50 protein-coding genes, 1 tRNA gene and 1 riboswitch are annotated in these 50680 nt (G+C 67.5%); of the genes, 23 read left to right on the top strand and 28 right to left on the bottom strand.

Going from position 1 to position 50680, the window contains the following annotated elements; translation table 11 throughout:
• Positions 1-510 (top strand): helicase-related protein (locus tag ACE3UA_RS15555; protein ID WP_374646711.1); only part of this gene is annotated, 510 nt, incomplete at its 5' end.
• Between the two features lie 328 nt (positions 511-838).
• Positions 839-1417 (top strand): thymidine kinase, encoded by a 579-nt coding sequence (locus tag ACE3UA_RS15550; RefSeq protein WP_374646709.1) that lies wholly within the window; start codon positions 839-841, stop codon positions 1415-1417.
• Here ACE3UA_RS15550 and ACE3UA_RS15545 read toward each other — a convergent pair.
• The gene (locus ACE3UA_RS15545) at positions 1369-2325 is read right to left on the bottom strand and encodes a DMT family transporter (protein ID WP_374646707.1); all 957 of its coding nucleotides are present in this window, start codon (positions 2323-2325) and stop codon (positions 1369-1371) included. The genes ACE3UA_RS15550 and ACE3UA_RS15545 overlap by 49 nt on opposite strands.
• 161 nt (positions 2326-2486) lie before the next feature.
• Between ACE3UA_RS15545 and ACE3UA_RS15540 the strand changes: the two genes are divergently transcribed.
• Positions 2487-3509: a hypothetical protein gene (locus ACE3UA_RS15540; protein WP_374646705.1), complete on the top strand. Its 1023-nt coding sequence runs from the start codon at positions 2487-2489 to the stop codon at positions 3507-3509.
• Here the strand turns inward: ACE3UA_RS15540 and ACE3UA_RS15535 are convergent.
• The 7 genes from ACE3UA_RS15535 to ACE3UA_RS15505 all read right to left on the bottom strand — a co-directional run bounded on the left by ACE3UA_RS15535 (position 3506) and on the right by ACE3UA_RS15505 (position 9574).
• Entirely contained in the window at positions 3506-3745 is a 240-nt protein-coding gene (locus ACE3UA_RS15535) for a hypothetical protein (RefSeq protein WP_374646703.1), read from the bottom strand. The genes ACE3UA_RS15540 and ACE3UA_RS15535 overlap by 4 nt on opposite strands.
• Positions 3745-4377, bottom strand: coding sequence for a uracil phosphoribosyltransferase (upp, locus tag ACE3UA_RS15530; RefSeq protein WP_374646701.1), 633 nt, complete (start codon positions 4375-4377; stop codon positions 3745-3747). The genes ACE3UA_RS15535 and upp overlap by 1 nt, the downstream gene beginning before the upstream one ends.
• Complete coding sequence (locus ACE3UA_RS15525; RefSeq protein WP_374646699.1) at positions 4378-5409, bottom strand: adenosine deaminase; 1032 nt, start codon at positions 5407-5409, stop codon at positions 4378-4380. It lies immediately after the preceding gene.
• 49 nt (positions 5410-5458) lie between these two features.
• Positions 5459-6655 (bottom strand): phosphopentomutase, encoded by a 1197-nt coding sequence (locus ACE3UA_RS15520; RefSeq protein ID WP_374646697.1) that lies wholly within the window; start codon positions 6653-6655, stop codon positions 5459-5461.
• Positions 6655-7965 (bottom strand): thymidine phosphorylase, encoded by a 1311-nt coding sequence (locus ACE3UA_RS15515; protein WP_374646695.1) that lies wholly within the window; start codon positions 7963-7965, stop codon positions 6655-6657. The genes ACE3UA_RS15520 and ACE3UA_RS15515 overlap by 1 nt, the downstream gene beginning before the upstream one ends.
• On the bottom strand, positions 7962-8372 hold the full coding sequence (locus tag ACE3UA_RS15510) for a cytidine deaminase (protein ID WP_374646693.1): 411 nt from the start codon (positions 8370-8372) through the stop codon (positions 7962-7964). The genes ACE3UA_RS15515 and ACE3UA_RS15510 overlap by 4 nt, the downstream gene beginning before the upstream one ends.
• 107 nt (positions 8373-8479) lie before the next feature.
• Positions 8480-9574: a cupin domain-containing protein gene (locus ACE3UA_RS15505; RefSeq protein WP_374646691.1), complete on the bottom strand. Its 1095-nt coding sequence runs from the start codon at positions 9572-9574 to the stop codon at positions 8480-8482.
• A 138-nt stretch (positions 9575-9712) separates the two neighbouring features.
• On the opposite strand from ACE3UA_RS15505, the gene ACE3UA_RS15500 reads away from it, so the two are divergent.
• The 4 genes from ACE3UA_RS15500 (at position 9713) to ACE3UA_RS15485 (ending at position 15989) form a co-directional block, all read left to right on the top strand.
• Complete coding sequence (locus ACE3UA_RS15500) at positions 9713-11992, top strand: NADP-dependent malic enzyme (protein ID WP_374646689.1); 2280 nt, start codon at positions 9713-9715, stop codon at positions 11990-11992.
• Positions 11993-12272: 280 nt separating this feature from the next.
• Complete coding sequence (locus ACE3UA_RS15495; RefSeq protein ID WP_374646687.1) at positions 12273-14159, top strand: AMP-binding protein; 1887 nt, start codon at positions 12273-12275, stop codon at positions 14157-14159.
• A gap of 43 nt (positions 14160-14202) precedes the next feature.
• Positions 14203-14577, top strand: coding sequence for a hypothetical protein (locus tag ACE3UA_RS15490; protein ID WP_374646685.1), 375 nt, complete (start codon positions 14203-14205; stop codon positions 14575-14577).
• Positions 14571-15989, top strand: coding sequence for a sigma-54-dependent transcriptional regulator (locus ACE3UA_RS15485; RefSeq protein WP_374646683.1), 1419 nt, complete (start codon positions 14571-14573; stop codon positions 15987-15989). The genes ACE3UA_RS15490 and ACE3UA_RS15485 overlap by 7 nt, the downstream gene beginning before the upstream one ends.
• Positions 15990-16050: 61 nt before the next feature.
• Here ACE3UA_RS15485 and ACE3UA_RS15480 read toward each other — a convergent pair whose 3' ends face one another.
• Entirely contained in the window at positions 16051-16809 is a 759-nt protein-coding gene (locus ACE3UA_RS15480; protein ID WP_374646681.1) for an NAD kinase, read from the bottom strand.
• A gap of 190 nt (positions 16810-16999) precedes the next feature.
• Between ACE3UA_RS15480 and glyA the strand changes: the two genes are divergently transcribed.
• Together glyA and ACE3UA_RS15470 are read left to right on the top strand one after the other, a co-directional pair.
• A complete protein-coding gene (gene glyA, locus ACE3UA_RS15475) occupies positions 17000-18295 on the top strand; it encodes a serine hydroxymethyltransferase (RefSeq protein WP_374646679.1) in 1296 nt (431 codons plus the stop codon).
• Positions 18295-19254: an SdiA-regulated domain-containing protein gene (locus ACE3UA_RS15470; protein WP_374646677.1), complete on the top strand. Its 960-nt coding sequence runs from the start codon at positions 18295-18297 to the stop codon at positions 19252-19254. The genes glyA and ACE3UA_RS15470 overlap by 1 nt, the downstream gene beginning before the upstream one ends.
• A 34-nt stretch (positions 19255-19288) precedes the next feature.
• Here ACE3UA_RS15470 and ACE3UA_RS15465 read toward each other — a convergent pair whose 3' ends face one another.
• On the bottom strand, positions 19289-19651 hold the full coding sequence (locus ACE3UA_RS15465; protein WP_374646675.1) for a hypothetical protein: 363 nt from the start codon (positions 19649-19651) through the stop codon (positions 19289-19291).
• Between the two features lie 106 nt (positions 19652-19757).
• Here ACE3UA_RS15465 and ACE3UA_RS15460 point away from each other — a divergent pair, with 106 nt between their 5' ends.
• Positions 19758-20528, top strand: coding sequence for an alpha/beta fold hydrolase (locus ACE3UA_RS15460; RefSeq protein ID WP_374646673.1), 771 nt, complete (start codon positions 19758-19760; stop codon positions 20526-20528).
• 2 nt (positions 20529-20530) lie between these two features.
• Here ACE3UA_RS15460 and ACE3UA_RS15455 read toward each other — a convergent pair whose 3' ends face one another.
• Positions 20531-20704: a CTP synthetase gene (locus tag ACE3UA_RS15455; RefSeq protein WP_374646671.1), complete on the bottom strand. Its 174-nt coding sequence runs from the start codon at positions 20702-20704 to the stop codon at positions 20531-20533.
• A gap of 123 nt (positions 20705-20827) precedes the next feature.
• Positions 20828-21526 (bottom strand): SDR family oxidoreductase, encoded by a 699-nt coding sequence (locus ACE3UA_RS15450; protein ID WP_374646669.1) that lies wholly within the window; start codon positions 21524-21526, stop codon positions 20828-20830.
• Positions 21527-21825: 299 nt separating this feature from the next.
• Between ACE3UA_RS15450 and ACE3UA_RS15445 the strand changes: the two genes are divergently transcribed.
• From ACE3UA_RS15445 to ACE3UA_RS15410, 8 genes are all read left to right on the top strand, one after another.
• Positions 21826-23034 carry a tyrosine-type recombinase/integrase gene (locus ACE3UA_RS15445; RefSeq protein WP_374646667.1) on the top strand — a complete coding sequence of 403 codons (1209 nt, stop codon included), beginning with the start codon at positions 21826-21828 and terminating at the stop codon, positions 23032-23034.
• Positions 23031-23666 (top strand): hypothetical protein, encoded by a 636-nt coding sequence (locus ACE3UA_RS15440; RefSeq protein WP_374646665.1) that lies wholly within the window; start codon positions 23031-23033, stop codon positions 23664-23666. The genes ACE3UA_RS15445 and ACE3UA_RS15440 overlap by 4 nt, the downstream gene beginning before the upstream one ends.
• Positions 23667-23763: 97 nt before the next feature.
• The gene (locus ACE3UA_RS15435) at positions 23764-23955 is read left to right on the top strand and encodes a helix-turn-helix transcriptional regulator (protein WP_374646663.1); all 192 of its coding nucleotides are present in this window, start codon (positions 23764-23766) and stop codon (positions 23953-23955) included.
• Between the two features lie 106 nt (positions 23956-24061).
• Positions 24062-24349 carry a hypothetical protein gene (locus ACE3UA_RS15430; protein ID WP_374646661.1) on the top strand — a complete coding sequence of 96 codons (288 nt, stop codon included), beginning with the start codon at positions 24062-24064 and terminating at the stop codon, positions 24347-24349.
• On the top strand, positions 24346-25146 hold the full coding sequence (locus tag ACE3UA_RS15425) for a hypothetical protein (protein ID WP_374646659.1): 801 nt from the start codon (positions 24346-24348) through the stop codon (positions 25144-25146). Before ACE3UA_RS15430 ends, ACE3UA_RS15425 begins: the two co-directional genes overlap by 4 nt.
• 25 nt (positions 25147-25171) lie before the next feature.
• Entirely contained in the window at positions 25172-25642 is a 471-nt protein-coding gene (locus ACE3UA_RS15420) for a hypothetical protein (RefSeq protein WP_374646657.1), read from the top strand.
• Entirely contained in the window at positions 25639-28116 is a 2478-nt protein-coding gene (locus ACE3UA_RS15415; protein ID WP_374646655.1) for a hypothetical protein, read from the top strand. Before ACE3UA_RS15420 ends, ACE3UA_RS15415 begins: the two co-directional genes overlap by 4 nt.
• 886 nt (positions 28117-29002) lie before the next feature.
• Positions 29003-29413 carry a hypothetical protein gene (locus ACE3UA_RS15410; protein ID WP_374646653.1) on the top strand — a complete coding sequence of 137 codons (411 nt, stop codon included), beginning with the start codon at positions 29003-29005 and terminating at the stop codon, positions 29411-29413.
• Between the two features lie 398 nt (positions 29414-29811).
• On the opposite strand, the gene ACE3UA_RS15405 is transcribed toward ACE3UA_RS15410, so the two are convergent.
• The 9 genes from ACE3UA_RS15405 to ACE3UA_RS15365 form a co-directional block, all read right to left on the bottom strand.
• Positions 29812-31257, bottom strand: a complete 1446-nt coding sequence (locus ACE3UA_RS15405; RefSeq protein ID WP_374646651.1) for a S1C family serine protease — start codon at positions 31255-31257, stop codon at positions 29812-29814.
• Between the two features lie 88 nt (positions 31258-31345).
• The gene (locus ACE3UA_RS15400; RefSeq protein WP_374646649.1) at positions 31346-31801 is read right to left on the bottom strand and encodes a hypothetical protein; all 456 of its coding nucleotides are present in this window, start codon (positions 31799-31801) and stop codon (positions 31346-31348) included.
• A gap of 432 nt (positions 31802-32233) precedes the next feature.
• On the bottom strand, positions 32234-32524 hold the full coding sequence (locus tag ACE3UA_RS15395) for a hypothetical protein (RefSeq protein WP_374646647.1): 291 nt from the start codon (positions 32522-32524) through the stop codon (positions 32234-32236).
• 65 nt (positions 32525-32589) lie between these two features.
• The gene (locus tag ACE3UA_RS15390; protein WP_374646645.1) at positions 32590-33105 is read right to left on the bottom strand and encodes a hypothetical protein; all 516 of its coding nucleotides are present in this window, start codon (positions 33103-33105) and stop codon (positions 32590-32592) included.
• Positions 33106-33251: 146 nt separating this feature from the next.
• Positions 33252-33327: transfer RNA gene (locus ACE3UA_RS15385), tRNA-Ala, on the bottom strand.
• A 61-nt stretch (positions 33328-33388) separates the two neighbouring features.
• Entirely contained in the window at positions 33389-33826 is a 438-nt protein-coding gene (gene trxC, locus ACE3UA_RS15380) for a thioredoxin TrxC (RefSeq protein ID WP_374646643.1), read from the bottom strand.
• A gap of 78 nt (positions 33827-33904) precedes the next feature.
• Positions 33905-34222: a DUF3775 domain-containing protein gene (locus ACE3UA_RS15375; protein ID WP_374646641.1), complete on the bottom strand. Its 318-nt coding sequence runs from the start codon at positions 34220-34222 to the stop codon at positions 33905-33907.
• Positions 34223-34283: 61 nt separating this feature from the next.
• Positions 34284-34607, bottom strand: a complete 324-nt coding sequence (locus tag ACE3UA_RS15370) for an AzlD domain-containing protein (RefSeq protein ID WP_374646639.1) — start codon at positions 34605-34607, stop codon at positions 34284-34286.
• On the bottom strand, positions 34604-35290 hold the full coding sequence (locus ACE3UA_RS15365; protein WP_374646637.1) for an AzlC family ABC transporter permease: 687 nt from the start codon (positions 35288-35290) through the stop codon (positions 34604-34606). The genes ACE3UA_RS15370 and ACE3UA_RS15365 overlap by 4 nt, the downstream gene beginning before the upstream one ends.
• A gap of 117 nt (positions 35291-35407) precedes the next feature.
• On the opposite strand from ACE3UA_RS15365, the gene ACE3UA_RS15360 reads away from it, so the two are divergent.
• On the top strand, positions 35408-36139 hold the full coding sequence (locus ACE3UA_RS15360; protein ID WP_374646635.1) for a hypothetical protein: 732 nt from the start codon (positions 35408-35410) through the stop codon (positions 36137-36139).
• A gap of 79 nt (positions 36140-36218) precedes the next feature.
• On the opposite strand, the gene gcvP is transcribed toward ACE3UA_RS15360, so the two are convergent.
• The 6 genes from gcvP to gltX form a co-directional block, all read right to left on the bottom strand.
• Positions 36219-39086, bottom strand: a complete 2868-nt coding sequence (gene gcvP / locus ACE3UA_RS15355) for an aminomethyl-transferring glycine dehydrogenase (RefSeq protein WP_374646633.1) — start codon at positions 39084-39086, stop codon at positions 36219-36221.
• A 102-nt stretch (positions 39087-39188) separates the two neighbouring features.
• A complete protein-coding gene (gcvH, locus tag ACE3UA_RS15350) occupies positions 39189-39548 on the bottom strand; it encodes a glycine cleavage system protein GcvH (protein WP_374646631.1) in 360 nt (119 codons plus the stop codon).
• A gap of 10 nt (positions 39549-39558) precedes the next feature.
• Complete coding sequence (gene gcvT / locus ACE3UA_RS15345; protein ID WP_374646629.1) at positions 39559-40677, bottom strand: glycine cleavage system aminomethyltransferase GcvT; 1119 nt, start codon at positions 40675-40677, stop codon at positions 39559-39561.
• 169 nt (positions 40678-40846) lie between these two features.
• Positions 40847-40939: riboswitch (glycine riboswitch) on the bottom strand.
• A 77-nt stretch (positions 40940-41016) separates the two neighbouring features.
• The gene (locus ACE3UA_RS15340; RefSeq protein ID WP_374646627.1) at positions 41017-41448 is read right to left on the bottom strand and encodes a nuclear transport factor 2 family protein; all 432 of its coding nucleotides are present in this window, start codon (positions 41446-41448) and stop codon (positions 41017-41019) included.
• 60 nt (positions 41449-41508) lie between these two features.
• Entirely contained in the window at positions 41509-42843 is a 1335-nt protein-coding gene (locus tag ACE3UA_RS15335; RefSeq protein WP_374646715.1) for an MATE family efflux transporter, read from the bottom strand.
• A 202-nt stretch (positions 42844-43045) separates the two neighbouring features.
• Positions 43046-44371 (bottom strand): glutamate--tRNA ligase, encoded by a 1326-nt coding sequence (gene gltX / locus ACE3UA_RS15330; protein WP_374646625.1) that lies wholly within the window; start codon positions 44369-44371, stop codon positions 43046-43048.
• Positions 44372-44592: 221 nt separating this feature from the next.
• On the opposite strand from gltX, the gene ACE3UA_RS15325 reads away from it, so the two are divergent.
• The 3 genes from ACE3UA_RS15325 to ACE3UA_RS15315 all read left to right on the top strand — a co-directional run bounded on the left by ACE3UA_RS15325 (position 44593) and on the right by ACE3UA_RS15315 (position 47119).
• Positions 44593-45003: a metallopeptidase family protein gene (locus ACE3UA_RS15325; protein WP_374646623.1), complete on the top strand. Its 411-nt coding sequence runs from the start codon at positions 44593-44595 to the stop codon at positions 45001-45003.
• Positions 45004-45123: 120 nt separating this feature from the next.
• On the top strand, positions 45124-46053 hold the full coding sequence (locus tag ACE3UA_RS15320) for an MBL fold metallo-hydrolase (protein ID WP_374646713.1): 930 nt from the start codon (positions 45124-45126) through the stop codon (positions 46051-46053).
• 118 nt (positions 46054-46171) lie between these two features.
• Entirely contained in the window at positions 46172-47119 is a 948-nt protein-coding gene (locus tag ACE3UA_RS15315; RefSeq protein WP_374646621.1) for a 1-phosphofructokinase family hexose kinase, read from the top strand.
• A gap of 146 nt (positions 47120-47265) precedes the next feature.
• Here ACE3UA_RS15315 and ACE3UA_RS15310 read toward each other — a convergent pair whose 3' ends face one another.
• Positions 47266-48690, bottom strand: coding sequence for an MORN repeat-containing protein (locus ACE3UA_RS15310; protein ID WP_374646619.1), 1425 nt, complete (start codon positions 48688-48690; stop codon positions 47266-47268).
• 192 nt (positions 48691-48882) lie between these two features.
• On the opposite strand from ACE3UA_RS15310, the gene ACE3UA_RS15305 reads away from it, so the two are divergent.
• Positions 48883-50541 (top strand): NAD+ synthase, encoded by a 1659-nt coding sequence (locus ACE3UA_RS15305; protein ID WP_374646617.1) that lies wholly within the window; start codon positions 48883-48885, stop codon positions 50539-50541.
• Positions 50542-50680 lie beyond the last annotated feature (139 nt).

Genomic DNA, 50680 nt, shown 5'->3' with positions numbered 1-50680 from the left:
CGCGACCGGACCCTGACCGAGTTCCGCAGCGGCGAGCTGGACGTGCTGGTCGCGACCGATGTCGCCGCGCGGGGGATCGACATTCCCACGGTCCGGCATGTCTATAACTACGACCTGCCGAACGTCCCCGAGAACTATGTCCACCGCATCGGTCGCACCGCGCGGGCCGGGGCCGAGGGGACGGCGGTGGCCTTCTGCTCTCCGGCCGAGATGGGCGAGTTGCAGGCGATCGAGAAGGTGATGAAGAAGCCGATCCCGGTGATCGGCGGCGCGCCCTGGGCGGCGGATGTGGTCGCGGCGGCGCCGAAGCCGGGGCAGAACCGGGGCCAGCGGCCGGGACGGCCGGGCGGGCAGAAGCCGGGGTCGAAACCGCCGGCGCCGGGGGCAAAGCGGGCGGGCGGCGCGAAACCGCAGGCATCGCAAAGGCCGCAGGGCGGCAAGCCCGCCGGCGGCAGCTTCGCGCCCCGGCGCAGCGCAGGCGGCGGCCAGGGCAACCGGCGGCCGGGCTGAGCGCGCGGCCGATCTGCCGATCGCCGCATATCTGCTGGGGCAAAGCATTTCCCGTTAACCCGCTGGCAATCTTTTGCCATGAATAACCGTGCGTCGGCAGGTTGCCGGCGCGATCACGAGTGGCCGATGTCCCCAGCATCGGTTGAGGGTGGGGGTCCGCTGCCTCCGGTGGGGGCACGAAGACCCGCCAGTGTGTGGCGGGCCCTTCCGTGACGAGTGTCGAGGTTGCCGGTATCGGGCCGCCACGCCCCGCCCAGGTTTGTCGATGAAGCCCATTGCCGACCTGCCTTGCGGCCGGGTCCGGCAATGGGCTAGGGGCAGTCGCATCATGGCCAAGCTCTATTTCCACTACTCGACGATGAATGCGGGGAAATCGACCTCGCTCCTGCAGGCCTCGCACAACTACCGCGAAGGCGGGATGCAGACCTATCTGATCACGGCGCAGTTCGACAACCGCGCCGGCGAGGGCCGCATCGCCAGCCGCATCGGCATCGGCGAGCCCGCGGATACCTTCGCGCCCGGCGAGGACCTGTTCGCCAAGCTGCAGACGCGCCTTGCGCAAGGGCCGGTCGCCTGCGTCTTCATCGACGAGGCGCAGTTCCTGACCAAGGCGCAGGTCTGGCAACTGGCCCGCGCGGTCGACGACCTGGGCGTGCCGGTGATGTGCTACGGGCTGCGCGTCGATTTCCAGGGCAATCTCTTTCCCGGCTCGGCCGCGCTGCTGGCCTGGGCCGACGAGATGCGCGAGGTGCGCACGATCTGCCGTTGCGGCAAGAAGGCCACCATGGTCATCCGCCGCGGCCCCGACGGGCGCGCGCTGAAGGAAGGCGAGCAGGTGGTGATCGGCGGGAACGAGACCTATGTCTCGCTCTGCCGCCGCCACTGGCGCGAGGCGGTGGACGACTGAGCCCTGGAGGGCCGCGCGATCAGCACCCCGGCCAGCGCGATCAGCGACATTCCGGCGACGGCAAGCCAGCTCAGCACCTCGCCCCAGATCACGAAGCCCCAGGCGGCCGAGGCCGGCAGGATGACATATTCGAAGACCGCGACCTTCGAGGCATCGGCGATCTGGTAGGCCCGCACGATCATCCCCACCCCCAGAAGCGAGCCCGTGGCCTGAACGAAGGTCCACCAGAGGAAGCTGCCCGTCGGCCAGACCGGCCCGCGCTGGAGAAAGCCCTCGGCCCCCTCGGGCACCGGCAGGGGAAACAGGGCCAGCACGGCCATGCCGATCAGGCCGAAGACGCCCAGCATCGCGAAGAAGCCCGCGACCAGCACCTCGGCGCTTTCGCCCCTGCACCATTCCCGCGTGGCGATATTGCCCAGCGCATAAAGCGCGCCCGAGATCACCGGCAGCAGCGCGGCGAAAGTGGCGCCCGACAGCGCCTCGGGGCCCAGGACCATGACCACGCCGCCAAAGCCCACCAGCACCGCCAGGACCTGCAGCGCCGAGATCGACTGGTCATAGGCGAACCGCTGGATCAGCAGGACGAAGATCGGCGCGGTGAACAACCCTGCCGCGACCTGGGCCACCGGCAGGAAGGCCAGCGCACCGAAATAGATCACCATGGCCGAGCCGTGGATCACCGACCGCGCCAGCACCCGGCCAAGGCGCCGGGGCCGCAGGCGCAGGCCAAGCGGCACCGCCAGGACGGCAAGGATCGCGAAGGCCATCGCCGTCCGGGTGGCATGGAACTGCCACAGCCCGCCATCGCGGGCGATGACGCGGACGTAATTGTCGGTAAAGGCGATGACCACCGCATAGATCAGCACGGCGCCAAGCGCGGCCAGGGTCCGGTTCGGGGTATCGCTCATTCTTGCCATCCGTTCTGCCTTTGCCGGTTTGCCCCGTCCGGCCGCCCTCTGCCCGCCTGATCGCGACGCCCGGCGCCCGCTTCGGGTCGCGGAAGGGCCAGCATTGTGAAGCACGGCGGCAGGCGGTAAGGTCGCGCGAAACAGGCAGAGACCGGGGCCCGATGACGGCGCTGAAGAAGTATCAGAGGCTGGAATGCTCGGGCCTGTGGCGCGAGAACCCGCAAGACCAGCGCCGCGAGGTCCTCGTCCGCTTCGGCGAGGCGACGCTGATCCTCTCCGATCCGAAAAGCGGCGAGGCGCTGAGCCATTGGTCCCTTCCGGCGGTCGAACGGATCAATCGCGGCGAGGATCCGCCGGTTTTCGCGCCGGGTCTGGAATCGACCGAAAGCCTGGAGCTGGACGAGCCCGACATGATCGCCGCGCTGGAAGCGGTGCGGGCCGCGGTGAAGGCGGCGATCCCGCGTCCCGGCCGGTTGCGCGGGCTGATGCTGGGGGGGACGGTGGCGGCGGTGGTGGCGCTGGCGCTGTTCTGGTTGCCTGGCGCGCTGGTGCGGCACACCGCCTCGGTCGTGCCGCCGGCGCAACGGGCCGAGATCGGCCAGCGCGTGCTGGACGACCTGGTCCGGGTGACGGGCGCGCCCTGCGACAACCAGTTGGGACTGCAGGCGCTGGCCGGGCTGTCCGAGCGGGTGTTCGGCCCGGTCGATACCCCGATCCTCTATGTCCTGCCCGAAGGCGTGGACACGCCGCTGCACCTGCCCGGCGACGTGATCGTCCTGCCCCGCCGCCTGATCGAGCAGTCGAACGGACCCGAGGCCGTCGCCGGGGCCGCCCTGATGGAGCGGTTGCGCTCGAAGTCTTCCGACCCGATGCTGCCGCTTCTGGAACATGCCGGCCTGCGCGCGACCTTCCAGCTTCTCACCACGGCGGAACTGCCGGATGCGGCACTGGCGGGCTATGGCGAGGCCGCCTTGCGCCAGCCCCCGGTGCCGCTGGCCGACAGCGCCGCCCTCGCCGCCTTCGAGACCGCGCAGATCCCGGCCTCGCCCTATGCGGTGGCGGTGGATCCCGACGGGTCGGCTACGGGCGGCCTGGTGGAGAACGACCCCTACAAGGGTCTCGCCCCCTCGCCGCTGATCCCCGACGAATCCTGGGTCGCCCTGCAAGGCATCTGCAGCGCCTAGGGTTTGCCGGATCCGGTCCTGCCCGAGGGCGGGTTGCCGCAAAGCGGCTGCCCCTGCCGCGTGACGCGGGGAAGCCAGAGCACCTGCCCCGGCGCACCCGCCCGGATGAAGATGCAGCCCTTGCTGTCGACATATTGCTGCCCGGCATAGCCCTTTGGCGGCAGCTCGGCCGGACGGATCGGCTCTCCGGCCAGGGCCGGGGCGGCAAGCGCCAGCATCAGCAGCGCCGCCCGCATCACTTGGTCCCGAACATCCGGTCGCCGGCATCGCCGAGGCCCGGCACGATATAGCCGTGGTCGTTCAGATGGCTGTCCACCGCCGCGGTGACGATCGGCACGTCCGGATGCGCCTCCTTCATCCGGGCGACCCCTTCCGGCGCGGCCAGCAGGCAGAGGAAGCGGATCTGCTTTGCCCCCGCCTTCTTCAAGAGCGAAATCGCAGCGGCGCTGGAATTCCCGGTGGCCAGCATCGGATCGACGACGATGGCGATCCGGTCCTCCATCTTCTCGGGCAGCTTGCAGTAGTATTGCACCGGCTGCAGCGTCTCGGGGTCGCGGTAAAGGCCGATGAACCCGACCCGCGCCGCCGGAATCAGTTCCAGGATCCCGTCCAGAAGCCCGTTCCCCGCCCGCAGGATGCTGACGAGAGCCAGTTTCTTGCCCTCGATCACCGGGGCGTCCATCTCCTCCAGCGGGGTCTCGATCCGCCGGGTGGTCATCGGCAGTTCGCGCGTGACCTCATAGGCCAGAAGCAGGCTGATCTCGCGCAGCAGCTTGCGGAACGAGGCGGTCGAGGTGTCCTTCTCGCGCATCAGGCTCAGCTTGTGCTGGACCAGGGGGTGCGACACGACGGTCAGGTGATCCAGCATTCAGGCCTCCAGCTTTTTCGCGATCTTCGCCTTGGTATCGGCATCGCAGAAGGCCGCGTCAAGCGACTGGCGCGCGATCTTCCGGAATTGCCCCTCGTCCCAGTCGAAGGCGCGGTGGAGTTCCTCGTATTCCCGCGCCATGGTGGTGTGGAAGAAGGGCGGATCGTCGGTCGAGATCGTGACCTTGACGCCGCGCCGGTCCAGTTCGGCAACCGGATGGTCGCGGAAGCCCTTGTAGATGCCCAACGCGACGTTCGAGCCGGGACAGACCTCCAGCACCGTGCCGCGTTCGGCCAACTCGTCCACCAGCGCCAGATCCTCGATCGCGCGGACGCCATGGCCGATCCGCTCCACCTCCAGATCGTGCAGCGCCGCCCGCACGCTCTCCGGCCCGCCCCATTCCCCGGCATGGGCGGTCAGCCGCAGCCCCGCCTCGCGCGCGCAATCGAAGGCCCAGCGGAAATCCCTGGGCGCGCCGATCTTCTCGTCCCCCGCGATGCCGAAGCCGACGATCCAGTCGCCCGCCGTCTCGGCTGCGCAACGGGCGGTCTCCCGCGCCTTCTCGGGGCCGAAATGCCGGATGCAGGTGACGATGCCGCGCAGGGCGATGCCCATCTGCCGCTCGGCCTGGTCGGCGGCCTCCTGCATCGCATGCAGATATTCGCGCCAGGCCCCCAGATCGCGTCCGCCGCAGAAATCCGGCGACAGGAAGGTCTCGGAATAGACCACGCTACTGGCCGCCGATTCCTCCAGCACGGCCAGCGTCAGGCGCTGGTAATCCCCCGGCGTCTGCAAGGCGGAGGTCGCCGCTTCATAGACCTTCAGGAAGTCCCAGAAGTCCCGATAGCGATAGTTCCCGCGCCCGTCGAAGATCCCGGATATGTCCAGATGCTTTTCCTTCGCCAGCCCCCTGATGAAGGCCGGCGGCGCCGCGCCCTCCAGATGCAGATGCAGTTCGACCTTGGGCAATCCGCTCACGAAACGCCTCTCCTTCCTCTTGGCCAGAATATTCCGGGTGCGCCTCTGGGTCATGCAACCGAGGGCGCGGGGGCGGCGGCGCCGGCCTTCATCAGGGGGCAGGTCACAGGAAACTCCGTCCCGGCCCCCGCGATGGCACCCCCAGATGCGCCGCGACACTCGCGCCGACGTCGACGAAGCCGCAAAGGCCCGCCTCCCGCGCCCCGCCACCCCAGCCCACCACCGGCACCCGCTCTCGCGTGTGTTCGGTGCCGCGCCAGGTCGGGTCGTTGCCGTGGTCGGCGGTGAAGATCGCCAGGTCTCCGGGGCGCAGATGGGCGAAGAACCGGGGAAGGCCCGCGTCGAACCATTCCAGGGCGCGGGCATAGCCCGAGACGTCGCGGGGATGGCCATACAGCGTGTCGAACTCGACAAAGTTCGCAAAGGTCAAGGATCCATCTTCCGCCTCGTCCCCAAGGCGGAGAAGATGTTCGAAAAGATCAAGGTCGCTTTTGCCCTTCCACAGCTTTCCGACGCCCCGCATCGAGAAGATGTCGCCGATCTTGCCCACCGCATGCGTTGCCCGTCCGGCCTCGGCCACCCAGTCCAGCAGCGTGGGCGCCGGCGGTTCGATGGCGAAGTCCTTGCGGTTCGACGTCCGCCGGAAATCGCCGCACGAGCCGGTAAAGGGCCGTGCGATCACCCGGCCGACCTTGCGGGCATGCAGGCTGGGCGCAAGGTCGTGGCAAAGCTTCAAGAGCCGCTCAAGCCCGAAGGACTCTTCATGCGCGGCGATCTGGAAGACGCTGTCGGCGCTGGTGTAGCAGATCGGCCAGCCGGTGCGCAGGTGCTCTTCGCAATGCTCGGCAATGATCGGCACGCCCGAGGCGTGGCAGTTGCCAAGGATGCCCTCGGTCCCGGCCAGACGGCAGACCTCGGCCACCAGATCCTCGGGAAAGGCGGGGACGGTATCGGGGAAATAGGTCCAGTCCCATGGCACCGGCACCCCCGCGAGTTCCCAATGACCGGAGGGGGTGTCCTTGCCCTTGGACACCTCCGTCGCCGCGCCCCAAAGCCCCTCGGGCACAGCCGAAAGCCCCGGCGTGGCGGCGCCCGAGGCCAGCCGGATCGCCGCGCCAAGGCCGAGACGGTCGAGGTTCGGCATCCGGAGGGGCCCCTCGCGCCCCACCTCGGCCCGGCCTGCGGCACAGGCCTGGGCGATATGGCCCAAGGTGTTCGCGCCCTCGTCCCCGAAGGCCGCCGCATCGGGTGCCCCGCCGCAGCCCGCGGAATCCAGCACGATCAGGAAGGCGCGCGGCATCAGGCGATCCTCTTCTGGATCAGGGCGGGTTCTTCCGGCAGATCCGCGGCGATCCGGTAGGCGGCCTGCACCGCCCGCACCGCCGCCCGCGCGGCCTCTTCCGTGGCGGCATGGACCATCGCCAGCGGCACGCCCGCGCCGGTCTCCTCGCCGATGCCGACCAGGTCCGACAGGCCGACCGAGGGATTCACCTTGTCCCCCTCCCGCAGCCGGCCGCCGCCCAGGTGCACGACGGCATGGCCCAGCGCCTCGCCGTCGATGGCGGTGACATAGCCGTCGGCCGGGGCCGGAACGTCGCGCATCACCGGGGCGGAAGGCAGGCGGTCGGGCCAGCGGTCGACGAAATCCGAAGGTCCGCCCTGCGCCGCGACCATCCGCCCGAAGATCTCGGCCGCCTGTCCGGAATGCAGCGCCTCGGCGATGCGGCCTTCGCCGTCCTTGGGATCGGCGGCCAGGCCCGCCAGCGCCAGGGCCTCGCCGCCCAGGGCCACGGTCAGGTCCCAGAGCGCGGTGTTGACCGAGGTGCCGGTCAGCGTCTCCATCACCTCGATCACCTCCAGCGCATTGCCCGCCGCCGTGGCGAGCGGTTGCGACATGTCGGTGATCAGCGCGGTGGTCATGCAGCCGGCGCCCTGCGCCGTCGCGACCAGCGAACGCGCCAGAGCCTCGGCCCGTTCCGGCGTCTTCATGAAGGCCCCCGAGCCGCATTTGACATCGAGGACAAGGGCTTCCAGCCCTGCCGCCAGTTTCTTGGACAGGATCGAGGCGGTGATCAGGTCGACGGACTCCACCGTGCCGGAGATGTCGCGGATCGCATAAAGCCGCTTGTCCGCCGGGGCGAGGTCGGAGGAGGCGGCGACGATGGCGCATTTCACGCTGTCGATCTGGGCCCGCAGCGCCTCCTCGCCCAGCCCGGTCCGAAAGCCGGGGATGGCCTCCAGCTTGTCCAGCGTGCCCCCGGTATGGCCCAGCCCCCGGCCCGAGATCATCGGCACATAGGCCCCGCAGGCCGCCAGCGCCGGGGCGAGGAGGAACGAGGTGCAATCGCCGATCCCGCCGGTGGAATGCTTGTCCACCACCGGGCCGGGCAGGTCCCAGGCCAGGACCTTGCCGGTGTCGCGCATCCCGCGGGTCAGGGCCACGCGGCCCGCCTCGGACAGGCCCTTGAGCAGCACCGCCATCGCGAAAGCCCCCGCCTGCGCATCCGTCACCGCGCCCGAGGCAAGGCCCGCGGCGAACCAGCGCAGGTCCTCGGCCGGGGGCTGCCCGCCATCGCGGATCGTCGCGATGATCGTGCGGGCGTCAGTCATGTCCGCCCCATATGCGCGGCGCTGAAGACGCCGGGAAGGAGGTCGGCCACGGTCATCACCTTCTGCTTGCCCTCGGTGGTGCAAAGGGTGACCCTCACCTCCTGCCCCGCGAATTCCGCGATCTTCTGCCGGCAGCCGCCACAGGGCGGCACCGGATCGGGGCTGTCGGCGATCACCAGAACCTCGGCGATGCGGCTGTCCCCGGCGGCGATCATCGCGGCGATCGCCCCGGCCTCGGCGCAGGTGCCTTCGGGATAGGCCACGTTCTCGACGTTGCAGCCGACATGCACCGCGCCCGAGGTCGACCGCAGCGCCGCCCCGACCTTGAACCGCGAATAGGGCGCATAGGCCCGTTCCCGCACCCGTGTCGCCGCTTCCAGAAGCGTCATCGCAGTCTCCTTGACCATCCGGTCAGAGTGTGTGCCGAAGCTGCGTGTTCCGCAAGCGGGGGAAACCTCCTCGAGCACTTCGTGCACTCGTCGGAAAGCGGCAAGCGGCGAGGGAGCGACCGCGTTCAGCGCACCACAAGCCGCGTCGGCGGATTGCCGGGCAGCGTGACCTCCAGCAGTTCCAGGTCCGGCGTCGGATCGGCGTAGCGCGTCGCCATGCCGGGCGGAATCACGAAGGCGTCGCCCGGCTCCAGCCGGTAGGGCTCTTTCCCCTCGCCCTCCAGCGTCATCCCGCCGGACATCACGAAGGTGAAGAGGATGTCGCCGTCATGCACCGTCCACGGGGCCGGGCCGGTGGGGCGGGCGACCATGACCGAGGCGACGCCCCTGGTCGCCGCATGGATCGTGGTGTCGCGCGCCTGAAAGCCGGGGATGCGGAAGGGCCTGAACACCCCCTCCTTGCCGATGTCGTGCACGAACTTCTGCCCCTCCCATTCGCGGTCCGGGCGCAGATGCGGCGTCGGCAGGGTCATCTCGTGGTCGATCTCGGTCACATGCTCGGCCGGGACGCCGATCTCGACCACCTGGACGCCTTCGGAGTGCAGGACCCTGTGGCGGATGCCGGGCGGCTGGATGAAGCAGTCGCCGGCATGGATGCGGCGGGTGCCGCCCTGATCCTCGTACAGCACGTCCACCCAGCCCGCGACGCAGAAGATCAGCTGGAAGCCGACCTTGTGGAAATGTACCATGTCCGGCACCGGCCCGTCCGGGACCCGGATATGGCTGGCGATCATCGCGCCGCCGAGGCGGCTGGGGATCAGGTCGCGATATTCCATCCCCGCGCGCCCGATCACCCAGGGGGCCTGGTCGGCCAGCCGGCGGACGACGAAGGCATGTTCGGTGGCGGGTGTGACGACGGGCGGGTTCAGCTCTTCGATCTCGATCCGGGTGCCGTTCGGGGCGGTCAGGAGCTTCGCGCCGCCGGCAAAGCCGGGATCATCGGTCAGGATGCGCAGGGTCCCCGGCCCCTCGGGCGCGCCCTTCTGGATGCGCAGGCGCAGGCCGTGGCCCGACAACACCGCCACCTCGGGGTCGTCGGCGGGAAAGATCATGTCCAGGCGCATTCCCAGCGTCTTCGTGTAGAAGGGCAGATCGTCGCGCAGCTCTTTCGTCGGCAGCCGGATTTCGGCCCGGACTTCAAAGTGGCTCGTTTCCGTCATGGCATTCCCCGTGCTATGGCGGCATCGTGAGTGGGTCGCAGGCGATTTGCAAGCAGGCCCGAAAACGGTTTCAAGCAATGCCGGATTGGCAGGCGGCCGAAACTGGTTCAGCGTTGAACCATTCGGCAGGAGGGATTGATGGACGAGGCACGGCACGACAACGCACGCCAGGCGGCGCTGGACTATCATGAGTTCCCGAAGCCCGGAAAACTGGAGATCCGGGCGACCAAGCCGCTTGCCAACGGCCGTGACCTGGCCCGCGCCTATTCGCCCGGCGTCGCGGAAGCCTGCCTCGAGATCAAGGCCGATCCAGCCACCGCCAGCCGCTATACCGCCAAGGGCAACCTTGTCGCGGTGATCACGAACGGAACCGCCGTGCTTGGCCTGGGCGACATCGGCGCGCTGGCCTCGAAGCCGGTGATGGAGGGCAAGGCGGTCCTGTTCAAGAAGTTCGCCAACATCGACTGTTTCGACATCGAGGTGAACGAGCCCGACCCGGTCAAGCTGGCCGAGATTGTCTGCGCGCTGGAGCCCAGTTTCGGCGCGGTGAACCTGGAGGACATCAAGGCCCCCGACTGCTTCATCGTCGAGAAGCTGTGCCGCGAGCGGATGAACATCCCGGTCTTCCACGACGACCAGCACGGCACCGCCATCGTCGTCGGCGCGGCGGCGACCAATGCGATGCTCGTCGCGGGCAAGAAGTTCGAGGAGATCAGGGTCGTCTCGACCGGGGGCGGCGCGGCGGGGATCGCCTGCCTTGAGATGCTGGTCAAGCTGGGCGTCAAGCGCGAGAACGTCTGGCTTTGCGACCTGGAGGGCCTCGTCTACCACGGCCGGACCGCGCAGATGACCGAGCAGAAGGCCGCCTTCGCGCAAAGCACGGTGCCGGGCACCCTGGCCGAGGTGATTGCGGGGGCGGACATGTTCCTCGGCCTTTCCGGCCCCGGCGTGCTGACGCAGGACATGGTCCGCGCCATGGCCCCGAACCCGATCATCTTCGCGCTCGCCAACCCCTCGCCCGAGATCCTGCCCTCGGACGCGCGCGAGGTTGCCCCCGGCGCGATCATCGCCACCGGGCGCAGCGATTTCCCGAACCAGGTCAACAACGTCCTCTGTTTCCCCTTCATCTTCCGCGGCGCTCTGGACGTCGGTGCCACCACGATCAACGCCGCGATGGAACTGGCGTGCATCGAGGGCATCGCCGCCCTGGCCCGCACCACCACCAGCGCCGAGGCCGCCGCCGCCTACCGGGGCGAGACCATGACCTTCGGCCCGGACTACCTGATCCCGAAACCCTTCGATCCCCGCCTGATCGGGGTCGTGGCCAGTTCCGTGGCCCGCGCCGCCATGGAAACCGGCGTCGCCACCCGCCCGATCGCCGATCTCGACGCCTACAAGCGCAAGCTGGACGGGTCGGTGTTCAAGTCCGCCCTGTTGATGCGCCCGGTGTTCGAGGCTGCCCGCACCGCCACCCGCCGCATCGTCTTTGCCGAGGGCGAGGATGAGCGCGTCCTGCGCACCGCCAACGCGATGCTGGAGGAGACGACCGACCTTCCGATCCTGATCGGCCGCCCCGAGGTGGTCGAGGCGCGCTGCGAACGCTATGGCCTGCCGATCCGGCCCGGCCGCGACTTCCACCTGGTGAACCCCGAAAACGACCACCGCTACCGCGACTACTGGGGCACCTATCACGAGCTGATGGCCCGCCGCGGCGTCACCCCCGACACCGCCCGCGCCGTGATGCGCACCAACACCACCGCCATCGCCGCGATCATGGTCCACCGCGAGGAAGCCGACAGCATGATCTGCGGCACCTTCGGCCAGTTCAACTGGCACCTGGGCTATGTCCGCCAGATCCTCGCGCGGGGCGGGCGGCACCCCGTCGCCGCATTGTCGCTGATGATCCTGGAGGACGGTCCCCTTTTCATCGCCGACACCCATGTCCATCCCGAACCCAGCCCGCAGCAGATCATGGAGACGGTGATCGGCGCCGCCCGCCATGTCCGCCGCTTCGGCCTGACGCCGAAGATCGCGCTTTGCACCCAGTCGCAATTCGGCAACATGGACACAACCACCGCCCGCCGGATGCGCGACGCGCTGGAAATGCTGGACGCCCGCGAGCCCGACTTCGCCTATGAGGGCGAGATGAACATCGACGCCGCCCTCGACCAGTCGATCCGCGAGCGCCTCCTGCCCAATTCGCGCTATGAAGGGGCGGCGAACGTGCTGGTCTTCGCCTCCTCCGAGGTGGCCTCGGGCGTCCGCAACATCCTCAAGGTCAAGACCGGCGGGCTCGAGGTCGGGCCGATCCTGGTGGGCATGGGCAACAGGGCGCATGTGGTGACGCCCGCGATCACCGCGCGGGGGCTGCTGAACATGTCGGCCATCGCAGGAACGCCCGTCGCGCATTACGGGTAAGCCTCCTCGTTCGACTTCGTCTCCTCCTCGGCCACTGCGAGGAGTGACGAAGTCATCGACGAGCGGCTCGAATCGACCGCGCCGGAAACGCGCAAGGCTTTGCAAAACCCGGACGCATGGTGCGGTGGCCTTGCCTGCCGGCCATGATTTGCAAATCCGCCCGGCCGCGAAGGGCAAATTCTGCAAACAAGTCGCAGCCTGTTCCCGGTAACAGCGTTGCGCAATGGGCATCCCATGGCATACCACCGTCCCCAGGCGGCATCAGCAGGGGGAGATCGCGATGAGCTACGCACAGATCTACAAATCCTGGGCCGAAGATCCCGAGGGGTTCTGGCTCTCGGCGGCGGGCGGCATCGACTGGGTCACGAAGCCCGGCCGCGCTCTGGATGACAGCCGCGCGCCCTTGTACGAATGGTTCACCGATGCGCGCGTCAACACCTGCTGGAACGCCGTCGACCGCCATGTGATCGCAGGCCGGGGCAAGCAGCCCGCGATCATCCACGACAGCCCCGTCACCGGCACCAAGCATGTCATCACCTATGCCGAACTGCAGGATCGCGTCGCCCGCCTTGCCGGGGCGCTGCGGGCCAAGGGCATCCAGAAGGGCGACCGCGTCATCATCTACATGCCGATGGTCCCCGAGGCGCTGGAGGCGATGCTGGCCTGCGGCCGGATCGGCGCGATCCATTCGGTCGTCTTCGGCGGCTTCGCGGCCGCGGAACTGGCGGTCAGGATCGACGACTGCACCCCGAAGGCGATCATCGCGGCCTCCTGCGGGATCGAACCCAGCCGGGTCGTGCACTACAAGCCCCTGCTGGATGCGGCCATCGACCAGGCGACCCACAAGCCCGATTTCTGCGTGATCTTCCAGCGCGAGCAGGAGGTGGCGAGGCTCACCCCCGGCCGCGACGTCGCCTGGCACGAGTTCCAGTATGGAGTGACTCCGGCCGAATGCGTGCCGGTCGAGGGCAACCACCCGGCCTATATCCTGTACACTTCCGGCACGACCGGCGCCCCGAAGGGCGTGGTGCGCCCGACCGCCGGGCATCTGGTGGCGCTGAACTGGACCATGCGCGCGATCTACAACGTCGGCGCGGGCGATGTGTTCTGGGCGGCCTCGGACGTGGGCTGGGTCGTCGGCCACAGCTACATCTGCTATGCGCCCCTGATCGCCGGTTGCACCACCGTCGTCTACGAGGGCAAGCCGGTCGGCACCCCCGACGCCGCCGCCTTCTGGCGCGTGATCAACGAATATGGCGTGAAAAGCTTCTTCACCGCCCCCACCGCCCTGCGCGCCATCAAGCGCGAGGATCCCGAGGGCAAGCTGGTCCCCGAGCTTCCCAGCCTGCAGGCGCTGTTCCTGGCCGGCGAGCGCGCCGATCCCGACACGATCGAATGGGCCGCCAGGCATCTGGGCGTGCCCGTCATCGACCATTGGTGGCAGACCGAGACCGGCTATGCCATCGCCGCAAACCCCTTCGGGATCGAGCACCTGCCGGTCAAGATCGGCAGCCCCTCGGTCGCCATGCCCGGCTATGACGTGCAGGTGCTGGACGAGGGCGGCCATCCGGTCAGCGCGGGCACGCTGGGCGCCATCGCGATCCGGTTGCCGCTTCCCCCCGGCACCCTGCCGACGCTGTGGAACGCCGAGGAGCGGTTCCTGAAGTCCTACCTCAACCACTTCCCCGGCTATTACGAGACCGGCGATGCGGGCTATGTCGACGCCGACGGCTATCTCTACATCATGGCCCGCACCGATGACGTGATCAACGTCGCGGGGCACCGCCTGTCGACCGGCGCGATGGAGGAGGTGCTGGCCAGCCACAAGGATGTCGCCGAATGCGCGGTGATCGGGGTGGCGGATGACCTCAAGGGCCAGTCGCCGCTGGGATTCCTCTGCCTGAACAAGGGCGCGGCCCGGCCCCATGACGAGGTGGTCAGGGAATGCGTGCAACTGGTCCGCGACAAGATCGGCCCGGTCGCCGATTTCAAGCGCGCCGTCGTGGTCGAGCGGCTGCCCAAGACCCGCTCGGGCAAGATCCTGCGCGCGACCATGGTCAAGATCGCCGACAGCCAGCCATGGAAGATGCCCGCCACCATCGACGACCCCGCCATCCTGGACGAGATCGCCGAGGCGCTGCGCAGCCTGGGCCTGGCGCGCGGCTGAACCGGCTGGACAATCGCTGCATTTTGCGCCAGATCTTTGCATTATGCAAAGATCTGCGCCTCCCGGCCGTTTCGACCGCGCCCGCTTCCTCCGCCTGATCGAACTGGTCGGGCCCGGAATGGTTCCGGTGCTGCTGACGCAGCTTGCCGCCGACCTTGCGAATTGCGACAGCCGCCTGGCCCGGGGAACGGCGACGGACGATTGGGTGCTGTTGCGCGAGACCTCGCATGACCTGGCGGCGCTGGCCGGCTCTTGCGGGGCGCTGGCGCTGCAGGATCTGACGCAGGACCTGAACGCCGCCGCCCATGCCCGGGACCCCGCGGCGACGCAGCGGCTGGCCCCCGCCATCGCGGCAGAACTGGCCGCGCTTCTGGCCCTGATCCGGGCCACCCCGCCTGAAGGACCGCTGCCATGGTAAGGCAATCCCCCACCCTGCCCCCGCCGATCCTGCTGGTCGAGGACACGATCTCGCTGCAGATCGTCTATCGCGCGATCCTGGAAGCCGCCGGCCACACGGTCACGGTCGCCGCCAACGCCGCCGAGGCCCGCGCGCATTTTCAGGAGCACGGCCCCGCTGTCGTCCTGCTGGACCTTGTCCTGCCGGACCGCGACGGGTTGGAGCTGATGCAGGAGTTCCTCGCCCTCGCCCCCGAGACCGGGTTCATCGCGATCACGGCGAACAATTCGGCCGACCGCGCGGTCGAGGCGATGCGGGCGGGGGCGCACGACTATCTGGTCAAGCCGATCGACGAGGCGCGCCTGCTGGACGCGGTCCGCAATGCCCTGGCCGAAAGGCGCCCGCGCCGCGCCGCGCCGCCGGTGCATGTGCCCGACCGTGGCAGCGCCCCGGTGGAGACCTCCGGGTTCATCGGCTCGTCCGAGCCGATGCGGCGGATCCACGGCACCATCGGCTCGGTCGCGCGGTCGATGGCGACGGTCTTCATCACCGGCGAAAGCGGCACCGGCAAGGAACTCTGCGCGCTGGCCGTCCATGCCCATTCCGCCCGGGCGCAAGGGCCGTTCATCGCGCTGAACTGCGGCGCGATCCCGCAGGACCTGCTGGAAAGCGAGGTCTTCGGCCATATGAAGGGCAGTTTCACCGGCGCGATTTCCGACAAGCCGGGCGCGGCGGCGGCGGCGGACGGCGGGACGCTGTTCCTGGACGAGATCTGCGAGATGGCCCCGGCGCTGCAGACCAAGCTCTTGCGCTTCCTGCAGACCTCGACCGTCCAGCCCGTGGGCGCGACGCGGCCGCGCAAGGTCAACGTCCGCATCGTCTGCGCCACCAACCGCGACCCGCTGGAGGCCGTCCGCCGCGGGCAGTTCCGCGAGGACCTCTATTATCGCCTCTATGTCGTTCCGATCCACATGCCCCCCCTGCGCGAGCGCGGCGAGGATGTGATCGAGATCGCCGAATCCGCCCTGATCCGCTTTGCCGAGGAGGAGGGCCGCCGCTTCCAGGGCCTCTCGCCAGAGGTGCAGGCCCAGCTCATGCGCCTGCCCTGGCCCGGCAACGTGCGCCAGCTTCTGAACGTGATCCGCAACGTCGTGGTGCTGAACCCCGGCGGGCTGGTGACGCCCGAGATGCTGCCCCCGGGCCTGACCCTGGACGAGGCCGCCGAACCGCGGGACGCCGACGAAGGTGCCAGCACCGACGGCCTGGCGCTTGACGGGCTGGTCGGTCTCAGCCTGGCCGAGGCCGAGCGGCGGCTGATCGAGGCGACGCTGGCGCGGCATGGCGGCTCGATCCCCAGGGCCGCGCGGGTGCTGGAGGTCTCGCCCTCGACGCTCTACCGCAAGCTCGACGGCTGGAAGGCGCGCGCCGGCTGACGCCTGGACGCGGAATTCGAAGAATTCCGGCCCGGAAATCGTTCGATTTCCGGCGCCCGGCTCAGGTGAACTGCTCGCCGATCAACCGTTCTTCCAGCCCGTGCCCGGGATCGAACAGCAGGCGGTGGGTGATCTGCGGCTCGGAGCGGACCTCGACGCTCGTCACGTCGCGGACCGAGGACCGGCTGTCGGCATCCGCCATCACCGGCCGTTTCTCGCCCTCGACCACCTCGAAGCGCACCACCGCCGTCGACGGCAAGAGCGCCCCGCGCCAGCGCCGGGGACGGAAGGCCGACATCGCCGTCAGCGCCAGCACGTCCGAGCCGACCGGCAGGATCGGCCCGTGCGCCGAATAGTTGTAGGCCGTGGACCCCGCCGGCGTCGCCACCAGCGCGCCATCGCAGACCAGTTCCTCCAGCCGCACCCTTCCGTCGACCAGCACCCGCAGCTTTGCCGCCTGCGGCCCCTGGCGCAGCAGCGAGACCTCGTTGATCGCCAGCGCCTCGGTCACCCGGCCCTTCACGTTCTCGGCCCGCATCGCCAGGGGATGGATCACCGTCTCCTCGGCGGCGCGCAGCCGGTCGGGCAGGGTCTCCTCGGCATAGGCGTTCATCAGGAAACCGATCGTGCCGCAGTTCATGCCATAGACCGGCAACCGGCGCCCATGCGCCGCGTGCAGGGTCTGCAGCATGAACCCGTCGCCGCCCAGCGCCACCACCACCTCGGCCTGACGGCTGTCGGCCTGACCATAGCGCGCGATCAGCGAGGCCTGCGCCGCGAGTGCCGCCGGGGCCTTGCTGGCCGTGAACCTGATGCGCACCCGATGCCCTCCTGCCCGGCCCTCCGGGACAGTCTTGGCCGCGCGGGGCGTGGAACTCAAGCCCCGGCCCCGCTTTCGCCGGGCAAGATAATTTCGCTACCGGCGCAGTTCATGTCGGATTCTTGCCTTTCCGGACCAGTCCGCCTGCTCTAAACAGCACCGACCAACTCTCAACCCAGAGGACATGACGATGAACGCACCCCACCGCGACACCGGCTTCTTCACCGAGCCCCTGTCCTCGCGCGACCCCGAGCTTTTCGGCGCCGTCACACAGGAGCTTGGCCGCCAGCGCCACGAGATCGAACTGATCGCCTCGGAGAACATCGTCTCGCGCGCCGTGATGGAGGCGCAGGGTTCGGTGATGACCAACAAATATGCCGAGGGTTATCCGGGCCGGCGCTATTACGGCGGCTGCCAGTATGTCGACATCGCCGAGAACCTGGCGATCGACCGGGCCTGCAAGCTGTTCGACTGCGCCTTCGCCAACGTCCAGCCGAACTCGGGTTCGCAGGCCAACCAGGGCGTGTTCCAGGCGCTGTTGAAGCCGGGCGACACCATCCTCGGCATGTCCCTTGATGCCGGCGGCCACCTGACCCACGGCGCGGCGCCGAACCAGTCTGGCAAGTGGTTCCACGCGGTGCAGTATGGCGTGCGCAAGCAGGACCTGACGCTGAACTACGACCAGCTGCAAGAGCTGGCGACCGAGCACAAGCCGAAGCTGATCATCGCCGGTGGCTCGGCCATCCCGCGCATCATCGACTTCAAGCGCATGCGCGAGATCGCGGATTCGGTCGGTGCCTACCTTCTGGTGGACATGGCGCATTTCGCGGGCCTGGTCGCGGCGGGGCTTTACCCCAGCCCCTTCCCGCATGCCCATGTCGCCACCACCACGACGCACAAGACGCTGCGCGGCCCGCGCGGCGGCATGATCCTGACCAACGACGAGGAGATCGCGAAGAAGGTCAACTCGGCGATCTTCCCCGGCATCCAGGGCGGCCCCTTGATGCATGTGATCGCGGCGAAGGCGGTGGCCTTCGGCGAGGCGCTGCAGCCCGGCTTCAAGACCTACCAGCAGCAGGTCATCGCCAATGCCAAGGCTCTGGCCGACGAGCTGATGAAGGGCGGGCTCGACATCGTCACCGGCGGGACGGACACCCATCTGATGCTGGTCGACCTGCGCCCCAAGGGCGTGAAGGGCAACGCGACCGAAAAGGCGCTCGGCCGCGCCTGGATCACCTGCAACAAGAACGGCATTCCCTTCGATACGGAAAAGCCGACCATCACCTCGGGGGTCCGCCTGGGCACCCCGGCCGGCACGACGCGCGGCTTCGGTGAGGCCGAGTTCCGCCAGATCGCCCGCTGGATCATCGAGGTCGTTGACGGCCTGGCCGCCAATGGCGAGGACGGCAATGCCGAGGTCGAGGCCAAGGTCCGCGCCGAGGTCGAGGCGCTTTGCGCCCGCTTCCCGATCTACCCGGATCTCTGATGCCGCGATCCGCGGATCGCAACACCTCCACCGCCCCCGAACCAAGGGGGCGGTGGCTCTTCTGGCTGCTGGCGGGCCTGGCCCTGCTTCTCGCCTCGGGTGTCTGGGCCGGCGGGCTGTTCGGCCTTGCGGCACAGCTTCTCGCCATGCGCGCGCTGCCACCGGACCGGATCGAACACCTTGGCCTCGGTGCCTATCAGGTCGGGATCGAGGCCCGGCCCATCGACGGCCTGACCGACAACACCTCGGGCCTGACCTACAGCCCGGCGACCGGCACCCTGTTCACGGCGATCAACCATCCCCCCGCCCTGGCCGAACTGTCGACCGAGGGTCGGCTGCTGCGTCATATCGACCTTGTCGGCGCGCGCGACGTCGAGGGCATCACCCATGTCGACGGCGATCGCTTCATCATCGTCGACGAAGGCAAGAGCCGCCTGAACTGGATCTCCATCACCCCCGCGACCACCGCGATCGACCTGGAGAACAGCCCTTTCATCACGCTCGACCTCGGCACGCTCTCGAACATGGGCTTCGAGGGCATCTCATGGGACCAGCGCAAGCAGGAGCTGGTGGTGGTGCAAGAGATGCTGCCGGTCCGTGTCCTTGTGGTCGGCGGGCTGGACCGCGCCGTGCGGGGTCAGGGGCTGGCGATCGAGTCGCGGGAGTGGCGGCCCGAGGGCTGGGCCGGGCATGGCGTATCCGACCTGTCCTCGGTCACCGTGCATGACCCGACGGGGAACATGGTCCTGCTCAGCGACATGTCCTCGATCCTGATCGAATACAGCGCGGCGGGGCAGCCGCTCAGCCTCCTCGCGCTCTGGGCCGGGCGTCACGGGCTGCGCGACGGCGTGCCCCAGGCCGAGGGCGTGGCGCTGGCCCCCGATGGTGCGGTCTACATCGTCTCCGAGCCGAACCTGTTCTACCGCTTCGACCGCCCCGCGAGTGCGGTCCAGGACTGAGGGTGGCTGGTCGCGGCGCCGGGATCCGCGTTGGTTACAGGAATCCGCGCCAGGCCAGCAGGGCGATGATCCCGAGGATCAGGAACATCAGGCCATAGCCGATGAAGCCCAGCATGCCGGCAATCGCGTCCCGCCGCCGCGTGGCCGGGTCGATCTTCGTCAGGTGCCGCAGGCAGATGTCATAGGCATCCGCCACCGCGCCCATGTCGATCTGGCCCAGAAGCTTGGGGTTCCGCGCCCGTTCCGCCGCCGTCGCCAGAAGCTCGGCGGCCTCGCGCACCTTGCGCGGCAAAAGCCGTCGGCCGCGCCCCAGCTTGGCCGGCAGGTCGCGCCCGCCCAGGCCCAGCCTCTCCTCCAGAAGCTGCGCCACCCGATCCGCCATCTGCTGGATCGCCATCGCACTCATCCCGCACCCTTTCCCAGGCTCCGGTGCAACCTAGGGCGAAGACACCGAGGGTTCAACCGCTCTGGCCATGCGCTGGCCGCGCGGATAGACAGGCAACATGCTTGCGACGATCCGACATCCCGCCGCCGCCACCCCCAGCGCACCGACCCTGGTGGTCGCGCACGGGCTTTACGGCTCGGCCCGGAACTGGGGCGTCATCTGCCGGCGCCTCTCGGACCGGCGCGACGTGGTGGCGGTGGACATGCGCAACCATGGCGACAGCCCCTGGATGCCGCGGCACCGTTACCCGGAAATGGCCGCCGACCTGGCCGAGGTGATCGAAAGCCTGGGCGCGCCCGTGGACCTCATGGGCCATTCGATGGGCGGCAAGGCCGCGATGCAGCTGGCGCTGACCCGTCCCGCGCTGATCCGCCGCCTGATCGTCGCGGATATCGCCCCGGTCGCCTATGACCACGACCAGGCCCGGCATGCCGAGGCGATGCAGGCCGTGGACCTGAGCCGGATCACCACCCGGGCCGAGGCTGACGCCGCCCTGGCGGAGCGCGTGCCCGACCCCGCCCTGCGCGCCTTCTTCCTGCAATCGCTGGACCTTCGCAGCAAGCCCCCGCGCTGGAAGCTGAACCTGGAGGTGCTGGCTTCCGAGATGCCGCATGTGATCGGATGGCCGGGCCCCGAGGGCCGGTTCGAGGGACCGGCGCTGTTCCTGACCGGGGCCGAAAGCCATTACGTCCGCGCCGAACACCGCGACACGATCCGGGCCCTGTTCCCGAAGGCGCGCTTTGCCAGGATACCCGGCGCGGGACACTGGCTGCATGCCGAGAAGCCGCGCGAGTTCGAGGAGACCGTCCGCGTGTTCCTGGAGGCGTGAGGTCAGCCGATCTCGCGCGCAACCCGCCAGGTCACCGGGATGGCAAGCACCGCCCCGACGGCCGCCGCCAGGAGGATGGGCGTCAGGCTGACATGGCCCAGCGCAAGCACCGCGATCACGCCGGTTCCGGCCACGGCAGTGGCGATCGGGGCGTAGAGAAGCATGAAAAGCCGCACGTCAGTCTCCGGGTAAATGGCACCGGATCAGTATGCCACGGAGCCGGGACCGCCGCCTTGATCCGGATCATGCCCGTCCTGCCTGAAGGGTGGGTAAATCGCCCACCCTGGGCGAGGGCAGTCTCAGATGCTGCGCGTCGTGCCGCCGTCGACGATCAGCGTCTGGCCGGTGACATAGCTCGACTCGTCGGTCAGCAGGAAGGCCGCCGCCTTCGCCTGCTCCTCGACCCTTGCGATCCGCTTCAGCGCGGCAAGCTCGCCGTATTTCGCCACGTCGAGGCTGTCGGTGAAACCCGGCGCCAGGCAGTTCATCCGGATGCCGGCCGGACCATAGCGATCGGAGTAAAGCTTGGTGAAGGACTGCACGCCAGCGCGGTACACGCAGGAGGCCGGGAACCAGAGCGAGGGTTCCATCGCGGCATAGGTGGTGACGTTCACGATCGAGCCGCCGCCCTGCGCCGCCATCACCGGGGTGACGAGGCGGGACATGCGGACGACCGACTTGACGATCATGTCGTTGGCGAGATCCCAGTTCTCGTCGCTGATCTCCAGCAGGTCGCCCTTCGGCGGATGGCCGGTGTGGTTGAGGACCGAGTCGATCCGGCCGTGGGTTTCCAGCGCCAGATCGACGATGGCCTTCAGGTCATCGGCGCTTTGCGCCACGCCGCGCCGGGCCACGCCGCCCAGTTCCGCCGCCAGTTTCTCGCAGCTGTCCGAGGGCGACATCAGCACCAGCGCATGGCCACGGGCCGCCATTTCGCGTGCAACCGCCGCGCCGATACCCCTGCCCCCGCCGGTGACCAGGCAGACCTTCTTCGACATGGTGATTCCCCGTGCTTGACCGCGCCGCACCCTGTCAGAGGCCGCGGGCCCTGTCACCCCCGGCCGGGGCGCCGATCTGCATGTCGCGGGAGGAGGTCATTGGTGGAGCAGAGGTCTACCAATCCCCTAAACCAATCTGTCGCCTTCCCGTCTCATATCATCCTGTTTTTGTTGCTATCACACCTCGCCTGATGTATCAATCAGTTTCATCAAGTTGCACTCTGTCCCACCATTGTCCCACCAAAGCGCACGCCGCTTGGCGGGACGGATGGAGGGACAGCCGGAGCGAGGAACCGAACATGCCGCTGACAGCCAAGGGCGTTGAGGCCAAGAAAGAGCCGGGAATGTATGGCGACGGCGGCGGGCTCTATCTCAGGGTCGGCCCGACTGGCGCCAAGAGTTGGATCGTGCGAACGGTGATCCACGGCAAGCGCCGGGAACTCGGCATCGGCAGTGCCGAACTTGTCAGCCTGGCAGAAGCCAGAGAGAAGGCCGCAGAGCTTCGGAAGGTGGCCCGGGCGGGGGGCGACCCGGACGCGGATCGGAAAGCGGCTGCGAAGGCTGCGGCGGAGGCGGCGCGGCGGAACCTGATCACCTTCGGGAAGGCGGCCGAGGCAGTTCACGCGAAGCTGTTGCCCAAGTGGAAAAACCAGAAGCACGCCGAGACGTGGATTTCGGGCCTGAAGTTGCACGCCTTCCCCAGGCTTGGAGAGAAACCCATTCAGAGCATCACCCGGGACGACGTTCTGCGTGTGCTGGAGCCCATCTGGACCAGCCGTGTAGAGACGGCCCGAAGGCTTCGCCAACGGCTCCATACGGTCTTTCAGTGGGCCAAGGATGAAGGGCACTTCGCAGGAGAGAACCCAGTCGACCAGATCGGCCTCGGGCTGGCCCAGGTGAACAAGAACACAGCACACCTTGCGGCGATGCCCTGGCGCGACGTGCCGGCCTTCTGGCCCCAACTGGTCGAGCGGGACAGCGTGTCGTCGGCCTGCCTGCGCTTCCTGATCCTGACCGCCGCGCGATCGGGCGAGGCCCGCGGCGCGACGTGGGGCGAGGTCGATCTTGAAGGCGCGGTCTGGACCGTCCCCGCAAGCCGCATGAAGCGCGGCAAGGCGCACCGCGTGCCGTTGACGGCGGAGGCGCTGGCAATCCTTGACGCGATGAAGGGCCTCGATCCCGTGCTGTGCTTCCCGTCACCGAACCGCGGCAAGGAGGGGGTGCGCCCCCTGTCCGACATGGCCTTCAAACTGCTCTTCAACCGCATGGGCGCGAGCGGCTTCACCACCCACGGTTTCCGGTCGGCTTTCCGCGACTGGTGCAGCGAAAGCGCCAAGGCCGACCCTGAGCTTGCCGAGGCGGCCCTGAGCCATGCAACCGGCAACTCGGTGGTGAGGGCCTACGCGCGAAGTGACCTCTTCGACCGGCGCCGGGATCTCATGGACGCTTGGTCCAGGTTCGCGACCGGGGGAGCCTCGGGCGAAGTGGTCCAGTTGGTACGGGCATGACCGAGGACGAGCAGCCGCCCGAATTAGAGGCACTGGCGAAGTTTCGCGAATGGCATCGAGACTTCATCCATGAGTACGAGACAGAGCTTGAAGCCACCACTGCATGGCTCGACCAACTTGTTACCCTGCTGGCTTGGCTCGTTCGGCAGAGAGTAAATCCGCGACCGATTTCCGACCCGACCCACTGGCCTAGCGTTTGGCTGATGGACCAGCCGGAAACCCGGGAGGCTGCGTTCCTCGATCCGCTGCTTTTCGACTTGGCGCGGCATCAAACCGCTGCCGTCTTGCTAGGCGAAATTCGGCGGGACATTGGACCGGACCAGACGCTGGAAATGACCTATTGGGCCGCTGAACTACTACGCGCAGACCGGCCCAGACCGGGCAAGGGTGCAGCATCTGGCCGCTCTGGTGTTCAGGCTCTCACCTTGGCCGTTCGAGACGAAATCCTCTCCTGGAACCTATGGAACGTTCGCGAGAAGTGCGGGGATCCCCTCGACGCAACAACGGCGTTTCCCACCGACCCCGCGATTGCATCGGCCCTGTCCGCGCGGCTGAACGTTCATCCGCTACTTGAAGAACTCTCGGATGATGTCCCTTCCCCGAGATACCTCCGGGCACTCATGGACCCTTGACGCAGGATCGGCGAACCTCTCGATAAGGGTGCATACCCCGAGTGATAGAACCGCGCGACTGTATGGCATCGGTTTCCACAAAAAAGGATCGAACGCCATGTCCAAGTTCCCCATGCCCTCCGGCTTGATGACCTCGCGTGAAGTTGCGGGGCACTTCAACTGCAACGTCTCGACGGTCTGGCGCTGGCTCCGCCAGGGAATTCTGCCCAAGCCGGTCAAGATCGCGGGATCGACCCGTTGGCGCCGGGAAGAAATCGAAGCGATGACCGCTGGCGAAACCGCAGCCTGAGCCCGACCCCCACCCCGCGAGGGGCAGAAGCCGGGCCGGTCTGCGCTGCTGGAATGGCGCCATCGTATTCGACCCACTGCCCTTGCGCCATGCAAGGAGGCCAGTCATGGCCCAGCACAAGCACAAGTCTTGGGATCGGCGCTCTTGGACCGTCACACCGGCCCAGGGCGAGCCCTTCACCGTCGCCACCAGCGAGGGCGCAACCTGGGCCCTCCGAGCCCTTATCTCCGCCGGTCACGAAGGCTTGCGGCCGACCGATGGGGCCTCGGGCCGCTTCTGTCTGCTGATCGGCAAGCTGCGCGACCTCGGAATGTCGATTGATGATCTACCGGCCGAGGACGAGGACGGGCGCGCCGGTTTCAAGCTCGCCTGCAAGGTTGAGCAAGCTCGATGAACCTGAAGGCCTTGAACAAAGTCCTGCGGCGAAGGTTTGGAGCAGCGCAGCTTCACACTTCGAAGCGCAAGAAGCCGATCACGGTTTCAGAGAATATCCGCAAGCAGGTGCTGTTCTACTTGGCACTTCGTGCTGAGGCCGACGGAACCGAGATCTACCCCACAAAGCAACGGATCGCCGATGAACTCGGGTTGTCCAAGCGGGCGGTACAACTGGCGATCACCACCTTGCTTCTTCCAACCCCGTTTGGGGGGCCGCCAATACTTCACAAGGACGGCGTGGTGATGACCCGGAAAGGCCCGGCAGACAAGTTCCGGATCGACTTGGCCGCGCTTTGGAAGCTGCCCGAAATCGAGGTCGACGACGACGTTCTGGAGCGAACTGAGTTCACGCCTGAGGTGAATGACGTTCATCCCACCCGTGAACCTGGTTCACCCCACCCCGTGAATGAGGTTCACCCAGAAAGACCTCCTGAAAAACCAAAGAAAGACCTTGGAAAGACGAGGCAGGTCTTCTCAGCAGTTGAAGACAGAGATTTCAACCGGTTCCTAGATGCCTTCCCAAGCAAAGCAGGGATCTACGAAGGAACCCATACAGAGTATCTTCTGGCGCTCAAACGAGGAGCAACGATCCAGGCGCTTCTCGATGCCGCAGCCACATTCGCAAAGCTGGTTAACAGCGGCTGCGTAGAACCCAGCGACCCTGCCGACTGGCTGCGGCGCGACCTGTGGAAAGGCCGGGTCCCCTATCACCCGGGCGGCATTGTCCGGGGACAACCCACGAAGGCCCAACGATGACCGACCATTACCGAAAGGCTCACAGATGACCGACCTTGAAATGACACGCGAAGACCGCGCGGCCTATTGGTCCCGACGCGCCAAGAGCCTCAGGGCCAAGATCGCCGACTGCCGCCAGCGCATCGACGGCGGCGAAGGACAGGTCATGGTCCTGCCGGGCATCGACCTGGCTCTCTGGCTGGAAATGCTTCTAACGGAACTGATGGAGGCCGAACTGGAGCTTGAGCTTGTCAGCCCCGGCGCAGGGGGTGAACTGAGCGCCCGTCTGCTGGCACCCATCACACCGCCTGTCGCGGCAAGCTCCGACCCTGACCTTGCCGACCTTGAAGGCCGCATTGCCAATCTGCGCCACTGCCTGCCCATCATCGGGGATTTCATCGTGCCGGCCTTCGACAAGCTCGCGTCCGAGGTCCTGGCCGATTGGGAGGCAGAGCATCGGGATCTGGTGGCGGAACGGGATAGACTTCGGGCCGAACAGCGGAGGAAGCTGCAATGAAGGAATGTCTCAAAGCCAAGATCGCCGAGGGCAAGGTCGACGCGAAGAAGGGCCGGGCCGCGCTCGACCTTCTGGCCAAGTTGTCGCGACAATACGAAGGCGCCGGCTTCAACCGGCTGCAGGCCGAGGCCATGGCGGCTGAGGAGGCGCAACTGATCATCGGACGGAAGGCCGCAGAGACGCGGCATGTGCTCTTGGGCCAGGCCGCGGCGGCGATGCGGTCGAAGGAGCTTGTCGAGACCTCCAAGCAACTGGGCTCGCTGATGACCGACGTCCTGGAGCGGAACGAGGCCAGCCGGAACCGCCAGGCGACCGTGGTGGGCACGCAGCGCGCCTTGATGCGGCGGTTTCAGCACCGGCTGGGCGGCCTGATCCAGAAGCACAGCCGCGACCTTCTTGGGCGCACCCGAAACCCGACCAACCTGGCGAACGTGGTGAAGGAGCTTCACGGCGAGGCGTCGGGCGACGCGGCGGCGCTCGCGATGGCGAATGCGGTCCGGGATGCCTTCGAGGACATGCGCCTTCAGTTCAACGCGGCCGGCGGCGTGATCGGGAAGCTTGAGAACTGGGGGCTTCCCCATGCCCACAATCAGGCAGCAATCAGGAAGGCCGGGTTCGACGCCTGGGCGGCCGAGGTCGGGCCGCGGCTGGCATGGCACAAAATCCCGAACGACTATACCGGCCGCCCCTTGGCCGAGGAAGGCGAGGCCCCTTCGCCCGCCGTCGCCCACAGGTTCCTCCGCGAGGCGTTCGACAACATCGCCTTCGGCCGCACCACCGAGAGCGGGGAGAAGATCGCGCGGGAGGGGATGGCGCTCTGGCGGCGTCGGGCACAGCCCCGCGTCCTGCCGTTCAAGAGCACGGACGACTGGGGCGCCTACAACCGGAAATTCGGCTCGGGCGATCCCTTCGCGTCGATCATCGGCCACGCGCAGCGCATGGCGCGCGACATCGCCCTTGCCCGGGAATTCGGCCCGGACCCGCGGGCAGGTTTCAGGGCGCGCGCAGAGATGGCCAAGGCGAAGGCCCGGGAGTTGGGCGACGTGGACCTTGCCCGCAAGATCGAAGGCTCTGCCGCCCACGGGGAGCGGATGCTGAACATCATCTCAGGGAGCCAGGTTCCGGCCGGGCCCTTCCAGGAGGCGATGGCCTCGCTGTTCTCGACCACGCGGCATGTGCTGACGGCGGCCTTCCTCGACCGGGCTATCCTCTCGGCGGTGAGCGACCTGAACTCCATGCGCGTTGCTGCGAAGGCCGTGGGCATGAACCCGGCGAACGTCGTCTCGCGCCACGTCAAGTTGCTGGCCGACAGCCTCAGCCGGGAAGAGGCGGCGCGGGCCGGGTGGATCGCCGACACGCTGGCAGACCCCGGCGCGGCGCTGGCGCGGTTTCAGGCAGAGGTTCCGCCCGCGATCTTCGCCGAGCGCCTGTCCTCCCTCGTCCTGCGCATCCAGGGGCTTTCCCACTGGACCGACCAGGCCCGGATCGCCTTCCAGATGGAAATGGCCGGGCTCTTCGCCGAAAACGCTGGGAAGCGCATCGCGGACATTCCCGAGCCCCTGCGCGGCCTGTTGGTCGAGAAGGGGATTGGTGATGCAGAATGGCAAGCTTTCACAGGTTCCGAGACCCTGTTCCGCTCGACCAATGGCGCGACCTTCGCAAGCCCGATCTACTGGCGCGAGGCGACCGACATGGACCGCGCCGCCGCCGATGATCTGTTCGCCCGGCTTCAGGCGATCGTCGAGGAACAGACCGAATTCGCCGTGCCGACCCGCTCATCCTGGGCAGAGGCGCACATCTTGGGCACCGCGCCGCCCGGCTCGATCGGCTACGAACTGGCGAAATCCGGGCTCATGTTCAAGTCGTTCCCGATGACGGTGACGGTCAACCAGATCCGCCGCATCATGGCCCCGCCGCACGGTCGAGGCAGCGTCAGCTACGCGCTGGACTATGCCGGCGGCGCGGTCCTTCTGGGCGCGGTCTCCCTGCAACTGGTCGAACTCGCCAGCGGCAACGACCCGCTCGACATGACGCAAGCCGACTTCTGGGCCGCCGCGGCCTTGCGCAGTGGCACGTTCGGCCTCTTGGGTGATGCACTGGCATCGACCGAGAGACCGGGCCAAGGGCTGGCGTCCTTCGTCGGCGGCCCTATGGTCGGACTGGCGCAGGACACGGCCTCCCTGACCTTCGGCAACCTGATCGACGCAGCCAGCGGCCAGGACATGAACTTCCTGCGGGAGGCGACCCGGTATGTGAACCGCTACCTGCCCGGGGGCGACTTACCTTTCGTCGGGATCGCGGCGGATCGGCTGCTGATCGACCGCTTGATAATGGCGATCGACGGGCAGGGCGTTGAAGAGTTGGCCCGCGAGGTCGCCCGCTCGCGCAAGCGGAGATCAGAAAACATCTTCTGGCTTCCAGGTACGCCTTCGCCGAGCCGGATGCCGGATTTCTCCAAGGCGCTGGGCAAGTGATCCGCCGCGCGTGAGAAATACCACCCATCGCCCACTTTTCCGGCCCGTGCGTTTTCGTGCGGGCCTTTTTTCATTGATCAGAGGCGCGCTGGAGGTCGGTTGACCCGTTGTCGTATGTTCGGGGCCGGGATGCTGCGTTGATGCCCGTTTCTGGCGCGTATGGCGGTCAGGGAAGGGCCTTCCGGCCTTCCGGCACCCCCTCCCCCGCTGCGCAGGGTTGACGCTCACAGTTCATCTGTTGTGCTCTGGTTTTCGAAGTTGCAGCCTTGCGACTCAAGGCTGGGCAAGCACAGGCGCTTGCCTCTGCGCCCGGAGCACTAGGGAAGGTTTAACAAATGTTCTCTATTGATCGGCATGGAATTGACTTATATGTCAACTGAGGATCGGCTCAGGGAGTTGGTAGCACAGGGAACGCTTCGCTATGTCATGCCGCAGCGTGGTCACTCCGCAGTGAGATATGTGTATCTGCTAGATGCACTGTACAGGCGGATCGAGCATGAGGTCGAAGCCGACGGCGAAGATGCGGAGAGGTTCGCTGGCGTAATGGCAGTGCTCTACGCCTTCATTCATGGGAAACGCATGACTTTCGGCATGGATCCGATCTCGAAAGGCCGTGCTGCTCTCATTGCCAGGACGAAACCGGTTCGGATGGGGATCATCGATTTTCGGGTAATGGATCCGTCACCCGGGATGCGTCTCATGGGTGGATTTGTGTCAGCGGATCATTTCGTCGGCCTTCGCTGTTTCGGGCGTGGAGAGATGGGGCCCTTGGGTGGCTTTGGAGGATGCGTGCGAGAGACGTGCGCGACCTGGGCCAAGACATTCGGAACAGGGCTTTCCCCTGTAGTTTCAGACACCTTGAGAGAGTACGTGACCGAAAATGTTCATGAAGTCTAAGCCAGTAGGATCGGAACCTGTATCAAAGGCCGACCTCGCGTTTGCCGCGCAGCGCTTGCGGCTCGAACTACACAACCTGGTCTTGGAAGCCTTTGAGCGTGAAAGAGTTTCGCAGAGCGAACTCGCCCTTCGCCTGCGAAAGCAGCCATCTCAGATTTCGCGTTTGATGGCAGCCCCAGGCAACTGGACGTTGGATACCGCCGCGCATCTTCTGTACGGCATCAGCGGGAACGTCGTGGAGGTGACCGAGCACGATATCAGTGCCGCACCGGTTAGGAACGATGTCATACCTGACCTTCTGTTGGGTCAAAGCGCCGCAAACGCGCCCAAGCCGAAGGCCGAAGGGGTAGTGTCAGGTGCTTCCGCGCCAAAGGTTCAGTTCCAGGTTTCCATTCCATGACGATTACGCCTCGCACCGCCTTACTCTGCGACATGTACCGAAGGGAAGATAATGGGAAAGGCCTCCTGATCGGTATCTACCCTCAGGACGTAGTGTTCCCTCTGTTCCCCGCGACCGGCGCCTTTGTGCTCTACGTGCAGTGCACTTTTTCGGCGGCAGGGTCGCTGTCGTTGGTCTTGAGAGTGCAGCATTCAAACGGCCAGGAAGCCATGATCGACGGGTCGCTAGATGTTCTGTCACCGCAGACCACGTCGTGGCTTCCCGTCCCGCTACCTCCGATGACGTTCGAGGCAGATACCAACCTCGTCGCATCTTACAGGGACGAGGCCGGCAAGTGGATTGAGTTCTTCTCGATCCCCATCAGAAAAGGCCCAATCCCCGGGACACCGTGAAGCAGTTCAGTTGCAGGTGATTAGCCGCGTGAACCCGTTGGCGACCTCTGCGAGATCCTCGGGGGCCAGCGGTGCGGCATCTTCCACTTCGACCGGTTCGATGCCGTTCTGATAGAGGAACAGCTTCGCAATCTCAGCCCGGATAGCGAAGTTGATGTTCTGGGGAATGTCCCCAGTGGCATCGGCCACCATCTGGGCATCCAGCTTCGAAACGACCACGCCCACGACCTGGCCCGCAGAGTTCACTACCGGCCCACCTGAGTTTCCCGGCTGGACCGGGGCGGAGATCTGCATCCGCACTCCGTCTCCGGCTATACCTTTGAGACTTGTCACAGAGCCGCGCGTCACGTTCAAGCCACCCAGAAGATCCGGGAGCGGATACCCGATGACAGTGACGTCGGAGTTAAGCCGGGCGGGCTTCTCTGCAAACTGCGCGGGCTCTGCCGCGGGCGGCGGGGTGACGCGCAAGAGCGCCAGGTCAAAGGCTTCATCCGTTGCGACGACGGTCGCTTTCACCTTGTCAATCGACACGCTCGCGCACCCGTTCACGACGTGATTGTTCGTCAGGAAGTCGCCATCTGTGGACACCAGGAACCCGGTGCCGAAGCCTGGGGCCTGATCCTCGCGTCCTGCGCCTTCGTTGCCATCGGGGGTGGTCTCGGCTGCGGCGGGTGCAGCGTCCCCCTGCCCGGCAGACTCGTCAGCCAGCACCGCCGCCATGGTCTCGATCCCCCTTGCCAGCACGCCCGGAGAAATGCCGATCGCAGGGGCATATCCCGGCTGAATGCTCCCCGTCACCGCGGCGAAAGCGCCGACGTCGCTGTCACGCGCCGAGAGCATGATCGTCGACCAGGCGCCGCGCCGATAGTCCGACCGAGTGTAAAGGCTCACCCCGTTCGCCGTTCTGGCTGAGGTGATCCACAACACCGGCCGCCGGACCTGGTAGACCTCGCCCAAGGCTTGCTCTGCCGTGAACTGGTGCAGCCGTTCCGTTTGCGCGCCCGCACCGATGGTCAGGGAATAGCCCAGAGAGGTTCCGGCCAACTCCATGTTGACGAAGGTCTCCGACGGTTTCCCAGCAACAAAACCGATCGTTGGAACCAGAAACGACATGTCGAGGGCGGAATTGTACTGGCGCACCCATCCGTGCTTTTCGAGGATCTCGTAGGTCTCGACCGCAAGGAACAGCACATCGGCATTCGTCACGAACTCGGAACGACCGTTCCGGACTTCAAACCTTTCCAGGGCACGCTGGCTGCCCAAGCCCCAGGCGCCATCGAGAAGTCCGTTGTACGCATTTGCGAAGGCAAGGCCCGCCTGAAGAAACCGTTTCTCGTCGGCAGTCAGGAAACGAGCGTCGAATTCGAGCTGCAGCTGGTCTACCTCAAACGCACTCGCGGTCGGAGCAGCAACCAGAAATGTGAAAGCTATGGCGACTGAAAGGCGAAGCACGATAACCCCCGGCTCGACTGCCTCTGATTGGAGAGGGCCGCGCCGGGTTCGTCAAGCAAGATGGTTGGATACAAAGATAACGGAAGCTTCAGGGCCGTTCTTCGGCTTCCTGCAAGTGCGCGGGCCGCTGGTAGACGTACCCCGCATTTGCGTGCCCCGCCACTTGGCTGCGCGCGTCCACATTCACGTTCACCGAGGCCGAGGGGCGCCCTTCGTTCAGGAGCAGTTCGATTAGCCGAACCTTGACGGTTTCCGACGATGCCGTCCGCAGCATGTCGGCCGCCACCTCCAGCGCCTCCAGCCGCAGGGCATCCCGGCGGGCCGAGGCCTCGTCCAGGAGGCGCTTGCGCACATCCTCCGCGTACAACCGCACCTCTGCCCGGCGCTGGGCCTTGTAATAGGCTTGGGTGCTGATGCCGGCCGCGGCGCAGGCATCCGTGACGGTGCAGCCCTTCTTGATGCGCAATTCAATGGCGCGCTTCAGCGAAGCCGACAGGCGGGACGGGCGGGCGGGGCGCAGGGACGCGGGGAGGGTTTCAGACATGCCAACAGGTTCACCCCTCCGAACGGTTTCCCCTATGCCTCCGCTCGCGCGCCTGAAGCCTTTCTTCCGCATCCTTTAGCAGGGAGGCAATAACGCGCCGTGCACGCTCCACTTTGGACCGCTGTTCCTTGGCAAGGAGAGGGTCAGCAATCAGCCCGTCAGCCCGCTCCAACTCCCAGCGGTACATTTCGACCTTCTCTCGAAGCGGATCCGCGACCATGGGGCGGCCTCCCTTTCTCCCAATGCTGCACAAGGCGCGGCGGGTCGGATAGGAAAAAATTTCAGAACTGGCGCGGCTGTGTGTGGAGTAGTGAAACCGCGCGGCCCGTTTTTACCCCCCACCCCCTCCCGATCGACCCCCACCCCCTATGCGAGGCCCTGGGGGGCTGGACCGGGAACCCGTCGCCAGACTTGGCGCCGGCGGGGCTGGGCTCAGAGCTTGCTCCAATCGACCCCGGCCACGCTGCCTGAGGCATCGCCTTTGGCGTTCTCGCGGGCCTCGGCTTCGGTCACGTCCGCCACCCGGCGGCGGCGCTTGATCCATGCCAGCACGTCCTGCCGGCAGGTCAGGCCGATCAGGCCGTCGATCCGGGGGAAGCCTTCCCTTTCCAGCTTCGGCCGGTTCTGCCTGAACCAGTCGCGCGAGCGGCCAAGGACCGTCGCGACCTCGGTCTCGGTCAGGTACTCCGGCACCAGCCAGGGCTTGCTCTGTGTCTTGTCCATCTGCGCCACCTCCTGAATGCGAAAGCGGCCCCACCCGATCAGGCAGGGCCGCGCTGGGCCGTCTGTCAGTGCTGGGTCGGCGCGGTGAGGCCGAGGGCGGCCCGGGCCTCCTGCATCAGCGCAGCGGCCGCACCAGCGTGCCGGGGCTCGGTCACGTCGAACACCATCGCCACCTTGCGCCAGATATCCAGCGGCTCGACGGCGGGCAGATCGGCCGCCATCCGCACCAGCGTCAGATCCGCGTCGATCTCGGCCTCGGTGGACAGGCCATCGGCCGACTTCTGGGCGAGAGGGAGCCACTGGTCGAAGATCGCGGCAAGCGGGCTCTGTGCAGCGGCCTCGGCTTCCTCCCGCGCCCTGCGGAACAGAGCATCGGCGGTCGCGGTGACGTCGCGGCCTTCCTCTGTCGTCATGGCGAGCAGGCGCCAGCCATCCACTGCGCAGGTCACGGGCAGCGCGACGGCGGCGTCCTCGATCTGGGCCTGCTCCTGGGCCAGGCGGGTGAAGGTCGCGTCGTCCGCTTGGGAAAGCTGCGCCTCGATCACGTTCCAGGCGGCGAAGGCTTCGGCGATGGTCTGCATGGGTCTCATCCTTTCAGGGGCCTTTCGGCGGTTGAATGGATGATCTGAGCGAGGGAAGCGGCGTCTCGGTGGTGGGCTAGATGGTGGGACAGGTCCTGATCCCGTTCGGGTTTTCCTGTCTTTTCATCATCTTAGCTGAGGGTCATTGGTGGAGCAGAGGGGGATCGAACCCCTGACCTTATCATTGCGAACGATACGCTCTCCCAACTGAGCTACTGCCCCAATGACCTGGCGCGGTGTCTCGCGCATCGCAGGGATATTGTCAAGCGGGCCCGAACGGGTTTCAGCCTGCGTGCTGGCGGGCAAAGGCCACGATCTCGGCGGCGGGGCGGGCGCCGGCCAACCGGCCAGCCTCGCGGCCATTCCGATAAAGGATCAGGGCCGGAATGCCGCGGATGCCGGCGCGGGCCGAGACCTCGGGATGGTCCTCGGTGTTCAGCTTCATCAGCCGCACCCCGGGCGCGAGCGTCCTCGCCGCCTTGGCGAATTCCGGGGCCATCATCCGGCAGGGGCCGCACCAGGGCGCCCAATAGTCCACCAGCACCGGCAGCCCGTCGCTGCGCGTGACCTTTTCATGCGTGGCCGCATCCAGTTCGGCCACCCCGCCATCCACCAAAGCCGCGCCGCAGGTGCCGCATTTCGGCCCCTCGGCCAGACGCGCCAGCGGCACGCGGTTGCCCTGGCCGCAGGTCGCGCAGGTGAGCCTTGCCGATTCGGACATTCGATCCCCCATCACATCTATCAAGGTTCAAAGATGTGAAGCCGAAGCCCCGGACGCAAGCCCCCCCGGCGCGGGCGCTCAGAGGAAATCCTCCTCCTCGCCGGTCACGTCCACCCCCAGCGCCTCAAGGCCCGATTCCAGGTTCTCGGCCAGGTGCGGCATGCCCATGAGATAACCGGCGGTCGGCGTCGTCGCCTCGGCGGCGGCGGTGGCGGCGGCCTCGGCGAAATCCTCGGGTTCGAAGGCGCCGCGGCCGATCCAGGCGACGGCGGTCAGATGCGCCTTTTCCTCGTCGTTGAGGTTGTCGATGAAGGCGTGAAGCTCGGCCTCGCCCACCGCACCCTCGCGGGAAAGGTAGATCACATGGACCACTTTCTGCGGGCTGATCTCAAGCATGGGTCACTCCTTCTTCATCCGGGTATCGTCGCGCAAGCCGGGCGCGGGCGCAAGCGCAGGCTCAGCCCAGAAACCAGACGGTCGCGCCATGGATCACCGCCCCCGCCAACGTCGCCAGCACCACCGAACGGCGCAGGCGGAAGGCGGCAAGGACGGCAAGCGTGCCGGTGATGGCGGGGACGAGGCGGGCCGGATCGGGCACCAGCTCGGGCAGGATCGCGGCGACGAACAAGGTGGCGATGGCGGCGGGGCCGGTGGCCGAGAAGAACCGCTCCAGCCAGCCGCCCGCGGCGACCCGGTCGGTGCGGGCCAGGATCGGCAGCGCCCGGAAGGCCCAGTTCGCAACGCCCGCCAGCACGGCGACAATAAGAAGATCGGTGTTCATCGCCGCACCAGTCCGGCCAGCGCCCCGGCCAGCATGCCCAGAAGGATGCCGCTGGTGGCGCTGATGGCCAGCGTCGCCGCCACCGTCACCGCACCGGCGACCGCGATCACCGGCAGCTGGCGGCGGCTGAGGATCGACAGGAGAAGCGCCAGGAACAGCGCCGGCAGCATGAAGCCGAGCCCCGCACCCAATGCGGGCCAACCATCCAGTGCCCCGCCCCCCGCCACCGCGCCGGCGAGCGTGCCCAGGACCCAGCTGGCATAGGCCCCGAGCCCGAGGCCGAACATGTAGGGTTCCGAAAACCGCTGCCCCCGCGCCAGCGCCCCCAGCGCCTGGCCAAAGACCTCGTCCGTCAGGCCGAAGGCCCAGGCCCAGGCATGGCGGGTTCCCGCCTCCCGCCCGGCCTCGCGCATCAGGGCGGGCCCGTACAGGATATGCCGCAGGTTCATCGCGATCAGCGTGAAGGCCGAGACCAGCACCGGCGCGCCCGAGGTCAGAAGCGCGAGCGCCAGGAATTGCGAGGCCCCGGCAAAGATGATCAGCGAAAGCGCGACCGCCTCGGCTGCGGTAAAGCCGGAACGGGTCGCGGCGACGCCGAAGGAAAAGGCGATGGGGAAATAGCCCAGCACGATCGGCAGGCTGGCGATCAGTCCGTCAAGAAAGGGCGGGCGGGTGCGGCTCATCGGCCACGGCTAGCGCGGCCTGCGCGACTGGTCAATGCACGGCGTCCGAAAGCCCGACTTGCGGAATGCCCCCCCGGCCGGGCATGCTGTGTCCAACCGATGACAGAGGAAGGTCCGATGCGCGCGCTTGCCTATTCCACCCTTCTTGCGACTTTCGCCGCCCCGGCACTGGCCGAGCAGATCCGCGGGACCGATTTCGAGACCGGCTACTGGACCGGCGCGGCCTATACCGAGGATGCGACGGGCAAGTTCCTGTATTGCGACGTCTCGGTCTCCTACACCAATGGCGAGACCCTGTGGCTGGGTCTTTACCGCAACGACACGCTGGCCGTCCTATTGACCCATCCCGAGGTGCGCTACCGCACGGGCGAGACCTTCGATGCCTGGCTGATGCTGGAGACGGGCCTGCCGATCCACCAGGATGCCGAGGCCTGGGACGAAAGCTATGCCGGGATGACGCTCTCGGGGATCGACGGGTCGATCGACTTCCTGTCCGCCGGGCAATGGCTGCGGCTGCTGGGGATCGGGATCGACGAGGCCTATGACGTGACGGGGATCGGGGATGCGCTGGCGATGGCGCGGGCCTGCCACGCAAAGCACTCTGGCACGAACCCCTTTGCGACGGTCGCACCACCCGTGGCGGAACCCGAGGTCACGCCCGAGGCCGAGCCGCCGGTCGAAGTCGAGCCGCCGGTGGAAGTGGCGACCGAGCCGACGGTGGAGCCGCCAAAACTGGGCACGCCGCCGCCGATGCCGAAGGTGCCGGACCTGAAGCCCAAGACCGGCGGCGGGCTGGGCACGCGACCTGGCGGCACGCTTGGAACGCCGGCGCCGAAGCCCGCGCCCTGAGCTTTGGCTCCCGGTCTGATCCGGGGGCCAAATTTATGCGAAATAACCTGCCAAAATCCTTAAGTAAGGATTTTGCGCCTCATTCCGCCGCCTCGGCATAGGATTCGACCGGCGGGCAGGTGCAGATCAGGTTGCGGTCGCCATAGACGTTGTCGACCCGGCCCACCGGCGGCCAGTACTTGTCGACCTTGAACGCCCCCGGCGGGAAGCAGCCGGACTCGCGGCTGTACTTCCGGTTCCACTCGCCCACCAGCGCCGCCACGGTGTGCGGGGCATGGCGCAGCGGCGAATCCTCGGCCGTGATCTCGCCGTTTTCCACCGCCCGGATCTCCTCGCGAATCGCCAGAAGCGCGGTGATGAAGCGGTCGATCTCGGCCTTGGTCTCGGACTCCGTCGGTTCCACCATCAGCGTGCCCGAGACCGGCCAGGACATGGTCGGCGCGTGGAAGCCGTTGTCGATCAGCCGCTTGGCGATGTCGTCCACGGTGACGCCCACCTCGGCGAAGGGCCTTGTGTCCAGGATGCATTCATGCGCGACCCGCCCCTTGTTGCCCATGAACAGGATCGGATAGTGCCCGGAGAGCCGCGCCGCGATGTAATTGGCGTTCAGGATCGCCACCCGCGTCGCCTGGGTCAGCCCCTGTCCGCCCATCATCAGGCAATAGGCCCAACTGATCAGCAGGATCGAGGCCGATCCGTAGGGCGCCGCCGAGACCGTGCCCTGGTCGGTGCTTTTCAGCCCGCCGCCGGGGGGATTGTCCGTCTCGGGATGCCCCGGCAGATGCGGCGCGAGATGCGCCTTCACGCCGATCGGCCCCATGCCCGGCCCCCCGCCGCCATGCGGGATGGCGAAGGTCTTGTGCAGGTTCAGGTGGCTGACGTCGCCACCCACTTCGCCCGGCTTCACCAGACCGACCAGCGCGTTCATGTTCGCGCCGTCGATATACACCTGTCCGCCGTGATCATGCGTGATGCGGCAGATTTCCTTCACCGTCTCCTCGAAGACGCCATGGGTGGAGGGATAGGTGATCATGCAGGCCGCCAGCCGCGCGCCCGCAGCCTCGGCCTTCTGGCGGAAGTCCTCGACATCCACGTCGCCGTTCGGGGCGGACTTGACGACGACCACCTCCATCCCCGCCATCTGCGCAGAAGCCGGGTTGGTGCCATGCGCGCTGGTCGGGATCAGGCAGACCTTGCGATCATCATCGCCCCGCGCCCGGTGATAGGCGAGGATGGTCAGCAGCCCGGCATATTCCCCCTGCGCGCCGGAGTTCGGCTGCATGGAAAACGCGTCGTAGCCGGTGATCTCGCACAGTTTCGCCGAAAGGTCGTTGATCGCCTCATGATAGCCCGCCGCCTGGTCGCGCGGCGCGAAGGGATGCAAGGAGCCGAACTCCGGCCAGGTGATCGGCATCATCTCCGCCGCCGCGTTCAGCTTCATCGTGCAGGAGCCGAGCGGGATCATCGCCCGGTCCAGCGCCAGATCGCGGTCGGAAAGGCGGCGCATGTAGCGCATCATTTCCGACTCCGCCCGGTTCATCTGGAAGACCGGATGGGTCAGATAATCGGTCGTGCGCAGCATCTCCTCGGGGAAGCCCAGCGTCGCCCGGTGCGGCGGCACTCCGTCGATGCCGAAAGCGCGGAGAACCTTGATCAGCACCCGTTCGTCCGTCGTCTCGTCCAGGCTGATCCCCACCCGGTCGTTGCCGATCTTGCGGAAGTTCAGCCCCTCGTTGCGGGCGGCGGCGAGGATACCTGCCTGGCCGACGCCGACCTCGACGGTGATCGTGTCGAAGAAGGCCCGCGGGTCGACCTTCGCCCCCGCCGCCTTCAAGGCCCGCGCCAGCCGCTGGGTCAGGAAATGCACCCGCTCCGCAATCGCGCGCAGGCCCTTCGGCCCGTGGAAGACGGCATACATGCTGGCCATCACCGCCAGCAAAGCCTGCGCCGTGCAGACGTTCGACGTTGCCTTCTCGCGCCGGATATGCTGCTCGCGGGTTTGAAGCGACAGCCGGTAGGCCTTCCCCCCCTGCGCGTCGATCGAGACACCGACGATCCGCCCCGGCATCTGCCGCTTGTGCGCGTCCTTCACCGCCATGAAGGCCGCGTGCGGCCCGCCATAGCCCATCGGCACGCCAAACCGCTGGGCGCTGCCGATGGCGATATCCGCCCCCATCGCCCCCGGCTCCTTCAGCATGCACAGCGCCAGAAGGTCGGTCGCCATGATCGCGATCGCCCCCGCCGCATGCAGCGAGGCGATGCGGACGGTGAAGTCGACGACATGGCCGTAGCTGGAGGGATACTGGAAGATCGCGCCGAAGACCTGCGAGGGATCAAGGTTGCGCACGTCATCCTCGATGATCTCGATCCCCAGCGGCAGCGCCCGGGTGCGGATCACCGCGATGGTCTGCGGATGGCAGAAGCGGTCGACGAAAAAGGCTTTCGCCTTCGACTTTGCCACCCGTTCCGCCATGGCCATCGCCTCGGCCGCCGCCGTCGCCTCGTCCAGCAGGCTGGCGTTCGCCACGTCCAGCCCGGTCAGGTCGCAGATCATTGTCTGGAAGTTCAAGAGCGCCTCCAGCCGGCCCTGCGCGATCTCGGGCTGGTAGGGCGTATAGGCGGTATACCAGGCCGGATTCTCCAGGATGTTGCGTTGGATCGCCGGGGGCGTCACCGTGCCGTAATAGCCCTGGCCGATCAGGCTGGTCATCACCCGGTTCTTCGCGCCCACTTCCTTCATCATCGCCAGCAGCTCATGCTCGGCCAGGGGCGCCCAGGACAGCGGCTGCGCCTGCCGGATCGAGGGCGGCACGGTCTGGTCGATCAGCTCGTCCAGCGCGCGGACACCGACGGCCGCCAGCATCTCCTCCATCTCGACCGGCGAGGGGCCGATATGGCGGCGGTTGGCGAAGTCGTAGGGATTGTAGTCGACGGGGGTGAAGGTCATGGCGCAGGCCTCTGGCATGGGGCGGACAAATTCCTTCGAAGGAATTTGCAAATCTTTTCGAAAAGATTTGCCCGGCGCGGATCCCACGCCGGGCGCTTTGGATCAGCCGATCAACTCCTGATACTCGTCCTCGTCCATGAACTGGTCGAGCACGCTCAGGTCGTCCACCTTCAGCTTGAAGAACCAGGCCGCCCCCATCGGGTCCTCGTTCACGAGGCCGGGGTTGTCGACCAGCTTCTGGTTGACCGCGACGATTTCGCCGTCGATGGGCGCCAGGATGTCCGAGGCCGCCTTGACGCTCTCGATCACGCAGACCTCATCGCCCTCGGCGACCTGGGTCTCGGTCTCGGGCATTTCGACGAAGACCACGTCGCCCAGCTGCGTCGCGGCATGCTCGGTGATGCCGACGACCACATGGTCGCCCTCGACACGCAGCCATTCGTGTTCCTTGGTGAATTTCATTGCGGACTCCTCAGCGCTTGTAGGTTGTCGGTTGGAAGGGAAGCTCGGCGACCGTGACGGGCAGGCGCTTGCCGCGCACCTCTCCCAGAAGGGCCGTGCCGATGGCAGAATGGGCGCGGGCGACATAGCCCATCGCGATGGGGGCGTTGACCGAAGGCCCGAACCCGCCCGAGGTGACGCGGCCGACCGGCGTGCCGTCCTCGGCGAACAGTTCCACGCCTTCGCGCATCGGGGCCCGGCCCTCGGGGCGCAGCCCGACGCGCAGCCGCTCCGGCCCCTCGGCCAGTTCGCGCAGGATGCGTGTCGCGCCGGGGAAACCGCCCTCGCGCGCTCCGCCGGCCTTGCGGGCCTTCTGGATCGCCCAGGTCAGGCCGGCCTCGACGGGCGAGGTCGTGGTGTCGATGTCGTGGCCATAAAGGCAAAGCCCCGCCTCCAGCCGCAAGGAATCCCGCGCGCCAAGGCCGACGGGCGCCACGCCCGGCTCTGCCAGCAGCTTGCGGGCAAAGCCCTCCGCCTGCGCTTGCGGCACCGAGACCTCGAACCCGTCCTCGCCGGTATAGCCCGACCGCGACACCCAGATGTCGCCGATCACCCGATGGTCCATGAACCGCATCGCCGCGACACCCGGCAGCACCGCCTCCAGCGCCGCCTCGGCCCCCGGGCCCTGCAATGCCAGAAGCGCGCGGTCGGTCACGGGTTCCACCGACACGCCCGGCATTCCGGCGGCCATATGGGCAATGTCCGCCGCCTTGCAGGCCGCGTTGACCACGACATAGAGGTGATCCCCCCGGTTGGTGAACATCAGGTCGTCCAGGATCCCGCCCGCGTCATCGGTGAACAGCCCATACCTCTGCCGACCCTCGGCCAGCCCCAGCACGTCGACCGGCATCAGCGCCTCGAAGGCGCGTTTCAGGTCATCCATGGAGCCTTTCGGCCGCAGGATCACCTGGCCCATGTGGCTGACGTCGAACAGCCCCGCGGCTGCGCGCGTATGCAGATGCTCCTTCAGCACGCCGTCGGGGTATTGCACCGGCATCTCGTAGCCGGCGAAGGGCACCATCTTGCCGCCCAGCTCGACATGCAGGTCATGCAGTCCCAGACGCTTCAGCCCGTTCTCAAGGTCGGCCATTGCCGCCTCCCTAACCCATGGCCGGACAATCCGGCACCGTCAGGCGGGCAAATCCCCGCCCTGCGATGCCCCCTCTGTCCTTGCGCCCGCTCCGAATGGCCGGACATGGCGCGCCTGAGATCGTTATCCCTTCGGCGTCCCGGATTTTCCGGGAACTCTCCAGAGTCTGTCGTCAGCTACGGTCCCTTGCGCCTGAGAGTTTACCGGGGCGGTTGCTCCTTCGGCACCGGATCTTGCACCCGGATTCTCCCGAACCTGACAGGGAAACGGGTAACCCATAGCCCCCCCGCCGGGCAAGGAAAATCGGAATACGACGGTATGCAGCGCGAAAGCGCCGGGTCAAAGCACCCCATGCCGGCGCAAGACGGCCGTCTCGTCGCCGGAGATCCAGCCGAACACCCGTGGCCCGTCCTGACGCTGCTGCATCAGATAATGCACCTCGAAGTCGATGACGGTCTCGGGCAGGTCCGCACGGGCATAGGTCGCGCGCCAGGCGAGATGCGCCACGCAATGCAATTCGTCGATCGGCGACAGGCGCAGCCCCTGCACCCGCATGTCCCTGGTGCCGATCGCCCGGTACTGCGCATGGCCCTGCCGCATCGCCTCGATCAGGCTTGCGTCGTTCTTCCCGGCCTTCACCCCGGCGGGAGAGGCCGCGATGAACTCCTCGGCGTAAAGACCTGCCACCTCGGCCGGGTCCAGCTCACCGGCCAGCGCGCGCAGGAAGAACCGCTCGTAACGCGCGAAGAAACGGCGGATGCTGTCTTCCATGGCTGGCCTCCGATGGCGGGCGCCGCCAATCTCCCACGTCTTGCGCCCGGCGCCAACGGCTCACGCCCGCCGCTTGCCGGGATCGGCCGCCGGCGCGCCTGCGGGCTTCGGGGCGGGACGGCCGCGCGTCACCGGCGACCGGATCGCCAGAAGCGCCAGCCAGGCCGCCGCCAGCCCGAAGACGACGCCCCCCAGCGCCTGCCCCACCAGCACGCCCTGCGCCCCCCAGTATTGGCCCAGCCACAGCGCCAGCGGGATCGTTCCCAGCGTGTGCCGGCCCCAGTTCACCACCGTCGACCAGAAGGGCCGGCCCAGGTTGTTGCAGACCGCATTGCCGACGAAGATCACCCCGTTGAAGAACCACAAAAGCGCCAGCGGCCCGCAGAAGAGATAGACCAGATCCCGCGTCAGCCCCTCGGCCCGGAAGGCATCGGCAATCGGCGCCCGCAATGCGAACAACACCGCCGAGACCATGACGATCACCAGCCCGGTGAAGACCAGCCCGTCCAGGAAGGCGCGGCGCACCCGGTCCATCCTGTCCGCGCCGAAGTTCTGTCCGATGATCGGCCCGATGGCACCGGACAGCGCGAAGATCACCCCGAAGGCCACCGGCGTCAGCCGACCGGCGATCGCCATGCCCGCCACCGCCGCCTCGCCATAGGCCGAGGTCGCCCGGGTCACGAAGGCCTGCCCGACCGGCGTCGCCACCTGGGTCAGGATCGCCGGGATCGCAATCGCCCAGATCGGCCCCATGTCGGCCATGACCTGCGACGGCACCACCCGGTCGAAGCCGCCATGTCTCGCCCGGATCGGCCGCAGCGCCATGAGCGCGATCACCACCCGCGCCGCCACGCTGGCGATCGCCGCCCCGGTCAGCTCCCATCCCATGCCGAAGATCAGCACCGGGTCAAGCGCCGCCGTGGCGACCGCGCCCCAGACCGTCGCCATCATCGCCGCCCGCGCATCGCCATGGCTGCGCAGGATCGCGCCCCCGATCATGCCGACCATCAGCAGCGGCTGCGAGGGGATGACGATGGCCAGGAAATGCACCGCCAGCGCCGCCGTCTCGCCCGTCGCCCCCAGCAGCCCGACCAGCGGCCAGAGCGCGACCCAGATCACCGCCGCGAAGACCGAGCCGAAGACGAAGCCCAGCGCCAGCCCGGTCGTCGCCTTCTCCCGCGCAAGCGCCGGATTGCGCTCGCCCAGCGCCCGGGCCACCAGCGCGCTTACGGCAATCGACATGCCGATCCCGAAACTGGTGGTGAAGAACAGCACCGCCCCGGCATAGCCGATGGCCGCCGCCAGCTCCTCGCGGCCCAGCAGCGCGATATACAGCATGTTGACCAGATCGACGACGAAGACCGCCATCAACCCGACCGATGAGGTCAGCGCCATCACCGACACATGCCGGAACAGGTTCCCCTCGACGAACTTCGCCCGCGCGCCCGGTCCCGCCACCACGACCCCCGTTGCTCCGGAACCCGAAAGGGCCCTTCCTCTTGGTTCAACTACTCCACGGGTGCGTCCAGTGGTGGCGCCATCGGTTCAAGCACCACCGGACGCGGGGGGTGTGAACCCCCCGGGGCCGGCCAGAGGCTCAGAGGCCCGGCACCTTGCGCAGAAGCGGCATCACCTCCGCCATCTCCGGCCCGGCGTCGCGGCCCGTCAGCACCCGGCGCAGCGGGCGGAACAGGTCCTTGCCCTTGCGCCCCGTCGCTTCCTTCACCGCCTGGGTCCACTCGCCCCAGGTCGCCTGTGTCCAGGGCTTCGGCGGCAGCAGCGCCAGCGCCTGGGCGACGAACTCCCGGTCGGCCGCGTCCACCACCGGCTCGGCCCCGTCGCGGAAGAGCCGCCACCATTCCTCCAGGTCCGCCAGCACCGTGATGTTGCCCTTGGCCACCGCCCAGAACGCCTCGGCCTCGCCCTCGGGCACGCCCAGGTCCAGCACCCGCGCCTTCACGGTCTCGAAGGGCAGCGACTGCACATGGTGCCGGGTCAGCGGGAACAGGTCCTCGGCGTCGAACTTCGTCGGCGCCGCCCCGAACGAGCCCACGTCGAACCCCGCCACCAGCTCGTCCATGGTCGCCGCCAGCTCCACCGGCTTCGACGACCCCAGCCGCGCCATCAGCGACAGCAAGGCCATCGGTTCCACCCCCCGCGCCCGCAGGTCGCGCAGGGACAGCACGCCCAGGCGCTTCGACAATTCCTCGCCCTGCGGTCCGGTCAGCAGCGAATGGTGCGCAAAGGTCGGCGGGGTGCCGCCAAGGGCCTTCATGATCTGGATCTGGGTCGCCGTGTTCGTCACATGGTCCGCGCCGCGCACGATATGCGTGACCCCCATCTCCACGTCATCCACCGACGAGGCGAAGGTATACAGCACCTGCCCGTCCGCCTTGATCAGCACCGGGTCGCTGACCGACGCGGCATCGATCGAGATCGGCCCGATGATCCCGTCATTCCACTCGATCCGCTCCTGATCCAGCTTGAAGCGCCAGTAACCCTGCCGCCCCTCCGCCCGATAGACTTCCTTCTGCGCCTCGGTCAGCGACAAGGCCGCCCGGTCATAGACCGGGGGCTTGCCCATGTTCAGCTGCTTCTTCCGCTTCAGGTCCAGCTCGACCGGAGTCTCGAAACATTCGTAGAACCGCCCCGCCGCCTTCAACTGCTCGGCCGCAAGCGCATAGCGGTCCATCCGCTTGGACTGCTGCTCGATCCGGTCGTATCTGATCCCCAGCCAGTCGAGGTCCGCCTTCAGCCCGTCGATATATTCCTGCTTCGACCGCTCCTGGTCGGTATCGTCCAGCCGCAGGATGAAGGTCCCGCCGTTCTGTCGCGCGATCAGATAGTTCATCAAAGCGGTGCGCAGGTTCCCCACATGGATCCAGCCGGTGGGCGAGGGGGCGAAGCGGGTGATGACGGTCATGCCTTGGGCTCCTTGGAAGGCCCTTCCCTGTCACAAGCCCCCGGATTTGTCCAGTTTGGCGCCGCCCCTGCGACTATCCGTGGCAACGCCGTCGCCGGGGGCTCGATGCCCCCGGCGACGGCCTGCGCGGGGCCCCCGGGGGGGGGGGGGGCGGGGGCCCCCGGGCGCGGGCACCCCCGCACCCCCTTCCCCCAAGGGGCCGGCGGCCCTATCTTTCCGCCATGACCAACCCATCCCCCGACAGCATCGCCCCCTCCCTCGCCCTCCTGGAACAGCTCGCGCACGAGGCGATCGCCACCCTGCCCGACCCTTTCCGCGCCCCCGCCAGCCATATCCTGCTCCGGATCGAGGACTTTCCCGAGGACGAGATGCTCGAGGACCTCGGCGTCGACGATGCCTTCGACCTCACCGGCCTCTACGACGGCATTCCCCTGACCGAGAAATCCACCGCCGACCAGGTGACCCGGCCCGACGCGATCTGGCTCTTCCGCCGTCCGATCCTGGATGAATGGGCCGAACGCGGCAATGTCTCGCTTAAGGAACTGGTCAGCCATGTGGTGATCCACGAGCTTGCGCATCACTTCGGCTGGTCCGACGACGACATCGCCGCCATCGATCCCTGGTGGGAGTGATCCGGTTCCAGGCGCTTTCGCACAGGCCCTGTGCGGCACGGCACGGAAATTGACGTCCCCGTGACCCGCTATTCCCGCCGCCTGTCCTATCCTTTCCGCAGCCAGCAGAAGGAGGACCAGATGACCCGCGTTTCCCGCCGCCAGGCGCTGTTTGCCGGTGCTGCCCTGCCCCTCGCCGCCGCCCTTCCCATCCCCGCCCTTGCCAAGGCCGAGGCGCAGGGCTCCGGCTTCGCCCCCTGGAACCGCTTCCGGCTTGGCCGTTTCGAGGTGACGACCCTCCTCGCCGGCACCCGCGCCGGCGACAAGCCGCAGGAAACCTTCGGCACCGATGCCAGCCCGGAGGAGTTCGCCGCCCTTTCGGCCGCGAACTTCATCCCCGCCGACCGCACCCAGAACTTCTTCACCCCCACCCTCGTCAACACCGGGGCGGAACTGGTGCTCTTCGACACCGGCCTCGCCGCCGAGGGCATGCTGGCCGCCCTGACCGCCGCCGGGATCGCGCCCGATCAGGTCGACATCGTCGTCCTGACCCATATGCACGGCGACCATATCGGCGGGCTGATGGGCGCGGACGGGACGACGCCGACCTTCGCCAAGGCCCGCTATGTCACCGGCGCCACCGAACACAATCACTGGTCCGGCGCGGCGAACGACGGCTTCGACAAGAACGTGAGGCCCCTGAACGACAAGATCACCTTCCTTGACGATGGCGGCAGCGTGGTCCCTGGCATCACCGGCATGGACGCCTTCGGCCATACCCCCGGCCACATGGTCTATCAGCTGGAATCCGAGGGCCAGCGCCTGATGGTCACCGCCGACACCGCCAACCACTATGTCTGGTCGCTGCAGAAACCCGACTGGGAGGTCCGCTTCGACGCCGACAAGGCAGCGGCGGCCGCCACGCGCAAGCAGGTCTTCGGCCAGATCGCCGCCGAACGGATTCCCTTCATCGGCTACCACATGCCCTTCCCCGGCATCGGTTATGCCGAACCCCTGGGCGACGGCTTCCGCTTCGTTCCCGCAAGCTATCAGCTGATGCTGAACGGCTGAGTCTGGCGTCCGGATTCCCTGGGGAAGACCCGACCCTCTGGGGGCGACCGGCCCGCGTGGGGCAGTTCCATTCCGGCGGAAAGGGCTTTATGATAGCGGTAACACGAACAGGTGCCGCATGACCCAAGCCCCGATCCTGACGCTGACGCTCAACCCCGCGCTCGACATGTCGACCGAGGTGCACGAGCTGGTCCCGAACCACAAGCTGCGCTGCACCGAACCCCTGCTCGACCCCGGCGGCGGCGGGCTGAACGTCTCCCGTGCGATCAAGGCGCTGGGGGGCGACAGCCTGGCGCTGGTCGCGCTCAGCGGGCTGACCGGGGACCGGCTGGCCGGGCTGATCCGGGCCGAGGGGGTGACCTTCCTGTCGATCCTCGGCCCCGGCGAGACGCGCCAGTCGCTGACGGTGAGGGAAGAGACCTCGGGCAGGCAATACCGCTTCATGCTGCCCGGCCCGGTCTGGGGCGAGGAGGAACGCGCCCGGGTCTTCATCCTCCTGCACGCCACTGCGCGGCCGGGCGGGTTCTCGGTGATCTCGGGCAGCCAGCCCCCGGGGGTGCCGCTGGACTTTCCCGCACAGCTGGCGGCCTCGATGCCGGAAAGCCGGGTGGTGCTGGACACCTCCGGCACTACCCTGGCCGAGGTGGTGCGCAATCCGATCCCGGGGCTCGAGGTGCTGCGGATGGACGGCCCCGAGGGCGAGGCGCTGGCCGGCAAGCCGATGACCAGCCGCGAGGAGACCGCCCATTTCGCGCAGGCGCTGGTCTGGGCGGGGGTGGCGCGGATGGTGATCGTGGCGCAGGGGGCCGAGGGCAATGTGCTGGCCGATGCCGAGCACCGCTTCTTCGCCAGGGCGGCGAAGGTAAAGGTGAAATCGACGGTGGGGGCGGGCGACAGCTTCGTCGCGGCCTTCGTCCTGGCGCTGGCCCGGGGGCAGTCGCATGCGGATGCGCTGGCAATGGGCTCGGCCGCGGCTTCGGCGGCGGTGATGACCGATGCGACGCAGCTTTGCCGGCCCGAGGATGTGATGCGGCTGCTGCCGGAATGCGGGGTGGTGGAGCTTTGAGACACCCGGTGACGGCGGGGGGATTCTGGCGGGTCGGCCCGGTGACGGTGCGCTGTAGCGCACCCTACAGGGTCGCCTCGTAGGGTGCGCTACAGCGCACCGTCACCGCCGGCCACGCCACGCGAGAGCCGGGCCGAAGCCCGACCCTACGGTGTGCCCTCGGCGGGCGCGACATCCGCCGGGGCCTCCGGCGGGGCGGTCAGGATACCGTTCTGCCAGATGCCCTCGGCCACCTCGCCGCTGGCGTAGGTGAGTTTGCCCTGGCCCTCGCGCTTGCCGGCCTTGAACATCCCCTCGTAGACATCGCCCCCGGGATAGGTTGCGGTCCCCTGCCCCTCCATCTGGCCCGCGACCCAGGCCCCGGCATAGCGGAAGCCGTCGGGCAGGGTGAACTCGCCCTCGCCCTCGCGCAGGCCGGCCTTGAACGCGCCCTTGTAGACCCCGCCATCGGGATAGGTCGCGGTGCCCGCGCCCTCACGCCGGCCATCGACCCAGTCCCCCTCATAGCGATAGCCGTCCGGATAGGTCATCACTCCCACCCCCTGCGGCCTGGCGTTGCGGAACGCGCCCTCATAGACCCGGCCGTCGGCATAGCTGGCCCGGCCCTTGCCGGAGATCAGCCCCTTGTCCCAGTTGCCCTGGTAGGTCGTCCCGTCCGGATAGGTGATCGCGCCCTGTCCCTGCGGCTGGTCGGCCTGCATGGCGCCGATATAGACCGAGCCGTCGGGATAGGTGATCGAACCCGTCCCCTCCATCCGCCCCTCGACCCAGGCGCCTTCGTACTTGAAGCCGTCGGCGGCGGTGAAGCGGCCCTGCCCGTGGCGACGGTCCTTCTGCCAGCCGCCATCATAGACATCGCCGTTCTTGTGCGTCATCTTCCCCTGGCCCTGACGTCGGCCATTGACGAAGGCGCCCTCGTAGACATCGCCGTTCGGCTGGGCGAGACGGCCCTGGCCGTTGATCTGCCCCTCGGCCCAGTCGCCCTCGTAGACAAGGCCGTCCGGCATGGTCAGCTTGCCCTTGCCCGACCGCTGCCCCTTGGCCAGCGTTCCCTCATAGGTCGCGCCATCGGGATAGGTGATCCTGCCGGTCCCCTCCTTCACGCCCAGGCGCCAGTCGCCCTCATAGGTATAGCCCGAGGGATTGGTCAGCTTGCCCTTGCCGTCATGCTGGCCCTGGACGAAGCCGCCCTCATAGACCGCGCCATTGGCATAGGTGGCCATGCCCTGCCCGGTCATCGCGCCCTGGATCCAGTCACCCTCATAGGTCCGCCCGTCCGGCGCGGTGATCTTGCCCTTGCCCTCGGGCTGGCCCTTGAGGAAGGCCCCCTCATAGACCGAACCGTTGGGATAGCGGGCGGTGCCCTGGCCGGTGATCTCGCCCCCGATCCAGTCGCCGCTGTATTCGAACCCCGAGGGCAGGCGATAGGTGCCCTTTCCATGCTGGCGGCCGTTCAGGAAGGTCCCCTCGTAGACCGAGCCGTCGTCATACTGCTTGGTGATCACCTCGCCATCCTGGGCCAGCGCGGGCAGCGAGAGGGCGGCGAGGAAGGCGGCGGTCATCAGGCGCATGGACGAATCCCCGAAGTCATTGGCGGGCAGGGTAGGGGGGCGGTTCCAAGGTGACAAGGATTTGGCTGGCACGCCTCCTCGAGCACTTCGTGCACTCGTCGGAAGGGTGACCGCGAGGCGTGCACGAAGTGCTCGACGAGCGGTTCCATCGGGGGCGATCCCGGTCTAGATACGGGGGAAAGGAGCCCGCCCATGACAGACATTTTCAGGATACTGCTGGCGCAGCTGAACCCGGTGGTGGGCGACATCGCCGGAAACGCCGCGAGGGCGAGGGCGGCCTGGGCCTCGGGCAAGGCGGCGGGGGCGGACATGGTCGCGCTGACCGAGATGTTCGTGACCGGCTACCAGACGCAGGACCTGATCCTGAAGCCGGCCTTCGTCCAGGCGGCCGTGGCGGCGCTGGAGCAGCTGGCCCTCGACTGCGCGGACGGCCCGGCCCTGGGGATCGGCGGGCCGGTGTCGTTGGGCGGGCGGCTCTACAACGGCTATTATGTGCTGGAAGGCGGGCGCGTCCACGCCCGCGTGTTGAAGCACCACCTGCCGAACGATGCGGTCTTCGATGAAAAGCGGGTCTTCGCCTCGGCCGACGTGCATGGGCCCTATGTGGTCAGGGGGGTGCGGATCGGCACCCCGATCTGCGAGGATGCCTGGCACCCCGACGTGGCCGAGACGCTGGCCGAGACGGGGGCGGAGATCCTGCTGATCCCGAACGGCTCTCCCTATCACCGGGGCAAGCCCAACCTGCGGCTGAACCTGATGGTGGCCCGCGTGGTGGAGACGGGGTTGCCGCTGGTCTACCTGAACATGGTGGGCGGGCAGGATGACCAGGTGTTCGACGGCTCCAGCATGGTGCTGAACCCCGGCGGGCGGCTGATGGCGCAGCTGCCGCAGTTCGACGAGGCCGAGGTGATGGTGACCTTCCGGCGCGGGGCGGAGGGCTGGGTCGCGGACCCCGGCGAGATCGCCGAGATCCCGCCGATCGGCGAGGCGGATTACCGAGCCTGCGTGCTGGCGCTTGGCGATTACATGCGCAAGACCGGGTTCGGCAAGGCCCTGCTGGGCCTGTCGGGCGGGATCGACTCGGCGATTGTTGCCGCGATGGCGGTGGATGCGCTGGGGCCCGAGAACGTGCGCTGCGTGATGCTGCCCAGCGAATTCACCAGCGCGCATTCGCTGGAGGATGCGACGGCGGCGGCGCGGGCGCTGGGGTGCCGGCTGGACACGGTGCCGATCAGCGGCGCTCAAGGAGCGGTGGGCGCGGCGCTGGCGCCCCTGTTCGCGGGGACGGAACCGGGGATCACCGAGGAGAACATCCAGAGCCGGATTCGCGGGCTTCTCCTGATGGCGCTGTCGAACAAGTTCGGCGAGATGCTGCTGACCACCGGCAACAAGTCCGAGATGGCGGTGGGCTACTGCACGATCTACGGCGACATGAACGGCGGCTACAACCCGGTCAAGGACATGTACAAGACCCGGATGTTCCTGACCGCAAGGTGGCGGAACGAGAACCACCGGAGCTGGATGAAGGGCCCGGCGGGCGAGGTCATTCCGCAACGGATCATCGACAAGCCGCCCTCGGCCGAACTGCGCGCGAACCAGACCGACCAGGATTCGCTGCCGCCCTACGAGGTGCTGGACGCGATCCTGGAATGCCTGGTGGAGCGGGAGATGTCGGTGGCCGAAACGGTGGCCCAGGGCTTCGACCGGGACATGGTGAAGAAGGTCGAGCACCTGCTCTATCTGGCGGAATACAAGCGGTTCCAATCCGCTCCCGGCGTCCGGCTGACGCAAAAGGCCTTCTGGCTCGACCGCCGCTACCCGATCGTCAACCGCTGGCGCGACCGGGGCTAGGGTGGACGAATCGCCCATCCCCCGCCTGCGGCCATGGCTTGCTCTTTTGCCAAATACTCCCGCCGGAGGCTTCCGCCCCCGCCACCCCGCGCATGTCCCCCGGCATGGCTCGCGGCAGCGCCGTCGCCGGGGGCTCGAT

It is taken from the genome of Tabrizicola sp. (assembly GCF_041919135.1).
Taxonomy (GTDB): domain Bacteria; phylum Pseudomonadota; class Alphaproteobacteria; order Rhodobacterales; family Rhodobacteraceae; genus Tabrizicola.
This window is presented reverse-complemented; position numbering and strand designations above follow the sequence as displayed.

Coding starts and splice junctions, on each gene's coding strand:
- ACE3UA_RS15375 (WP_374646641.1), bottom strand. CDS start 34,222: ATGCTTGAGATCAGCCCGCAGAAAGTGGTCCATGTGATCTACCTTTCC.
- ACE3UA_RS15435 (WP_374646663.1), top strand. CDS start 23,764: ATGTCCAAGTTCCCCATGCCCTCCGGCTTGATGACCTCGCGTGAAGTT.
- ACE3UA_RS15510 (WP_374646693.1), bottom strand. CDS start 8,372: ATGGTCAAGGAGACTGCGATGACGCTTCTGGAAGCGGCGACACGGGTG.
- trxC (WP_374646643.1), bottom strand. CDS start 33,826: ATGTCCGAATCGGCAAGGCTCACCTGCGCGACCTGCGGCCAGGGCAAC.
- ACE3UA_RS15460 (WP_374646673.1), top strand. CDS start 19,758: ATGCTTGCGACGATCCGACATCCCGCCGCCGCCACCCCCAGCGCACCG.
- ACE3UA_RS15360 (WP_374646635.1), top strand. CDS start 35,408: ATGCGCGCGCTTGCCTATTCCACCCTTCTTGCGACTTTCGCCGCCCCG.
- ACE3UA_RS15500 (WP_374646689.1), top strand. CDS start 9,713: ATGGACGAGGCACGGCACGACAACGCACGCCAGGCGGCGCTGGACTAT.
- ACE3UA_RS15505 (WP_374646691.1), bottom strand. CDS start 9,574: ATGACGGAAACGAGCCACTTTGAAGTCCGGGCCGAAATCCGGCTGCCG.
- ACE3UA_RS15410 (WP_374646653.1), top strand. CDS start 29,003: ATGAAGTCTAAGCCAGTAGGATCGGAACCTGTATCAAAGGCCGACCTC.
- ACE3UA_RS15420 (WP_374646657.1), top strand. CDS start 25,172: ATGACCGACCTTGAAATGACACGCGAAGACCGCGCGGCCTATTGGTCC.
- ACE3UA_RS15535 (WP_374646703.1), bottom strand. CDS start 3,745: ATGCGGGCGGCGCTGCTGATGCTGGCGCTTGCCGCCCCGGCCCTGGCC.
- ACE3UA_RS15340 (WP_374646627.1), bottom strand. CDS start 41,448: ATGGAAGACAGCATCCGCCGTTTCTTCGCGCGTTACGAGCGGTTCTTC.
- ACE3UA_RS15470 (WP_374646677.1), top strand. CDS start 18,295: ATGCCGCGATCCGCGGATCGCAACACCTCCACCGCCCCCGAACCAAGG.
- ACE3UA_RS15365 (WP_374646637.1), bottom strand. CDS start 35,290: ATGAGCCGCACCCGCCCGCCCTTTCTTGACGGACTGATCGCCAGCCTG.
- ACE3UA_RS15485 (WP_374646683.1), top strand. CDS start 14,571: ATGGTAAGGCAATCCCCCACCCTGCCCCCGCCGATCCTGCTGGTCGAG.
- gcvP (WP_374646633.1), bottom strand. CDS start 39,086: ATGACCTTCACCCCCGTCGACTACAATCCCTACGACTTCGCCAACCGC.
- ACE3UA_RS15525 (WP_374646699.1), bottom strand. CDS start 5,409: ATGACCCAGAGGCGCACCCGGAATATTCTGGCCAAGAGGAAGGAGAGG.
- ACE3UA_RS15400 (WP_374646649.1), bottom strand. CDS start 31,801: ATGTCTGAAACCCTCCCCGCGTCCCTGCGCCCCGCCCGCCCGTCCCGC.
- ACE3UA_RS15515 (WP_374646695.1), bottom strand. CDS start 7,965: ATGACTGACGCCCGCACGATCATCGCGACGATCCGCGATGGCGGGCAG.
- gcvT (WP_374646629.1), bottom strand. CDS start 40,677: ATGGCCGACCTTGAGAACGGGCTGAAGCGTCTGGGACTGCATGACCTG.
- ACE3UA_RS15315 (WP_374646621.1), top strand. CDS start 46,172: ATGACCCAAGCCCCGATCCTGACGCTGACGCTCAACCCCGCGCTCGAC.
- ACE3UA_RS15320 (WP_374646713.1), top strand. CDS start 45,124: ATGACCCGCGTTTCCCGCCGCCAGGCGCTGTTTGCCGGTGCTGCCCTG.
- glyA (WP_374646679.1), top strand. CDS start 17,000: ATGAACGCACCCCACCGCGACACCGGCTTCTTCACCGAGCCCCTGTCC.
- ACE3UA_RS15430 (WP_374646661.1), top strand. CDS start 24,062: ATGGCCCAGCACAAGCACAAGTCTTGGGATCGGCGCTCTTGGACCGTC.
- ACE3UA_RS15415 (WP_374646655.1), top strand. CDS start 25,639: ATGAAGGAATGTCTCAAAGCCAAGATCGCCGAGGGCAAGGTCGACGCG.
- ACE3UA_RS15520 (WP_374646697.1), bottom strand. CDS start 6,655: ATGCCGCGCGCCTTCCTGATCGTGCTGGATTCCGCGGGCTGCGGCGGG.
- ACE3UA_RS15440 (WP_374646665.1), top strand. CDS start 23,031: ATGACCGAGGACGAGCAGCCGCCCGAATTAGAGGCACTGGCGAAGTTT.
- gltX (WP_374646625.1), bottom strand. CDS start 44,371: ATGACCGTCATCACCCGCTTCGCCCCCTCGCCCACCGGCTGGATCCAT.
- ACE3UA_RS15465 (WP_374646675.1), bottom strand. CDS start 19,651: ATGGCGATCCAGCAGATGGCGGATCGGGTGGCGCAGCTTCTGGAGGAG.
- ACE3UA_RS15305 (WP_374646617.1), top strand. CDS start 48,883: ATGACAGACATTTTCAGGATACTGCTGGCGCAGCTGAACCCGGTGGTG.
- gcvH (WP_374646631.1), bottom strand. CDS start 39,548: ATGAAATTCACCAAGGAACACGAATGGCTGCGTGTCGAGGGCGACCAT.
- ACE3UA_RS15445 (WP_374646667.1), top strand. CDS start 21,826: ATGCCGCTGACAGCCAAGGGCGTTGAGGCCAAGAAAGAGCCGGGAATG.
- ACE3UA_RS15390 (WP_374646645.1), bottom strand. CDS start 33,105: ATGCAGACCATCGCCGAAGCCTTCGCCGCCTGGAACGTGATCGAGGCG.
- ACE3UA_RS15325 (WP_374646623.1), top strand. CDS start 44,593: ATGACCAACCCATCCCCCGACAGCATCGCCCCCTCCCTCGCCCTCCTG.
- ACE3UA_RS15425 (WP_374646659.1), top strand. CDS start 24,346: ATGAACCTGAAGGCCTTGAACAAAGTCCTGCGGCGAAGGTTTGGAGCA.
- ACE3UA_RS15335 (WP_374646715.1), bottom strand. CDS start 42,843: ATGGCGCTGACCTCATCGGTCGGGTTGATGGCGGTCTTCGTCGTCGAT.
- ACE3UA_RS15540 (WP_374646705.1), top strand. CDS start 2,487: ATGACGGCGCTGAAGAAGTATCAGAGGCTGGAATGCTCGGGCCTGTGG.
- ACE3UA_RS15490 (WP_374646685.1), top strand. CDS start 14,203: ATGCAAAGATCTGCGCCTCCCGGCCGTTTCGACCGCGCCCGCTTCCTC.
- ACE3UA_RS15545 (WP_374646707.1), bottom strand. CDS start 2,325: ATGAGCGATACCCCGAACCGGACCCTGGCCGCGCTTGGCGCCGTGCTG.
- upp (WP_374646701.1), bottom strand. CDS start 4,377: ATGCTGGATCACCTGACCGTCGTGTCGCACCCCCTGGTCCAGCACAAG.
- ACE3UA_RS15310 (WP_374646619.1), bottom strand. CDS start 48,690: ATGCGCCTGATGACCGCCGCCTTCCTCGCCGCCCTCTCGCTGCCCGCG.
- ACE3UA_RS15395 (WP_374646647.1), bottom strand. CDS start 32,524: ATGGACAAGACACAGAGCAAGCCCTGGCTGGTGCCGGAGTACCTGACC.
- ACE3UA_RS15450 (WP_374646669.1), bottom strand. CDS start 21,526: ATGTCGAAGAAGGTCTGCCTGGTCACCGGCGGGGGCAGGGGTATCGGC.
- ACE3UA_RS15495 (WP_374646687.1), top strand. CDS start 12,273: ATGAGCTACGCACAGATCTACAAATCCTGGGCCGAAGATCCCGAGGGG.
- ACE3UA_RS15370 (WP_374646639.1), bottom strand. CDS start 34,607: ATGAACACCGATCTTCTTATTGTCGCCGTGCTGGCGGGCGTTGCGAAC.
- ACE3UA_RS15550 (WP_374646709.1), top strand. CDS start 839: ATGGCCAAGCTCTATTTCCACTACTCGACGATGAATGCGGGGAAATCG.